The sequence below is a fragment of the Psychrobacter sp. GTC18467 genome (assembly GCF_055397455.1).
The window spans coordinates 1,666,806-1,724,476 of record NZ_AP038920.1; the positions used below are offsets into that span (position 1 = coordinate 1,666,806).

Here is a 57,671-nt window from a genome sequence, read left to right on the forward strand (position 1 = left end):
GTATGGCTGATGCGAACAAAGCGTTCTCACATTACCGTTTCTAATATTATTGTATTAATTAGCCTTCATCGATTGATGATGACTAAAACTTGCTGTTAATTGATTTTTTTCTTGATTAACGGCAAGTCATCCTTATTTATAGCTCGATTATCAAATTCAATTATTAAAACCTGATAGCTTTGTATTTAAAGTTTGACGTTGGCGGCAGTTAATAATTGAGATAATAAGTGCTAAGTATTAGCCGCAGGATTGATGCCAAGATATTGATGATAGTTGCTCAATTTGTCTGAAAACTCAGGCAATGACAGCTGTAAAAAGCAAGGGCTTGGTCTTTGTTTTTTTAAGTCTTTGGTAGAGATTTACAATACATTTATACATACATGACTTTCCTTAGGAAAACACTATGGCTCGTGCAACTCCCCTAAAGCGCTATCGCAATATTGGTATCTCAGCGCACATTGATGCTGGTAAAACGACCACTACTGAGCGTGTTTTGTTCTATACCGGTGTTAGCCACAAACTTGGCGAAACCCATGATGGCTCTGCTACCATGGACTTTATGGAGCAAGAACAAGAGCGCGGCATCACCATTGCTTCGGCAGCGACAACTTGTTTTTGGTCAGGAATGGCCCAGCAGTTTGATGAACATCGCATCAACATCATTGACACCCCAGGTCACGTTGACTTCACCATCGAAGTTGAGCGTTCTATGCGTGTTCTTGATGGTGCTTGCATGGTTTACTGTGCGGTAGGCGGCGTTCAGCCACAGTCTGAAACCGTTTGGCGTCAAGCAAACAAGTATAAAGTACCACGTCTTGCGTTCGTCAACAAAATGGACCGCGTTGGGGCTGACTTTTACCGCGTTGCTGAGCAAATCAAAACTCGCCTTGGCGGCAAACCGGTACCTTTAGTGATTCCTATTGGTAAAGAAGATAACTTTGAAGGCGTGGTTGACTTAGTCACCATGAAAGCCATCTATTGGGATGAAGCCTCTCAAGGCATGAAGTTTGAAGAGCGCGACATTCCTGCTGAGCTTCAAGACAAAGCTGAAGAATACCGCGAAATGCTTGTTGAAACTGCGGCTGAAGCTTCAGAAGAGTTGATGGAAGAGTACTTAGAAAACGGTGAGCTGCCTGTAGAAAAAATCCATACGGCACTTCGTCAGTTGACTATCGATAACGAAATCATTCCACTGCTTTGTGGAACAGCCTTTAAAAACAAAGGCGTTCAAAAAATGCTAGATGCGGTTATTCAGTATCTACCAGCACCAATGGACGTTCCGGCGATCAAAGGTATTTTGGACGACAAAGACGAAACTGAAGCGACTCGTGAAGCCTCTGATGATGCCCCGTTTGCTGCTCTAGCGTTCAAAATCATGAACGACAAGTTCGTTGGTAACTTAACCTTCGTTCGTGTTTATTCAGGCGTTTTAAAGCAAGGTAGCAGCGTTTATAACCCTGTAAAAATGAAGCGTGAGCGTGTTGGTCGTATCGTTCAGATGATGGCAGATGCTCAGCAAGAACTTCAAGAAATCCGTACCGGTGACATTGCCGCCCTCGTTGGTATGAAAGATGTGACCACGGGTGACACGCTTTGTGATGAAAACAACATCATCACCCTTGAGCGTATGGAATTCCCTGATCCGGTTATCAGCTTAGCGGTTGAGCCAAAAACTAAAGCTGACCAAGAAAGAATGTCAATTGCTTTGGGTCGCTTAGCTAAAGAAGATCCTTCATTCCGCGTTCATACGGACGAAGAGTCAGGGCAAACGATCATCAGCGGTATGGGTGAATTGCACCTTGAAATTCTTGTGGATCGTATGAAGCGTGAATTTAACGTTGAAGCGAACATCGGAGCGCCTCAGGTTGCTTACCGTGAAACTATTCGCAGCACCGTTGAGCAAGAAGGTAAATTCGTTCGTCAAACCGGTGGTCGTGGTAAATTTGGTCACGTTTGGTTACGTCTTGAGCCGCTTGACCCAGCAGGTGACGTTGAGTACGAATTTGCTGAAGAAGTTGTTGGTGGTGTGGTTCCAAAAGAATACCATGGCGCCGTTGACAAAGGTATCCAAGAGCGCATGAAAAATGGTGTTCTAGCAGGCTACCCCGTAGTTGGCGTTAAAGCAACCCTTTATGATGGTTCATACCATGACGTTGACTCGGATGAATTGTCATTTAAAATGGCAGGCTCTATTGCCTTTAGAAAAGGTTTCTTAGCCGCCGATCCTGCACTTCTTGAGCCAATCATGAAAGTTGAAGTTGAGACTCCAGAAGACTATATGGGCGATATCATGGGTGACTTAAACCGTCGCCGCGGTATGGTTCAAGGTATGGACGATCTTCCTGGCGGAACGAAACAAATCCGCGCTGAAGTACCACTTTCTGAAATGTTTGGTTACGCGACCCAAATGCGCTCTATGTCGCAAGGTCGTGCAACTTACTCAATGGAATTCCAAAAGTACGCGGAGATTCCAAAGTCAGTTTCAGAAGGCATCATTGCGAAATTCAACTCAAAAGATGATGATGAGTAAACAAAAATTGTAGCTTAGAAAAATAACGCAGTGTAGGGTAAATATGCCCTACATTGCGCTTAAGCTTTCTTAATGACTGATAAAGCGCTTGTTATTCATGAAAGAATTCTTATAATAGCTGCAACTTGTTTATCTTGTTTGATTAACAATTATTTTAAAAGTGGGTAGCCATTGGCTAATTAACCGCGGTTACCCCCAAATAAAGAGGACTACCCCATGGCAAAGGCCAAGTTTGAACGCAACAAGCCTCACGTCAACGTCGGCACCATCGGACACGTTGACCATGGCAAAACCACATTGACTGCTGCAATTGCAACCGTTGCTGCAAAAACCTCAGGCGGCGAAGCTAAAGACTACGCAGCCATTGACAGCGCTCCTGAAGAAAAAGCGCGTGGCATCACGATTAACACCAGCCACATTGAATATGACACTGCTGATCGTCACTACGCTCACGTTGACTGCCCAGGTCACGCCGACTACGTTAAAAACATGATCACTGGTGCCGCTCAAATGGACGGCGCTATCTTAGTCGTATCAGCCACTGACGGTCCAATGCCACAAACTCGCGAGCACATCTTGTTGTCTCGTCAGGTAGGCGTACCTTACATCATCGTCTTCATGAACAAATGCGACATGGTTGACGACGAAGAATTGCTTGAATTGGTAGAAATGGAAGTTCGTGAACTTCTTAACGACTACGACTTCCCAGGTGATGATACCCCAATCATCAAAGGCTCAGCTTTAGAAGCGCTAAACGGCAAAGACGGCAAGTATGGTGAGCCTGCGGTTCAAGAACTTTTGAACACCCTTGACACCTACATCCCAGAGCCTGAGCGTGACATCGACAAGCCATTCTTGATGCCGATTGAAGACGTGTTCTCAATCTCAGGTCGTGGTACGGTTGTGACGGGTCGTGTTGAATCAGGAATCGTTAAAGTTGGTGATGAAATTGAAATCGTTGGTATTCGCCCAACTCAAAAAACCACCTGTACTGGCGTTGAAATGTTCCGCAAATTGCTAGACGAAGGTCGTGCTGGCGAAAACTGTGGCGTTCTGCTTCGTGGTACCAAGCGTGAAGACGTTCAGCGTGGTCAAGTATTGGCAAAACCAGGTTCAATCACCCCGCATACCAAATTTGACGCTGAAGTTTACGTGTTGTCAAAAGAAGAAGGTGGTCGTCATACTCCGTTCCTAAACGGCTATCGTCCACAGTTCTACTTCCGTACCACGGACGTCACCGGTGCCATCCAATTGCAAGACGGTACTGAAATGGTCATGCCAGGTGACAACGTTGAGATGGGCGTTGAGCTGATCCACCCAATCGCGATGGACAAAGGTCTTCGCTTTGCAATCCGTGAAGGCGGTCGTACGGTTGGCGCAGGCGTTGTTGCCAACGTTCGTGACTAATCCAAGCGTTCGCTAGTGATTAAAAAAACCGTCCAAATAGGGCGGTTTTTTTATGATTAACTTTTAACTGTTTTTGAAGTAAATTGAATGAAGCTATTGTTTTTAAAGTTAAGCCTTGTTATATTAGCAATCGATTTCTAGCGTAGCTTTAAAAAACAAAGTGAAAAGGTATGAATCATTTTATCTTTAGTAGAAATCATAAAAACATCAGCTAAAGACTTGCAATATCGTCAAAATATTGTATAATGCTGACCTTTAACACCTATAGGCGATTGGCTCAATTGGTAGAGCATCGGTCTCCAAAACCGAGGGTTGTAGGTTCGAGTCCTACATCGCCTGCCATCTTTTTTATCTCTTTGTAGTCGCCCAGCATCGTGAGTCCATTATGAGCAATAAGCAGGATAACCTTGATACCAAGTTATCTGCAAGCGATAGGGCAGCTGGCGGACTATTAAGTAAACAGAAGCAAGATATGGCAGCAAGTTCAGCAGTCGAAGTCGCAAAAACCAGTTCAGCCAAAGACATCGTGCTTTGGCTTATTGCTATTGCCTTATTGATTGGCGCAACCTTAGTGAACCAATATCTTCCAGGGTATTGGCAGCCTGCAAACAATATCTGGACGCGAATTGGCATTATTGTTGCGTTAATTATTGCCGCAATTGTTTGCTTAGCGATGACCCATCAGGGCCGCGCGTTTAAGATTTTGCTAAAAGATGCTGGAATTGAACTTCGCCGTGTCACTTGGCCAAGCAAAGATGAAACTTTTCAATATACATGGCAAGTGATTGTGGTTATCGCGATTGTGGGCTTTGTGGTTTGGTTGTTAGATAACTTTTTTAATTGGTTTGTCGGTGTTTTTATTGGCTAGGCTTTGGTTGAATTAAACTAAGGTTAATCAATAAACGACAAGAAAAGATTAGGAGCGCCTTATGCGTTGGTATATTGTCCAAGCATTTTCAGGATATGAAAAACAAGTGCAGCGCTCATTGATCGAGCGCATTAAGCGCAGTGATTTTGCAGAATTATTTGGTGACGTTTTGGTGCCAACCGAAGAAGTCATTGAAATGAAAGACGGTAAAAAGCGTAAAAGCGAGCGTAAGTTTTTTCCAGGATACGTATTGATCCAAATGGAAATGAATGATGACACTTGGCATATTGTCAATGAGTGTCCACGGATCATGGGCTTTATTGGGGGGACTCCTGAAACTCCTGCGCCCATCACCCAAAACGAAGCCGATCGCATTTTAAATCGCTTAAATCAATCTCAATCAAGTCCTCGACCGAAGACGCTATTTGAGCCGGGTGAAGAATTGTTAGTGATTGATGGTCCGTTTACTGACTTTAAAGGTTTGGTTGAAAAAGTGGATTATGAAAAGTCCAAGCTTCAACTGACCGTAAACGTATTTAATAGACCCACTCAGGTCGAGCTTGAATTTAGTAAAGTTGAAAAGCTAAGCTAAATTATTTTTAATCGGGGAGCTTATTAAAATTAATAAGCGCTATCACCCAATAAGGAGACAATCATGGCAAAGAAGATTGATGGCTACATCAAACTACAAGTGCCTGCTGGCAAAGCAAACCCGTCACCACCAATTGGTCCTGCATTAGGTCAAAAAGGGGTGAACATCATGGCGTTCTGTAAAGAGTTTAACGCCGCCACCTCAGGTCAAGAGCCAGGATTACCTATCCCAACGGAAATCACCGTTTATAGCGATAAGTCATTCACGTTCATTATGAAATCGCCACCAGCGGCTTACTTACTTCGTAAGGCGGCTGGCATTGCTAAAGGTTCAGGCGCGCCAAACACTTCAAAAGTCGGCAGCGTTAACCGTGAGCAGTTAGAAGAAATCGTCAAAACCAAAGACGCCGATTTAACTGCAGCTGATCTTGACGCAGCGGTTCGTACCATTGCTGGTACTGCCCGTTCAATGGGTATTACCGTGGAGGGTGTGTAAATGAGTAAGCTTACCAAACGTCAAAAAGAAATTCAAAGCCGAATCGATAACGAAAAGCTTTATAGCCTTGAAGAAGCCGTTCAATTGCTCAACGATTTGCCACCAGCAAAATTTAAAGAGTCTATTGATATTGCCGTAAACTTGGGCGTTGATCCACGTAAATCAGACCAAGTGGTTCGCGGTGCAACCAATCTTCCTGCAGGAACTGGCAAAACCAAGCGCGTTGCTGTTTTTGCTCAAGGTGCTGCTGCTGAAGCTGCTAAAGAAGCTGGTGCTGACATCGTAGGATTTGAAGATTTGGCAGAGCAAATCAAAGCCGGTAACATGGATTTTGATGTGGTGATTGCTGCTCCTGATGCGATGCGAATCGTTGGTCAGTTGGGAACTATCTTAGGACCTCGTGGTTTGATGCCAAACCCAAAAGTTGGTACGGTTACGCCAAACGTTGCTGAAGCCGTTGCTAACACCAAAGCTGGTCAGGCGCAATACCGCGTTGATAAAGCCGGTATTATTCACACGACAATCGGTCAAATTGGCTTTAGCGCTGATCAAATTGAACAAAACGCTCAAGCCTTACTTACTGATCTAAAACGTGCTAAACCTGCCACTTCAAAAGGCGTTTACATTAAAAAAATCACGCTATCAAGCACTATGGGACCAGGACTGAGCATTGATCCTGTACCCTACCGCGTCGCAAAATAATTAGATTTTTTATAACAGTATTTTAAAAATTAGGTCAGCGCAGGCAACTGCGCTGTCTAAGACCGTAGGTAAAAGGCAAAAGCTTTTAGCTTAGCCTTTGTTAATTGATCGCAAGCGTAAGTTTGCATTGGCCTACGCAGACGGTGACCCAAACAGTTTATGATAGGTCGATAATTTTTATCTGCCGATGTTTATTCTGATAACGGTGCCGTAATCAGTCGTTATTTAAAGGCGGTTTGCTTTAAATAATGTGTCGTATCAAGTCAGCTTTTATTGAATGATAAAGGCTTGATAAGATTAAGGAGTCAACTTATGGCATTAACGCTAGAACAAAAACAACAAGTTGTGGCTGAAGTGTCTGAAGTTGCTGCTAATGCTTACTCAGCAGTTGCTGCCGAATATCATGGAATTGGTGTTGCGAAACTTACTAAGCTTCGTGAACAAGCCCGTGAAAAAGGCGTTGTTTTAAAAGTGGTAAAAAACACCCTTGCAAAACGCGCTTTTGAAGGCACAAAGTTTGAGTGTATGTCAGACGGTCTGACTGGGCCATTGCTTTTGGCTTTCTCAATGGAAGATTTGGGATCTGCTGCTCGCGTCGTTTACGACTTTAGCAAAGAAAACCCAACCCTTGAGACCAAATTGATCTCAGTTGGCGGTGAAGTCTTTGGACCTCAAGAGCTTGAGCGCGTATCGAAGTTACCAACTCGCGACGAAGCTTTGGCAATCTTGATGGCAACCATGAAAGCACCAGTGACCAAGCTTGCTCGTACTATGAAAGAAGTTCCTGGCAAGTTCGTTCGCACTGTAGCAGCAGTCAAAGATGCAAAAGAAGCAGCTTAATTGCTTGTTTTAACCCCTTGAAGTCAGTGCCCTTGGCGTTAAAAGAATACGCCTTTGCATTGGTGGCAATTATTAAATTTTATCAGAAAATCGGAGAGTTCTCATGGCACTATCTAAAGATGACGTGTTAAACGCAATCGCTGAAATGTCAGTAATGGATATCGTTGAATTAATCAGCGCTATGGAAGAAAAATTCGGCGTAACTGCTGCTGCTGCTGTTGCTGCGGCTCCTGCTGCTGCTGAAGGTGGCGCTGCTGCTGAAGAAAAAGACGAGTTTGACGTGATCCTAGCTGGTTTTGGCGACAAGAAAGTTGGCGTTATTAAAGCCGTTCGTGAAGCAACTGGCCTTGGCTTGAAAGAAGCTAAAGACTTAGTTGAAAGCGCTCCAGCTCCTATCAAAGAAGGCGCGTCTAAAGCCGAAGCTGAAGAATTGAAGAAAAAGCTTGAAGAAGCAGGCGCAACTGTTGAGCTAAAATAAGCTTAATTTTTCTTTATGAATATTTTTTAAAGAAAATTGCGTTAAAAAAAGCTGGTGGTGCGCTTGCGCTACCAGCTTTTTTTTGCTAAAATCAATAGATTGACCTTTTGTGTCTACCAACATTTTAAGCATAATCTGGTGGATACCCATCAAAAGGACAGACGATTTACATGCATGCGCTAATGCCAAGTTACCCTATTTTTATGGATGCTAAATGTCTTGAGATGTTTGGCATTTTTCTGCGTCTGTAAGCTTTTTAAAAGCTGGAATCAGGCGCCGTTGGGGAAATTTGGTATTACTGTTTTATTAAGCTTAAAAATAAGGCAAGATTTAGATGACTGACGATAGTAATAACACTTATTTTACTATTGAAAAGTCATTCTAAACACGTCATATCATGAAGCTTGGTTGCCCCTCTGATATCTGATTGCGGTAATGAATGAGCGCGTTTTAGATTATTATAAAGGATAATCTATAGCGCCGTAAATCATTACCTCAATTTTTGATTTTATGAAAGTGTTATTTTACGTGATTGCTGCTCATCATTGATATGGGATAAATCACGCTTTTCAATTGTTTTCACGACTACTGTAAGGATTTTCGATGGCATATTCCTATACTGAAAAAAAGCGTATTCGCAAAAGTTTTGCCGAATTGCCCGCTGTAATGGACATTCCCTATTTGTTGTCTATTCAAGTAGATTCTTACGAGCAGTTTTTGCAAGAGCATAAAAAGCCTAAAGCTCGGGAGAATATTGGTTTACAAGCCGCGTTTTCATCGATTTTTCCGATCGAAAGCCACTCAGGAAACGCAGAACTTCAGTTCGTTGAGTACTATCTAGGAACGCCTGAGTTTGATGAGCGCGAGTGTATCCTTCGTGGATCGACGTTTGCTGCTCCTATGCGCGTGAAGATTCGTCTGATTATCAAAGACAAAGACAGCAAAGATAAAGACAGCAAAGCGGCAATTAAAGACATCCGTGAGCAAAGCGTTTATATGGGTGAAATTCCGCTGATGACCGATAACGGTACGTTTATCATTAACGGTACCGAGCGGGTTATCGTATCGCAATTGCACCGCTCGCCTGGGGTGTTTTTTGACCATGATAAAGGCAAATCGCACTCAAGTGGTAAAGTGCTTTATAACGCTCGCATCATTCCTTATCGCGGATCGTGGCTTGATTTTGAATTTGATGCCAAAGATTTGGTGTTTGCGCGAATTGACCGCCGCCGTAAGTTGCTTGCCTCTATCATTTTGCGCGCGCTAGGTCTTGATACCGCTGAAATCTTAGATTTGTTCTTTGACAAAGTATCAGTTTATAAAGGTGAAGATCAGTTTGAAATTGACCTTGTTGCCGATCGCCTTCGCGGCGAGATGGCTCAGTTTGACATCGTATCTCCTGAAGGTGAGGTGATCGTTGAGCAAGGCAAGCGCATTAACGCTCGCCGAATCCGTCAGCTTGAAGAAGCTGGAATGACTAAGATTGCCGTTCCTGACGAGTACCTTTATGAGCGCATTTTAGCGCAAGACATTATTGTTGATGATGAAGTGATTGCTCGCGCGAACACACTTGTTGACCATGAATTGTTGGTAAAGATTAGCGCTGCGGGTATTAAAGAATTTAGCATCTTATTTACCAACGACATTGACCAAGGCACTTATATTGCCGATACCCTTCGTGCCGATACTACCTCAAGCCGCGAAGAAGCGCTGATCGAAATTTATAAAGTCATGCGTCCAGGTGAGCCACCAACGGTTGATACCGCCGAAAAGCTGTTTGAAAGCATGTTCTTTAATGCTGATCGCTACGATTTGTCCAACGTTGGTCGGATGAAATTTAACCGCCGCTTAGGGCTTGAGTTTGAAAATACCGACGATCCTGACGTTCAGCGCGCTCGCAGTGTGTTGACGAATGAAGACATCGTTAACGTTTTAAAAGAGCTGATCGAAATCCGTAACGGTCGCGGCGAAGTGGATGATATCGACCATTTAGGAAACCGCCGAATCCGTTCGGTTGGTGAAATGGCTGAAAACCAATTCCGTGTGGGTCTGGTTCGCGTTGAGCGCGCCGTGAAAGAGCGTTTAAGTTCAGCGGAATCTGATAACTTATCGCCACAAGATTTGATCAATTCAAAACCGGTAGCCGCAGCGATCAAAGAATTTTTTGGTTCAAGCCAGTTGTCGCAGTTTATGGACCAAAATAACCCATTGTCTGAAATTACCCATAAGCGCCGTGTTTCAGCGTTAGGACCAGGTGGTTTGACCCGTGAGCGTGCAGGATTTGAAGTTCGTGACGTTCATGACACCCATTATGGTCGAGTTTGCCCAATTGAAACGCCAGAGGGTCCAAACATTGGCTTGATTAACTCGTTAGCAGTATTTGCTAAGACCAACAGCTTTGGCTTTTTAGAAACGCCGTATCGCCGCGTGGTTGATGGTAAAGTAACGGACGAAATCGAGTACCTATCTGCTATTGAAGAAGTGGGAACGGTGATTGCGCAAGCCGATTCGCCAATGAATGACAATGGCGAATTAAGCGATGAGATGGTCAGCGTTCGCAGCTATGGCGAGTTTGTGCGAATGCCAGCCGATAAAGTGACGCATATGGATGTGTCACCAAGTCAGGTGGTATCGGTTGCGGCAAGCTTAATTCCATTCCTTGAGCATGACGATGCCAACCGTGCACTTATGGGATCAAACATGCAGCGCCAAGCGGTGCCGACCCTTCGTGCGGACAAGCCGCTTGTTGGTACCGGAATGGAGCGTCACGTTGCCCGCGACTCAGGCGTTTGTGTGATTGCCAAACGTGGCGGCGTGATTGAAGATGTGGATGCGTCGCGAATTGTGGTTCGTGTGAACGAAGAAGAGATGACGGCAGGTGAAGCCGGTATCGATATTTATAACTTGATCAAATATACCCGATCAAACCAAAACACCTGTATTAACCAGCGCATTATTGTGAACCAAGGCGACAGCATTGCCTCAGGCGATATTTTAGCCGATGGTCCATCGACCGATTTGGGTGAATTGGCACTGGGTCAAAATATGCGCATCGCATTTATGCCGTGGAATGGTTATAACTTTGAAGACTCAATCTTATTGTCTGAAAAAGTGGTAAAAGAAGACCGTTTTACCACCATTCACATTCAAGAATTAACTTGTGTGGCTCGTGATACCAAACTTGGCACGGAAGAAATCACTGCCGATATTCCAAACGTTGGTGAAGCGGCGCTTTCAAACTTGGATGAAGCCGGAATCGTTTATATCGGTGCTGAAGTTGATGCCGGTGACATTTTGGTCGGTAAAGTGACGCCAAAAGGTGAGACGCAATTAACGCCCGAAGAAAAATTGCTTCGCGCAATTTTTGGGGAAAAAGCGGCGGATGTGAAAGACACCTCACTTCGCGTTCCAACGTCAAGTAAAGGTACGGTCATTGATGTTCAAGTCTTTACCCGTGATGGCGTTGAAAAAGACGCTCGCGCCCGAGCGATTGAAAAATCACAGCTTGACAGCTACCGTAAAGACTTAAAAGAAGAGCTGCGGATTTTTGAAGAGGCGGCTCGTGGTCGGATCAGCAATTTACTTAACGGTCAAAAAGTCAGCGGCGGCGCGGGGCTGAAAGCCGGAACGGTCATGACGCAGGATGCGATGAAAGACATGTCGCTTGAAACCTTGCTTGATATTCAGCCAGTTGAAGAAGAAATCTCCGAGCGATTGGTGCAAATTGCGGATTTCTTGGTAGATAAGCAAAAAGACATCGACAGTAAGTTTGCTGAGAAAAAACGCAAATTGACCGCAGGCGATGATTTGGCGCATGGCGTTCAAAAAATTGTTAAGGTTTATTTGGCGGTGAAACGTCGCATTCAGCCGGGTGACAAAATGGCGGGTCGTCATGGTAACAAAGGGGTCGTATCACGAATCATGCCGGTTGAAGATATGCCCTATGACGAGCATGGCAATACCGTGGACATCGTATTGAACCCACTTGGTGTACCTTCGCGGATGAACATCGGTCAGGTGCTTGAGACGCATTTGGGAATGGCAGCCAAAGGTCTTGGTGAAAAAATTGATAATATGCTCAAAGCGCAAGCTGCCATTGGCGAGCTTCGTGAATTTTTAGATAAGATTTATAACCAAGTTGGCGGTGAGCGCGCCGATTTAGACAGCTTATCTGATGAGGATATTATGGCGCTTGCAGGAAACCTTCGTGAAGGCGTTCCGATGGGAACAGCCGTATTTGACGGCGCTCATGAACATCAAGTCAAAGATTTGCTTGAGCTTGCAGGACTGTCGCGTGATGGTCAACAAGTGCTTTATGATGGTAGAACGGGTCAGAAATTTGACCGTAAAGTGACCGTCGGCTACATGTATATGCTCAAACTTAACCACTTGGTTGATGACAAAATGCATGCTCGTTCAACCGGATCGTACTCACTGGTGACTCAGCAGCCGCTTGGTGGTAAAGCTCAGTTTGGTGGTCAGCGCTTTGGTGAGATGGAAGTTTGGGCGCTTGAAGCTTATGGCGCAACTTACACCTTGCAAGAGATGCTTACTGTCAAATCGGATGACGTTGAAGGTCGGACGCGAATGTACAAAAACATCGTCGATGGTGAGCAGTACATGGACCCTGGAATGCCGGAATCCTTTAACGTATTGACCAAAGAAATCAAATCGCTGGGAATTAATATTGAGTTAAAAGAAAGCAACTAAGCCTTCAAGCTTTGCCTTTCTGACCAAAAGTAGTCGCCAATGAGGCTACTTTTGGGATTATCTCAACCTGATTCATTGCTCTTAATCTGTAGCGTTAATCGCAACAGATGATTACAAGAACGGAGACGCAACTTGAAAGATTTACTCGATATTATGCAAAGCTCTGCCGGAACTGGCAGCCGTGAGTTTGATAGTATTCAAATTACCCTAGCTTCCCCTGACACCATCAAATCATGGTCGCACGGCGAAGTTAAAAAACCTGAAACCATCAACTATCGCACCTTTAAGCCAGAGCGCGATGGGTTGTTTTGTGCCAAAATTTTTGGTCCAGTCAAAGACTTTGAATGTCTTTGCGGAAAATATAAGCGCCGTAAATTCCAAGGCGTGATTTGTGAAAAATGTGGCGTTGAAGTCACCACCGCTAAAGTTCGCCGTGACCGCATGGGACATATTGACTTGGCAAGTCCTGTGGCGCACATTTGGTTTTTAAAATCACTTCCTAGCCGTATCGGTTTGCTTCTTGACATGACGCTTCGAGATATCGAGCGCGTCCTGTATTTTGAAAGCTATATTGTCACTGAGCCGGGTTTAACGAGCCTTGAAAAATATCAGCTTCTTGATGATGAAGATTATTTTAAAGCCCTTGAAGAATTTGGCGATGAATTTGTTGCCAAAATGGGCGCCGAAGCCATTCAAGACTTGTTAAAAGACATCGATTTGGACGTTGAAATTGATGAGCTTCGTGAAGCCATTCCGCAAACTGGCTCTGAAACCAAGCTTAAAAAGATGTCAAAACGTCTAAAACTGCTTGAAGCGTTCCGCGATTCCAACAACAAGCCTGAATGGATGGTGATGACCATTTTGCCAGTCTTGCCACCGGATTTGCGACCACTGGTTCCGCTTGAAGGCGGTCGATTTGCAACGTCTGATTTGAACGATTTGTATCGCCGCGTTATTAACCGTAACAACCGTTTAAAGCGCCTGCTTGAGCTGAACGCACCGGACATCATCGTTCGTAACGAAAAACGTATGCTTCAAGAATCGGTCGATGCGCTTTTAGATAACGGTCGCCGTGGTCGCGCGATTACTGGCAGCAACAAGCGTCCTTTAAAATCGCTTGCCGACATGATTAAAGGTAAGCAAGGTCGTTTCCGCCAAAACTTACTTGGAAAACGGGTTGACTACTCGGGTCGTTCGGTCATCGTAGTAGGACCCACCCTGCGCTTGCACCAGTGCGGCTTGCCAAAGAAAATGGCGTTAGAATTGTTTAAGCCATTTACTTATAACAAGCTGTTAACTCATGGTTTAGCAACCACCATTAAAGCCGCTAAAAAAATGGTTGAGCGCGAAGAGCCGCAAGTTTGGGATATGCTCGCCATGGTGATTCGTGAGCATCCGGTGCTGCTTAACCGTGCACCGACGCTTCACCGTTTGGGACTGCAAGCCTTTGAGCCGGTATTGATTGAAGGTAAAGCCATTCAGCTGCATCCGCTCGTTTGTACGGCATTTAACGCCGACTTTGACGGAGACCAAATGGCAGTTCACGTGCCGTTGACTTTAGAGGCTCAGCTTGAATCACGAGCTTTGATGATGTCAACCAACAACATCTTATCGCCAGCTAACGGTGATCCAATCATCGTACCTTCACAAGACGTTGTTTTGGGACTTTATTACATCAGCCGCTCGTCAATCAATGCCAAAGGCGAAGGCATGGTGTTTGCGTCAGTCAACGAAGCACTTCGGGCGATTGGTTCAAACGACTTGCACGTGAATGCGAAAATCAAAGTTCGCGTGACCGAAACGCATTTTGATGACGATGGCAATAAAACCAAAGAAACCAATTTAAAAGAGACCGTTGCCGGTCGACTGTTGATTTGGAACATCATGCCAAAAGGGATGTCGTTTGATGAGTGTAACCAAGAGATGACCAAGAAAAACATCTCGCGCCTCATCAACTCATGCTACCGTAAAATGGGCGTGAAAGACAGCGTCATGTTTGCCGACCAATTGATGTACCTTGGTTTTGCGCAAGCAACGTTGTCGGGCGTTTCCATCGGTCTTGATGACATGGTTATTCCACCAAGCAAAAAACAAATTATCGATTTGGCGGATGCTGAAGTTCGTGAAATTGAAGATCAGTTTGAGCAAGGCTTTGTGACCGCCGGTGAGCGCTATAACAAAGTGGTTGATATTTGGTCGCGAACCAATGACAAAGTTGCCAAAGCCATGATGGACAACTTAGCCACCGATAAAGTGATTAACGCTGAAGGTGAAGAAGAGGAGCAAAAATCCTTTAACTCCATCTTTATCATGTCAGATTCAGGAGCTCGGGGTAGTGCCGCTCAGATTCGTCAGCTTGCCGGAATGCGTGGTTTGATGGCAAAACCGGACGGTTCAATTATCGAAACGCCCATTAAAGCCAACTTCCGTGAAGGCTTGACAGTTTTGCAGTACTTTATTTCAACTCACGGTGCTCGAAAAGGTCTTGCCGATACTGCGCTTAAAACTGCAAACTCAGGCTATTTGACCCGCCGCTTGGTTGATGTGGCACAAGATTTGGTCATCACCAGTGAAGACTGCGGTACAGAGCAAGGCTTGCTTATGACGCCGCACATTCAAGGTGGCGAGATCATCGAAAAGCTAGGTGACTTGGTGCTTGGTCGGGTAACGGCTCGCGATGTCACTTATAACGATGATGACTCAAAAGTTTTAGTTCCTGCGGGCACTTTAATTGATGAGCATTGGGTTACTGTTTTAGATGAAAATGCCATTGATGACGTTTGGGTTCGCTCAGTGATCACTTGTGATGTGGCTCATGGCGTTTGCTCACAGTGCTATGGTCGTGACTTGGCTCGCGGTCATAAAGTGAACATTGGTGAATCGGTTGGGGTTATGGCAGCTCAGTCGATTGGCGAGCCGGGAACTCAGTTGACCATGCGAACCTTCCACGTGGGCGGGGCAGCAAGCTCAGCTTCGGTGGATAACAGCATCTCTGTCCGAAATGGCGGTCAGGTTCAGTTCCAGAATATGAAGACGGTTGAGCACGTTGATGGTCACTTGGTCATCGTCTCACGCTCCGCTGAAATTGCCTTAACGGATGAGCTTGGTCGTGAGCGTGAGCGCTATAAAGTCCCTTACGGCTCAAGCGTGTTGGTTCGTGATAAAGACTTGGTGGATGCCGGTCAAACCATTGCCAAGTGGGATCCGCATACCCACCCAATTATCACTGAATTTGCCGGTAAAGCGCGCTTTAGCGATATTACCGATGGTATGACGGCAACGGTGAAAATCGACGAAGCCACGGGAATGAGCTCGTTTGAGATTTTGGCAACGCGAGACCGCTCAAGTGCGGCTAAAGACTTGCGACCTGCCATTATTCTAAATACCGATGAAGGTAAAGAAGTTGTTTACTTCTTGCCGGCTGAAACCATCATCCGCGTGAGCGACGGTGAAGAAGTGGCGGCAGGGTCGGTACTTGGTCGCGTTCCGCAAGCCTCATCAGGAACCAAAGACATTACCGGTGGTCTACCGCGCGTGGCTGACTTGTTTGAAGCTCGCCGACCAAAAGACCATGCGATTATGGCTGAGATGACGGGTGTGGTCAGCTTTGGTAAAGAAACCAAAGGCAAAAACCGCTTTATCATTACCAACGAAGACGGCGAAGTCCATGAGGAACTGATTCCAAAATGGCGTCAAATCAACGTCTTTGAAAACGAAACGGTTGCTCGCGGTGAGATCATTGCTGATGGTCCGCAAAACCCGCACGACATTTTACGCTTAAAAGGCGAAACGGCGCTTGCCAACTATATCGTTAATGAAGTTCAAGAAGTTTATCGCTTGCAAGGCGTGAAAATCAACGACAAGCACATTGAAGTCATTATTCGTCAAATGCTGCGTAAAGTTGAAGTGACCGATGGCGGCGATTCAAATTACTTTAAAGGCGATCAGGTTGAGTACGCGGATGTTAAAGCATTGAATGCCAAGTTGATTGAGGAAAATAAATTCCCCGTTCAGTTTGAGCGTCAATTGCTAGGGATTACTAAAGCCAGCCTTGCAACCGAAAGCTTTATCTCGGCAGCATCGTTCCAAGAAACCACGCGCGTTCTTACCGCCGCTGCGGTTACCGGCAAAGTCGATGACCTTCGCGGCTTGAAAGAAAACGTGGTTGTTGGTCGCTTGATTCCGGCGGGAACTGGACTTGCGTATCACAGATCACGCAAAGAAAAACTGGAGCAAAAACTGCAAGATACGGATTTGAGCGCGGCATTTGACATTACCGCAAGCTCTGAAACCAGAGACTTTACCAGCTTTGATGAAGCCTTTGCTCAAGAACTTGGTCAAGACAATTCGTAATTATTGACTTAAGACGAAAAAAGCCAGCGTGATGCTGGCTTTTTTTGTGTTCAAGTTATTTAATTAAAAATAAGCAGCTGAATGATGACAAGCTATTCAAGCTGCTTATTGGTTTTCTAAAGTATTATGGTTCTATTGGAAGCCGCTCATTGCTGACGCCTTCTGTCAATTCATCTTCAAGCTCTGGTAGCGGGCGCTTTTGTGGTTTTGGCGCAACGGGCTTTTTAATCTCATCTAAGTCAACATCTTCATCGTCTGCAGCTACAGCGCCGCCATCGGTCATTTCAATAATACGCTGCTTTTGTTTTTCAGACTTGGCGCGATTATTTAACGATACCCACTGTTTTGGGGTATTTTTTAATTGCGGTCGCATAAAGTCAATCCAAACCGGAAGGGCAGCAACGCCGCCAAATTCGCTGCGACCCATGGGCGAGGGTTGATCAAAGCCCATCCAAACCACGGTGGCATTGGTGGGGTGAAACCCTGCAAACCAAGCATCTTTAGCTTCGTTGGTGGTTCCGGTTTTACCACCAATATCACTGCGACCAAGCGCTAAGGCGCGCCTTGCCGTTCCGCGCTGAACCACATCACGAAGAATATCCGCCATTTCATAAGCGACGCGTGGCTGCAAAATTCGCGGCGCTTGAGTGGCAAAAACGTATTGAACCGGCGGCGCTTTTAAGCGGTCCGCTGCTGGGCTGGCGTCATAAATCAAAGCTTCTTTTGCCGCTTTGATTTTGGCAGCTTTTTCCAGATCTTCAGCGGTTGGCTTAGATTTTTTGTCTTTTTTAGGACGATCTTTGTTGTCCGTTTTGTCGTTGGTTAACGCGTCGTCCTCCTTTGCTGCGTTATGATCTTCAATCAGCTTTTTATTTAAATCTTCTAACTGTTCATTAAAACAAACCGCGCAAGCTTGCTGTGGATTGGCTTGGAACAGCAGCTTGTTGTCATAGTTATAGATTTGCTCAATAAAATAGGGCTGAATGCGATGACCGCCATTAGCAAAGGTGGAATACGCGGTTGCCATCTGCAAAGGCGAGGCTTCGCCAGTGCCTAAGGCTAAAGATAAGGTGGTTGGTAGTTTTTCTTTATCAAGCCCAAACTGATCGAGTAAGTTGCGGGTGTCTGAGATACCAACGGCTTGCAATAACCGAATTGAAACAAGGTTTCGTGATAAATACAGACCACGGCGCAAGGTCATGTCGCCATAAAAGCGACCATCGGAATTTTTTGGTCGCCAATTTCCCACTTGAATGGGACGGTCAGAAACGATGCTGTCTGGTCGATAGCCTTTTTCAAGCGCGGTGGTATAAACCAGTGGCTTAATGGTGGATCCTGGTTGCCGCCAACCTTGCAAAGCGCGGTTAAACTTACTGTGGTTAAAATCAAAGCCACCAACCAAGGCATTAACCGCGCCCGTATCAGGATTTAAAGACACCAAGCTGCCCTGAATTTTGGGAATCTGAGCCAACTGCCAGTTACCGCTGTCGGTTTTAATCAAGCGGATAATATCATCTTTTTTGACGACTTGACCTGCGTTACTTGGTGAGCCGCCAACACGGTTGGCTGAGTAGTATTTTCGCGCCCAACTGATTCCTGACCAATTGACCGTTACGGTCTCACCGGAGGGCATTAAGGCATCAAAGCTGCGACTTTTAACATTTAACACTTTAGCAGGATACATGCTGCCGTAGCGTTCAAATTTTTCTAGTGGTTCACTGTTGGCTTCAGCACCGCGCCAACCATGGCGGTGATCGTAAGCCACTAAGCCTTTAAGAACCGCTGTTTCAGCATCAACCTGCGCTTGACTATCAACGGTTAAGCGAACGCGCCAACCGCCATTAATAACTTGTTCCCCATAACGATTGACAAGCGCATAACGGGTCATTTCTGCCAAATAAGGCATATTGACATCAAGTTTTTCTTGGTAGATTTTCAAACCAATCGGCGCTTTTAAGGCTTTGTCGCGCTCAGCCGTACTGATATAGCCAAGCTCATGCATCCGCCCAATAATCCAGTTGCGGCGGGTGAGCGCCCGAGTTGGGTTGGCAACCGGATTGTATTTTGACGGTGCTTTAGGAAGCCCTGCCAGCATTGCCATTTCAGCGATGGTTAAATTATCAAGCGATTTACTATAGTACTTTCGAGCTGCCGCACGAATACCGTAAGCGCCTTCGCCCAAATAAATTTTATTGACGTATAAAGTTAAGATCTCGTTTTTGCTGAGCTCATCTTCCATTTTGCGCGCTAAAAACAGCTCGGTCAGCTTTCGGTTTAAGGTACGCTCTGGACTTAAAAAATAGTTTTTAGCCACCTGCATGGTGATGGTTGAGCCGCCCGTTTGACCATCATCTTCAGTGACCACTTCGGTCACCGCTCGCCCCAGACCTTTAATACTAATACCGCTATGCTGAAAAAAGCTTGAATCTTCTGCCGCTAAAAAGGCATTGGTCATGTTTTTTGGAATTTCATCAAAAGTCACCGGCAGCGACATGCGATTCCCATACTGACCAATTAACTTATCATCGCGGCTGTAAATCTGTAGCGGCATCTCAAGGCTTGCGGTTTTAATTTCTTGAACGCTTGGCAAGGTTGGGGAGAGGTACATTGCCATGCCATAAAACCCAATAGGGACAGCAAGGATTAAGATCAGCGCCAAAGCCAAACAGGCAACGACAAGTCTCACCAAGATTTGGATGAGACGGACGGTAGCAGGGTTCTGGGTCATAAGAAAAACTTATTAGATAATAATTGTGACAAATGATTTATTATACCTTGAAGCGGACATTGAGGTGAAATGAAAAGTGTAATTTAATTCAATTATTAGATTTAATCACTTGAATATGTCGGGCAAGTAACGTATTGTAGTTGACTATTACAAAAAACCATCAATCCGTATCAAACACATAAGGTATTGCGCTTGTGAGGCTATTTTCAGCGAAAAGTCGGCATTTAATTGGAGTTGATATTTCATCAACTTCGGTAAAAATTGTTGATATTCAGCGTCAACAAGGTATTTTTCATTTAAAGTCTTATGGTATTGAACGATTATTGCCCGGAATCGTTGTGGATAAAACGATTGTTGATAGTGAAGCAGTAGGCGAGACAATTGCCCGCTTAGCGCGGCGTTGTCAAATCAGCGCTTTAGATGCTGCCACTGCGGTTTCAGGGTCTTCGGTCATCACCAAAATTATCGATATGGAAGCCAACTTAACGGATATTGAGCGCGAAGCTCAAATTCGTTTAGATGCCGACCAGTATATTCCTTATCCTTTAGATGAAGTTAACTTAGATTTTGAAGTCATTGGACCTTCATTGGTTGACGACAATTTGGTGCAGGTGCTCCTTGTTGCATCACGATCCGAAAATGTCGATCAGCGCGTTGATGCGCTCACTTTTGGCGGTCTAAAAACCAAAATCGTCGATGTGGAGTCCCATGCCGTTGAACGGGCTTTTGGACTTATGGTGGATAGCTTAAGCAATATGCCAGAGCTTGTGGCGCTTGTAGATATTGGTCATTATCAAACGACGCTTTACGTGGTCAAAAATGGTGAGTTTGTTTATAGCCGTGAGCAGCTGTTTGGTGGCTTGCAGTTAACTGAGAGCATCCAAAACCGTTATGGGTTGTCGTTTGAGGAGGCGACCATCAATAAGCGCGAGCGAACCCTTCCTGACGATTATTATCCAGAAATTTTAACCCCGTTTATGGAAAATGCCATTCAGCAAATCACCCGATCACTGCAGTTTTATTTTTCCTCAAGTCAATATAACAGCATTGATCATGTGGTACTGGCAGGTGGCAGCAGCTCCATTCCTGGGCTTTCAGGAATGGTTCAGCAAAAATTGGGCGTTCCGGTAACGATCGCCAATCCTTTTATTAATATGACCATTAACCCTTATATTGATAATGAGCAATTAAGCATAGATGCGCCAAGTTTGATGGCCGCTTGCGGTCTGGCATTAAGGAGCTTTGACTGATGGCTCGCATTAACCTATTGCCATGGCGACAAGAAGAGCGCGAACGGCGAAATAAAGAATTTATTGCACTGGTGGCGGCGACCACCTTACTGGCATTATTAGCCGCATTTGCCGCTTGGAGTTATTTTAATAATGAGTTGAATGATCAGCGTGATGCCAATGCGCTGATTGAACAAGAAAACGCCCGATTAGACTCCGCGCTCAAAGAGATCGATACCCTTGAGCAGCGCCGCGATGACATCATTTCCAGAATGCAGGTCATTCAAGACTTGCAAGGTCGCAGGCCCATTCCGGTTCACTTGTGGGATGATATTGCTAAAGCAATTCCGCCAGCTTTGTATCTGACCAACCTCAAGCGAGAAGGGGATTTGCTGACCTTAACAGGAATGGCGGACAACCCAAATGTGGTTTCAAGTTTGATTCGTAATTTAGATGACAGTCAATGGATGGGCAATTCTGCGGTGCAAAACATTCAGCAAAACATCACCGCTTATCAAGCTGCTCCTGAAATCAATACGGCGCCTACTGCCGATGGCGCGCCGCCAAGACCGGTGTATCCTGAGGACAGTTATGTGCAATTTGTCATTACGACACAGGTTGAATTTGCCTCAAAGCTTGATCAAACGGATGACACACAAGCTGAGGTCGCAGTGGCAACTGATGCTGGAGGTGGCGCATGAAGCTTGTCCGTAAAAAGGTGTTGTTAAAAAAGAAAAAAGTGGCAACAGATAAAAAACCATTTGATTTCAATGAGTTTCGCCGCAGTTTTGAGTCGCTTGATCCTGAAAACTATGGCAGCTGGCCGGTTGCGGTTAAAATCACTTTACTGTGCTTTATTGTTGGCTTTATTGCCGCTTTAGCTTGGGCGTTGCCGATTAGCAGCAAAATCGATGAAATTACTGCCGCTGAATCTGAGCAGCAAACGCTGCTTGACAGCTATCGCCAAAAAGAGTCAAAAGCTCGGCATTTAGAAGCGTATAAAGCTCAAGTGACGCAAATGGAAACGGAGTTTAATGCGCTGTTAGACCAGCTTCCTAAAGACACTCGGGTGTCTGAGTTGGTCGAGGGCATTAACATGACGGGCGTTGGCAGCAACATTCGTTTTCAAGACATCTCCGTTGAGCCTGAAGTTGAAAATGAATTTTTTATTGAACAGCCTATTCGCATTGCTGCTTTAGGGGACTATCACCAATTTGGTAGCTTTATCAGTGGTCTTGCGGCGTTGCCACGGATCATTACCATGCATGATTTTGAAGTCACCAATCCTCAGCCGACTCTTGATACTTTGCCTGAGCTTAATTTGGTCTTACAAACCAAAACCTACCGCTCAAAAGAAATTAAAGAGGATGAGGCCGCAGCAGAAGGCGCTGAAACCGCAACGACAGATGATTCGGCAGGAGGCAACTGATGACAACCAAGCAACTGCCCTTAACGTTGGTCATAATGATGGCTCTTGGTGTGACCGCTTGTAGCGATCGGGTAGGTCTTGCTCAAGAAGCGATGGAGCAGATCCGCAATGAATCCGCTCAGCCCATTACCCCGCCGCCACAAGCTGAAGTGATTGAGGATTTTGTTTACAGCTCAAGTATGCTGCGAAGCCCATTTTTGCCGCCAAGTTTAGTAAATATTCAAGCGCCCACCAATGCCCTTGACAGTGTTCGCCCAGACATTACTCGTGAAAAAGAACCGCTCGAGCAGTTTGAATTGGCTCAGCTGACCTTTCGCGGTATGGTCATCTCCCCTGAAGGTCAGCAGTTTGCGCTGGTTCAGCGTCCGGATGGCTCAGTGGCAAGCGTCAAAGTTGGCGATTATATTGGTCTAAACGACGGCCGAATTGTTGAGATTACCCCAACCCAAATTAATTTGATTGAAATTGTGCCAGACAGCCGCGCAGGCTTTGTTGAACGCCCGCAGTCGCTGGTATCCCCCATCAGCTAACTTGGCATATTTTTTGAGGAATAACTAATGACCAAACGCCAACACTGGGGCGCGTTGACCAATAACCGCGTCTCCTCGACTTTTGCGGTCTCTATGCTTAGCATGAGCATGATTGCCATCACATCAAACGCCCATGCCGCTGAACGCATCAATAATGTCGTGGTGACGCAAACCGCTCCTGCCGTCACCCAATTACGACTGAGCTTTAACGGCGCTCCTGTCCAGCCCAAAGCTTATCAGCTTAAAGACCCAAGCCGATTGGTTTTGGACTTTGAAAAAGTGCAAAACGGTCTTGTGAGCCGTTCAACGGACTATAATACGGGTCTGGTGCAGAACATCACGACCTTAAATAATGACGACACCACCCGCTTAATTGTTGGGTTAAGTGGCGAGGGCAGCTATACGACCACAGTCAGTGGCAACGATTTATTGTTGACCATTACTGAGCCTAATCGAACGAATAACACGGTCATTCGCCGCGTCGTCAGAGCCCAACCTATGGCGGTTGTTCCTGTCACGCAAACTGCAGTCGTCGTCACCGATGATGCGCCTATTGCCACCACCGCTGTGGTAACGCCTATTGTTGAGACCAGCAGTACCGCCGTGACCCCAATTGTGGCAAGCAACACTGTTATTACCAAGCCTGAGGTTCCTGCAGACACCATGGTGGTTCGGGTCAACCCACTTCTTGACCCTAAGCTTGCGTCAACTCAAGTCAGTCGCCAATACAGTTATGATGGCTTAAGCGCGCTGAATTTTACGGCAGGTGCCAATGGCGGCGGCAGCGTCAATATCGCCCTTGCCAATGAAGCCATTCCAGTTGATGTTCAGCGCCAAGGCAATAAACTTGTGGTTCGTATGACCGGCAGCACTGTCCCACGCAACTTGCTGCGCCGCTTAAATATCAATAGCGGTTTGGTCGCTAGCATTGATACCAAAAACCAAGGTCAAAATGGCGTCGTTACCATTAACATGACCGGCGATTATGAGTACCAAGCTTACCAATCAGGAAACCAATTAACCATTGGCATCAGTAAGCCTGAACTCTTGCGCGAACCGACCATTGAAGAAAAAGTGTATTCTGGTGAAGCGCTATCTATGGAGTTTCAGGACGTTGAAATCCGCAGCGTTTTGGACATTTTAGCCCAGTTTACCAGTATGAACATCGTAGCAAGCGATTCGGTTGCCGGTAATATTACCCTGCGATTAATCAACGTTCCTTGGGACCAAGCCCTTGATATTATTCTAAAAAGTAAAAATTTGGGCAAACGCGAAAATGGCAACGTCATTTTGGTCGCACCGGCTGCTGAACTTGCGCAGCAAGAGGCTCAGGAGCTTGAGGCTCAGCGCGCTGTAGAAGCGTTTGAACCCCTGCGAACCGAATATATTCGCTTAAGCTATGCCAAAGCCGCCGATGTGTTAAACCTCATTTCACAAGGCAGCGGCGCGAGCAACCGCGGTACGACCAATAACACGATTGATGACAACAATACGCTACTGTCTAATCGCGGCACGGTCACCGTGGATGAGCGCACCAACACGCTAATCGTTAAAGACGTTGCCACCAGTATCGAAAATATCCATAAGCTCATCAGTAAAATTGACATTCCAGTGCGGCAGGTGATGATTGAAGCGCGGATTGTGAGCGCAACGGATACCTTTAGTAAAGAAATCGGCGTTCGCTGGGGTATTTTATCCAATGGCGCCGCCAACAACCGCAACTTACTGGTCGGCGGCAGTGACCAAACGCTTTGGGATTTGAAGAACTTTGACGTTGAAAGCACCACTATCAATGGTCAAACCGTCTCTTATCCAAAGTATGACATCAGCCGCCCTGATAACTTAAACGTGGACTTAGGCGTTGCCAACCCTGCAGGGCGAATTGCGTTTGGACTTTTAAGCATGTCCGATTTCATGCTTGATTTGGAATTGTCAGCGCTGCAAGCCGATAATCGCGGTGAGGTGATTTCAACGCCGAAGATTTTGACCGCCGATAAGCAAACGGCAAAAGTCTCCTCAGGAACGCAAATTCCCTATCAAGAAGCATCAGCAAGTGGCGCAACTGCCACCAGCTTTAAAGAGGCAGCACTAAGTTTAGAAGCGACGCCAAATATCACCCCTGATGGCAAAATCGGCTTAAAGTTAAATATTTCTAACGGTAGGCCAGTTGCATCTCTTGATGGGCAGGTTGCTATTGCTGAAGATTCAATCTCAACCAATGTCATCGTTGAAGATGGTCAAACTCTTGTTTTAGGTGGTGTCTTTAAAAACCGCAATTCAACGGGGGTTGAAAAAGTACCATTTTTAGGGGATTTGCCTTATATTGGCAAAGCTTTCCGTCGCGATGCTCGAAGAAATGAAAAAGAAGAGTTGCTTATCTTTATTACACCAAAGCTAATTAACGATGGTACTAGTCGATTAGATTAAGCTAAAGAATATTTTGACTTTTAATAAACTTAAGTCTATATTAAAAAGTCATTATGAAATAATTATAGATATAATAGGATGAAAAAATATGAGAAATGGTATCTTAGCTTCAGCCCTTCTTTTTCTTAATATTAGTGTAATAAGTATATCTACGTCCCATGCAGCTTTACGTGATGTCTATTTAACTTTTAATGAAAGAGGTATGTGCTCTATGGGAAATAGTTCTAACGGTAATGATGTATATATCTACTCTTCAAATAATAAGGAAGCATACAAAGTTTTAGTTCAAGTTAAAGCTTACACACAAACTACATCTCTTGGTATGAGAACAGAAATATATAATAAAGAATTTTATATCTCACCAAAGGGAAAAACTTTTGTTGGTTGTTTAAAAGATGCGGCTGCTTATAAATATGAGTACCAAATATTAAGTTATAGCAGTATATAAAATACAGCATAGTATAAGTATATTTTGATTATTTTTTAACAATAGAAGAGTAGGCGAATTTACCTACTCTTTTTTATTTTGCTTTAAAGAAAATATAATATATGATAGTTCATTTATATTTAAGTTGGGTGATATGGTAGAATCGTTGCCATCAATTTTTATTGTAGGTCCCATGGGCGCGGGGAAAACGACGATCGGACGCTTACTTGCCAAGCAGCTTGGTCGTGAGTTTATCGACAGTGATTGGTTTATTGAGGAGCAATCAGGCGCAGATATTGCTTGGATTTTTGCCAAAGAGGGCGAAGCTGGGTTTCGTAGCCGCGAGTGCCGTGCCATTGATGAGTTAACCAAACGCCCAAATATTGTCTTAGCGACCGGTGGCGGCGCGGTCATGAATGCCGCCAATCGTCAAGCCCTGCATGACCGTGGCATTGTGGTTTATTTAAACGCCCCTGTCGAGGTGCAGCTTTCCCGAACGGCAAAAGACAAATCGCGACCGCTGTTACAAAATCCCAACCCAAGGCAGGTGCTGCAAAATTTATATCAGCATCGTGACCCTTTATATCGGGAAACGGCGCATATTATTTTGCCCACCGGTCACACTTATCCGCGGCATATGGTTCAGCAGCTCATCGAGCGCCTCGATGAAAAATTTGGCAGCAGCTTTGATTTAACTGCCATTCGTTTGCAAGCGCCCATGAGCGATGATGAAATTTAGCAACAAAGTTGGTTTATAATAGCCAAAGCGGGTTACGGACAATTACATTTAGGAGTAGAGGATGACTGTTAGCACCTCAATGCCAACGCTACAAAACAAAGATGATGGGTTGTGGGTAAAAACCCAAAGCCATGATTATCCCATTGTCATCACCCAAGTGGCTCATCAAGCGGCGTCAGCAAGCGTTGCTATGGCAGATTATATTGCGCCGTTTATCCAAGGTCAGCAGGTGTTAATCGTCAGTAACGAGACGGTCGCGCCGCTGTATTTAGCCAAGCTAAAACAAAATCTTGGGGCGCAATTTAACGTTGCCACTTGTATTTTAAAAGACGGTGAGCAGTATAAAACTCAAGACAGCATCAACCAGATTTATGATGCGCTGATGGACAGCCATTTTAACCGCGATGTCACCTTGATTGCGCTTGGCGGCGGCGTGGTCGGCGATATGACCGGCTTTGCCGCAGCAAGCTTTATGCGCGGCGTGGATTTTATCCAAATCCCAACGACGCTGCTATCGCAAGTGGACTCAAGCGTTGGCGGTAAAACGGGCATCAATCACCCTAAAGGCAAAAACATGATTGGCGCGTTTTGGCAGCCGCAATTGGTGCTTGCCGATATGGCAACGCTGAAAACCTTGCCGCCGCGAGAGCTGTCCGCAGGGCTTGCCGAGGTCATCAAATACGCTTTAATCATGGATGAAGGCTTTTTGACTTGGCTTGAAACCAACTTACCTGCCATGATGGCGCTTGATTTAAGCGTTCTTGGTGAGGCGGTCAAACGCTGCTGTCAATATAAAGCCGACATTGTGGCAAGTGATGAGCGCGAGTCGGGAATCCGCGCCATTTTAAACTTCGGTCATACCTTTGGTCATGTCATCGAAACCCATGAAGGTTATGGCAACTGGCTTCACGGTGAGGCAGTGGCTGCCGGCATGGTTCAAGCTGCAAAATTATCACAAAAGCTGGGTTGGCTAAGCTCAGCTGACGTTGCTCGAATTGAGCGGGTGTTAACCCTTGCCAATTTGCCCATCAAGCCGCCGCCCATTTCGGTGGCAACCGCCCTTGATTTGATGGGTCATGATAAAAAAGTCAAGCACGGACAACTGCGGCTGATTTTGTTAAAATCGTTAGGAGACGCTGTCATCACCAAAGATTTTGACAGTGAGTTGTTAGCCCAAGTGCTATCAGAACCTGCGAACTTAGAACATTCGCCGTCAGCGTGTAGCAACAGCCATTTACAGAACGCTTAAGCGGCGCTTCTATTAATTTTGAAAGGATAGTTCCATGGTCGCATCACCACAAGCGACGCGCCAAGATCGTAATTCATACCGCCGCCAAGCTTTGATTTGGTTGATGATGACCCTTATTCTTGGCGTGGTCACGGCTTTAATTTGGATGGTCAATCAGACCCCAAAAGTGACCACCAAGATTGAAAATGCACCTTTAGCTGCAACTGCGCCGCCGCTTGAAGAAGAGCTGACTCAGCCGACGCAAGTTGAACCCTTGCATGAGCTTGATGCGGACGTTCAGCCCATCAGCTTTGAGGACACCGTTCGCGATTTGCGCAATTACCCTGACGAATTTAAAGACAAGCGCTATTTGCTTGCCAATAAAGGCAAATGGACCGTTCAGGTGATGAACGTGGCTGAAAATGACGTGGTGGTCAGCTATTTAGATGGTCGCGATGACCGTGAGAAGTTTGCTTACTTTCGTTACCGCGATGAGGACAATCAGCTGCGCTATATGCTTACTTATGGCTTGATGGGAAGCCCGCAAGAAGCCATGGGGGCAGCAAAACTGGTCGATTTTGGACTTCCGGCAAACGTTCGCGTTATTCCTGAAGAAATCAACCGTTATGTCAATATCATTGACAACTACGAGCGCCCAGAACCGATTAAAGATTTAAGCTCGAAGCGCACGCGAACGGTCAAGTTGCAACCGACCAAGCGTGAAGTTCCGGTACGACCAAGACCGCAGCCAAAACCTGAGCCCAAAAAAGAATCGGGGTCAAGTGATAGCAAAGCAGAGAGCATCAAACAATCGAAAAATCAATCGGATACGTTGTCGGTTAATGAAGAGCGTACGGTGACAGAAGAAGCTGTCAACAGCGCGGACAATCGTGTCGATGAGACCAAAAAGCCGCCTGCCGTTCCTGCGCCAAAGCCGCCAAGTGACAGCAAGTCAGACAATAAGGCGGATAAAAAGTCAGAAAACAAAAAAGCGGACGACAAAGCCAATAAAAATGCGAGCAAAGACAATAAAGGCGACAGCATGAAAGAGCTTATTGACGACAAGTCAAAATAGGTCGTTACGAGAAAAACTATCTTAGTAATACTAAAAACCCTGCCAGTTAAGCAGGGTTTTTTATGAGTAATAATAAAAATTAACGATTGGCTTTAAGTTTATCCCAATACTGCTGATACAGTTGTAGCGCATCATCGCCAACATCTTCTTGAAATTCCGCTTTGGCTAAAATGTCTTTGCTTGGATAAATGGTTGGGTTGTTACGGACGCTGTCATCCATCAGCTTTCGCGCCTCAATATTGGGTGAGGCATAGCCAATTTCTTCGCTCACGATTTTGGCATTTTCAGGTCGCAATAAATAATCGATAAATTTATGAGCCGCCTCAACGTTTTTGGCGTTTTTGGGAATGACAAAATTGTCCATCCAAAGTAGCGCGCCCTCAGTGGGGTATTTGTAAACCAGACTTGTTAAGCCCTCGTTGTTTGCCATGACCGCCTCGCCATTCCAAGTCATGCCGATATTGGTTTCGCCCTCGATATACGGCATTCTTGAAGCGTCCGAATTAAAGGTTTTTACGTTTGGCATGAGCGTGGTCAGCTTTTCATAAGCCGCTTTGATTTCCTCAGGGTTTCGGCTATTTCCCGAATGACCAAGGGTTAAAAGCGCCATACCAAACACCTCGCGCAAGTCATTCATCAGCATCACCTGACCTTTATACTCCGGTCGCCAAAGGTCATTCCAACTGTTTACCGTTTTCGGGTCAATCACATCGCCATTGATGGCAAGTCCCGTGCTGCCCCACATATAAGGGATCGAGTATTTGTTATCAGGGTCAACTTTGGTGTTGGTAAATGAGGTGTCCAAATTTTTAAAATTGCTTAATTTGGACTTGTCCAACTCTTGTAATAAGCCTTCGTTTGCCATTTTTTCAACATAATAGGTCGAGGGCACCGCCAAATCGTACTGGCTTGAAGTGTCGAGCAATTTGAGTTTGGCGTACATCGCCTCGTTTGAATCAAAGGTGGTGTAATTGACCTTGATTCCGGTTTCTTGCTCAAAGCCGTCCAAAATCTCTTGCGGCATATATTCCGACCAGTTGTACAAATTAAGCGTCTCGCCGGTGCTATTTGCACCAGTTGCCGCCGAATTGTCCGCCTTATTACAGCCGGTGAGGCTTGCGGCGATAACGGCGCAAGCAAGAATCCTTGGCAAAATTTTGGCAGTCGGATAATGAATGGTTACGGTCAAAACGGCGCTCCTCAATCAGCTAACAAGTAAAAATGGTCAATAAAACGGCGGATAGCGTTATTCGTTATATGATTATGGTTATGAGTTGTCGCAATTTAAAGGGCGAAAGCAAAAGTAATTGCCGCTAAAACATGGAGCGATAAGCAAAAAAAAGCGTACTTAACCATGCTATGATGATGGCTGATTGAATCACTACAAAAGTATTAGCAATAAAATTAAGATAAAAGGAGTTAGACCATGACTGATAATGCAATAACCATTCCTGCGCTATTGACCGATAAAGTGGCGATTGTCACCGGCGCAAGTCGTGGTTTGGGCGCTCAAATCGCTAAGCAATTGGCAGCTAGCGGCGCAAGCGTTTGCGTCAATTATCTAAACAGTAAAGACGCTGCTGAAAAGGTAGTAGCAGAAATCATCGCCGCAGGTGGCACAGCATTTGCTTATCAAGGCGATGTGACCAGCCTTAAACAAATGCAAGCGCTGAGCGCTGAAGTTGTTAACCGCTTTGGGAAAATCGACATTTTGGTGAATAATGCGCTACCAAATTATCAGTTTAATCCAAATGCTGAGTTTACAAGCATTGAAACCGTTAAATGGTCGCATTTTTCGCAGCAAATTGAGGGCATTGTTCAAGGTGCGGTCAATACCGTTCAAGCGGTCTTACCACAAATGAAATCGCAGCAAATGGGCAAAATCATCAACATCTCAACCAACTTGGTTTATAACCCTGTGGTGACGTATTACGACTATACCACCGCCAAATCGGCGCTGATTGGACTGACGCGCAATTTAGCAAGCGAGCTTGGTCAATTTGGGATTCGCGTCAATTTGCTGGCAGGCGGGCTGCTCAAAACTACCGATGCCAGTAGCCTTACCACTGAGGAAGTCTTTGATTATATCGCTACCACCACACCGCTTCGCCAAGCAACTTCGGTCAGCGATTTTGCCAACTCGGTGGTGCTTATGGCGTCCGATTTAAGCCTTGCTATTACCGGTCAGTCGATTGCCGTTGATGGCGGCTTGACCATGCCGTAAGCTATTATGAGCTATTAAAGGTTAAAACAATCATGGCAGATAACGCGATAATAGACTGGTCTTTAGAAAAAGTTTTGGTGCAAAAACAGCAGCAAATCAACGACTTTGTAATCCGCGCTAACCCGTATTTGGGGGACAATCCGCTATTTTTTGCCGGTCACTTTATCACCGGAAAGCTTAATCATCCTGATATTTTATTTATCGGCATCAACCCCGGTCATCGCTATTGGTATGACTTAACCGCTCGGCAAAACAATACCAAACTGGTTGATTTTAAAAGCTTGCCTTGCAAATTTATTGAGGAAGCAGCAATTAGCAATCGCTTTGCCCGCCGCGTGATTGATGTGGCGTGTCTTGGTGATGTGGCAAAGCTTGAGCGCTGCGCCGAGACCAGTTTGCTGTCCTATTTTGCCAGTCCGACCGAAAGCGTGGTAAAAGCTCAGCTTAAACAACTGCCTAAATCAATGCAGCTTGAACATCAAGAGTTAATGCAATTGCCACTTGCACAAATTGCGCCCAAGCACATTGTTTGTATCGGTTGGCGAACCTTTGATGAATTTATCAAACGCTACCAAAATCCGCGAAAGTCTCGAAGTGAAATGCCATCACGTCAGCTTCCCATTCGGGTCACCAAAGACAGCTCAAGCAGCAAGCTTATGGACTTTTATGTTAAAACCGAGGTCAATGGCATTCCCGTTCATGGCGTTCGGCATTTTTCAACGCCACTAAGTAGCGAAATGCTTTTTGAACTGAAGCAACTATTTAGTAAGATTTGGGCGGAAATTGAGCAACCAAAAATTGAGCCATTAGCTTAGCTTGCTAAAAAATGCTCAACCACCTTTTGAATGCCATTTTCCTCAATACTGCCCGTAATTAAATTAGCGCGGGCTTTTAACTCATCTTTACCATCGCCCATTGCCACCGCAAAACCGACCAAATCAAACATTTCTAAATCGTTTAGCCCATCCCCAAATGCCATGCAGTCGCGAGCATCGACCGAAAAATGCTTACAAACGTCCAAAATGCCGCGCGCTTTTGAGGCGTCAATCGGCAAAATATCGCCTACAATTGAATGCCAATGCACCAGTTTTAGCGCGTGATGATCAAAGTTAACGTCCTGCATTTTTTCATCTTGATTGTCAAAAAATACTGAGCATTGATAAACGGTGTTAAATCTGCAGTAGTCGGGGTCGATGATGCTGCAGCTTTTGATTTTGTCGTGGTAGGTGGTTTGCCATTCGTGCTCATCTGACCAGACGATTTGTGATTCGGCGTCGAACTTATAGACCAGACCGCTTTGGTTGCAAAGGTCGGCGATGGTGGTCGCCTGCGCTGCGCTCAAAGGGTAGTGGCTGATGATGCGCTCGTTGTCAAAGCTGTATTGACCGTTCATGCAGATGATGGCGTCCAATACGCCGGCGTCAAGCAGTTCGGTGATGTCGGGCGGCAAGATGACTTTGGAGCGACCGGTTGAGATGACAAGCTTGATGTCGGTATCGGCAAGCGCCTCAAGGGTTGCTTTGTTGTTTGGGGCGATTTTACCGTTTCGGCTTAAGGTGTCGTCGATGTCAAAAAAAATCATTTTTGGGGTGGGGACGGCAATTTTTTCGGTGGCGATGGTGAGGGTTGGCATGGGCGTCCTTTTGTATCAAAGCAGCTTTTTATCAGCTATAATAAACTTTAGTTTGTATTTTATAGATATTTAACGAGGGTTTAAAGCAATTTAAAGTGAATATCTTTTTAAATCAAGGAGATAGTTTTGGAGTTAGCCGTATTATACACGTTATCCGCTATTTTCGTTCTTGTCGCCCTTAAGGATAGGCTAACCGCATTTATTTTTGGCAAAATTTGGGACAAACGAATTATTTATGATTTGGATAAAGAGATCATCTATAAGGAAAGACTTGTTGAGATGGCAGGATTGATGAAGCTTCACGAGCCTTATATCTCTTTTACCACCGATTATAACCACAAATCTATCTCTGGCGAGCTTTACTTTCAGTGGGATAAGTTTTCCTTTAAAGACAAAGCGGCAATGCAGGATTTTTTAGCCAACATAAATGCTGTGACGATATATATTAATCCCAAAAATCCAAGCCAGTTTATCATTTACCGCCCTGAGCCGCGAATTCAATATTGGATTATCGCAGCAATGTTCATCATTTTTGCGCAAGTTTATGCTCATTTTAGCGCTTAAATAAATCATGAAATAAGGTCAGATTATTTTGGCAGTAGTCACCTAACCTGACCCTAAATAGTTATTCAGCCACCAAAACATCACTCACATTCTGAAAACCCCTTGGCAGTTTGCTGCCCCGAGCCGCGCGCGACCCTTGATAGTTTGCCAAATCGCTTGGCTTTAAAGTCACGTGGCGCTTTCCTGCGGTGATGACAAGGCTGTCGGTCAGTGCCATCGGCGTGATGCTGATGACATTTTCGCCGTCTTTTAAATCAATCAATTTATTGCCTTTGCCGCGAGCTTGGGTGGGCAGCTCAGCGAGTGGAAAAATCAGCAAGTATCCAACGTCCGTGGTGACTGCTAAGTGGTCAGGATTTGCCGCCGTGTCTAACGCTGCAACCGGAAGCAATCGGCTGCCACCCAAGTTAATGATGCTTTTGCCAGATTTTTGGTTGGTGTCCAAGTTGCCAAGGGTATTGATAAAGCCGTAACCTTGAGCGCTGGCAAGGACAATGCGCTCATCAGTCCCGCCGGATAATAGCTGCTCAAAGGTCGCGCCAGATGGCGGCTTTAAGACGCTGGTTAACGGGTCGCCTTGACCGCGAGCGGACGCTAGGCTATGAGCGTCAACACTGTAGCTGCGACCGGTGCTGTCAAGAACTAGGATTTTGGCATTGGATTTGCCGCGCGAGTGCGCCTGATAGCTGTCGCCAGCGCGAAAGCTCATGCCGCGCGGGTCGACGTCGTGACCTTTGGCAGCCCTGATCCAGCCCGCTTTTGACAGCACAGCAGTGATCGGTTCGCTTGGCATGAGGTCGGATTCTTTAAGCGCTTGCGCCTCGTCGCGCTCGATAAGCTGCGACATTCGGTTGTCGCCATGAGCTTTCATGTCGTCCGTCATCTCATCAATCATCAATTGCGTAAGGCTGTTAGGGTTATCCAAGTGTTCTTGAATGGTGGCGCGCTCGCGGTTTAGCTCGTCTTGCTCACCTTTAAGTGCCATTTCCTCAAGTTTTGCCAGTTGGCGTAAGCGAATGTCCAAAATTGCGCCGGCTTGAATGTCGCTTAAGCCAAAGGTTGTCATAAGCGCGGCTTTTGGGTCGTCCTCTTCGCGGATGATTTTAATGACCTCGTCAATGTTTAAATAGGCAATCAATAAGCCTGCTAAAATATGCAAGCGCTTATCGATTTTATCCAAACGAAACTTTAAGCGGCGAGTAACCACTTGTCGGCGGCACTCAAGCCATTCGGCAAGGATTTCTTTTAAGTTTTTGACTTGCGGCTTACCGTTTCGCCCAATCATGTTCATATTAACGCGGTAGTTACTTTCAAGGTCGGTGCTGGCAAACAAATGGCTCATGACCCGCTCAACGTCAACACGGCTTGAGCGCATCTCAAGCACGATTCGGCACGGGTTTTCGTGGTCGGATTCGTCGTGAATGTCGGTAATCCAAGGCAGTTTTTTCTCCATCATCAAGCGCGCAATTTGCTCTTGGATTTTGCTTCCGGACACTTGATAGGGCAGCGCATCAATGATGATGAGGTTTTTTTCTTTGGCATCGATATGGTAAGTGGCGCGCATTTTATAGCTGCCGCGACCGCGCTCATACATCGCTTGCAAGTCTTTTTTACTGGTGATGATTTCAGCTCGGGTGGGCAAGTCAGGGGCAGGGATGGACTGGGTTAATTGCTTAATGGTTAAGTCCGGATTTTTAAGCAAACGAATGGCGGCGCGGACGACTTCGTTTAAGTTGTGCGGCGGAATGTCGGTTGCCATACCAACGGCAATTCCCGTCGTGCCGTTTAATAAAATATTGGGCAACCGCGCCGGCAACGTCACCGGCTCTTCAAGTGAGCCATCAAAGTTATCTTGCCAGTCAACCGTTCCTTGACCCAATTCCGCCAGTAGCGTGTTGGCATAAGCGGACATTTTAGCTTCGGTATAGCGCATGGCGGCAAAGGATTTGGGGTCGTCAGGGCTGCCCCAGTTGCCTTGACCGGTGATGAGTGGATAGCGGTAGCTGAACGGCTGCGCCATCAATACCATGGCTTCATAACAAGCGCTATCGCCGTGCGGGTGGTATTTGCCAAGGACATCGCCGACCGTTCGCGCCGATTTTTTGGGTTTAGCGGATGCTTTTAGCCCAAGCTCGCTCATGGCATAAATGATGCGCCGCTGAACGGGCTTTAGCCCATCGGCAATGTTAGGCAGCGCGCGATCCATAATCACGTACATCGCGTAGTTCAAATACGCCTGCTCAGTAAATTCAGCAACCGAGCGCGAGTCAACTGCCTCGTTTAATGGCGTTTGTGACTCAAAAGAATCGTTAGCAAAAGTAGCACTTTCGGACATAATCAACATTCACTTTTTAAATTTTTGCTGTTTAAAGCTGGTTTTTTAAGTTCGGCTGTTAAAAACAGAACGCCCAAATCAGGGCAATGGCGCTATCGTAAAGCAATTGATGACAATTAAAAAGGGCAAAATGACGCTAAACGACGCGGGATGACGCAAAAAAATACTAAGAATGATTAGAATTTAGCTCCTTTATTCGCTATATTAAATACAATAAAATCTTAATTTTGTTTGCCAAATCTATTGATAAGTTAAGCAACAAAATCAGTCCCTGAATCCATCCGCTTTGCGCTCATTAAGGAGTATTGTCATGAATCCTAATCCAAGCTCCAAAACTGCTTTTTTAGCCAAGCCCTTGTTAAAACAAGCGCTTTATCTGGGTGTGATGACCGCGATGCTTGCCGCTTGTAGCGCTCAAAAGTCTGACAGCATGGGCGAGCCGACCAGTTCAAAAAGCATCAGCCGAGGTCAAAATAGCGAGGTGGCAAGCGAGGTTGCCAACGCCGATATGGCAGCGCCAACGGTTGCATATAGCGAAGCGGAAATGATGACCGTAGAGCCGTATTACGAACCAACGATTGAAAGCCGCGACAATTATCAAAAAAATATCGCCAATCCGATTCAGCGAACCCTTGATAATCCCGTTGCTACCTTATCGATTGACACCGATACCGGAAGCTACGCCAACATTCGCCGCTATCTCAATGAGGGCAGCTTGCCGCCTCGTGATGCCGTTCGCGTTGAGGAGATGATTAACTATTTTAATTATGACTTTGCCAACAGTAAGCGCTTGGGACGCGCGCCATTTGTGGTGGAAACTGAGCTTGTCAGCTCACCTTGGAACGCTTCCAATCAAGGCAACCAAATCTTAAAAGTTGGCATCAAAGCGGTGGACAATTTAAGCTTTACCAAAAAAATCCCGCCGTCAAACTTGGTGTTCTTGGTGGACGTTTCAGGGTCGATGGATGAGCCGGACAAATTGCCACTTGCCAAATCGGCGCTGAATTTATTGGCCAAGCAGCTTCGCGCTGAGGACACCATCAGCATCATCAGCTATTCTGGCGAAACGGAAGTCGTGCTGCCGGCAACGCGCGGTAATGATACGCGCAAAATCCAAGCTGCCATCAATAGCCTGCAAGCCGAAGGCAGTACCAACGGCGAGGACGCGCTAAAGCTTGCCTATAATGAAGCGCAAAAATCGCTGAAAAAAAACGGCATCAACCGCATTTTGATGCTCACCGATGGCGACTTTAACGTCGGCATCAGCAGCGTTGAGGAAATGCTCAATTTAGTCAAAGCCAACCGCAATCGCGGCATATCGCTGTCCACCGTCGGCTTTGGTCGCGGCAATTTAAACGACTTTATGATGGAGCAAATGGCGGACAGCGGCAACGGCAATTACAGCTATATCGATAGCCTCATGGAAGCCAAAAAGGTCTTTAGCGATGAACTTGCCTCAACCTTTAATACGGTGGCAAGTGACGTCAAAATTCAGCTTGAATTTAACCCCGAAGCAGTCAGCGAATGGCGCTTGATTGGCTATGAAAATCGCTTGCTCAATGAAGCTGATTTTAACAATGACAAAGTCGATGCCGGCGAGATTGGCGCTGGAAAATCGGTGGTCGCGCTGTTTGAAGTGACGCCAAAAGGTCAAAAAGGCAGCGTTGATTCGCGCCGCTACGCCAAGCCGCAAGTGCTTAATCCGGCGATAAAAGCCAAATCGTCTGAAATGGGCTATTTAAAAGTTCGCTATAAGCTGACCCCTGAGGCGCGCTCGCAACTGGTTGAGCTGCCGATTTTGGCGAACAATGCCGTTGCTATCAGCCGCGCTCACCCCGATACCCAGTTTGCTATTGCCGTTGCCGGCTTTGGTCAAAAATTGCAAGGCAGTGACTATATTAACAACTGGCAATTTAGCGACAGTAAGCGCTTAGCCAATCAAAGCTTAAGCGCCCAAAGCGCCACTGACCCCAATGGGCTTCGGCGCAACTTTGTGCAATTGCTTGATCTTGCCGAAGCGTTATCACCAACAGATGCCGCTGCCAACCGTTAATCAAGCTAGGTAAGCCATGCTGCGATCAATCGCGGCATGGTTTTTTATTATTTAAAATACTTTAAAAAAACAGTCAAACGCTGTCAATCTTCTTTGCAAACTCAGCAAGCAATCTTTGGTATTGAGTCCACTCCCTAAAGTGTGTATGTTAAAGGGCAAAGGAGTAAGTTATAACAATAATTTAGGAGATGATTATGGAAAATCAAAGTGTTGGCACCCGCCATGACGATAAAGTTTGGCTTAAAACCTATGAGGCGCTTGGGCTCAACTATGACATTCAGCTGCCGCCGGACAATACCTCACTCATCGACATTTTTGAGGTAAGCTTTGCTAAATTTGGCGACAAACCGGCGTTTGTTTGTATGGGGTCAAGTATCAGCTTTCAAGAGCTTGATTTATACAGTCGGCAAATGGCGGCGTATTTGCAATCTTTGGGGCTAAAAAAAGGTGATAAAGTGGCGGTCATGATGCCCAATATTTTGCAGCTTCCGGTTGCCATCATTGGCGTATTACGGGCAGGGCTGACCCTTGTGAACGTCAATCCACTTTATACCAAGCATGAACTTGAGCATCAATTAAAGGACTCGGACAGTAAAGCGCTGATTTTGGTTGAAAACTTTGCCAAAACTTATCAAGACATCGGTAAAAAGATGGTCGACCACGTCATCATCACCAATATGGGCGACTTGATGGGAACGTTTAAAGGCTTTGCGGTGAATATGGTCGTCCGCCATGTGAAAAAATTGGTGCCAAAATATAACATCGCAGGAAGTGTCAGCTTTAAGCAAGCGCTTCATGAAGTTGGTGCCAGTAAATATAAGCGCCCAAGCCATATTGGATTGAACGACATTGCCGTGCTGCAATACACCGGCGGCACGACCGGCGTTGCCAAAGGCGCGATGCTCAGCCATAAAAACTTGGTAGCAAACCTCATTCAATGCGACACTTTTTTAGGAAGCGCGTTTGACGATTTTGAGCATAAAGGCGAGCAGCCCGTTATTTTAACCGCGTTGCCTTTATATCATATTTTTTCATTTACCGTTTGCGGGATGTTTGGCATTTATCGTGGCTGCCTTGGGCTGCTTGTTCCCAATCCGCGCGACATCAAAAGTTTATTAAAAGACTATAAAGACTATCCACCAGCGTTTTTCCCTGCGGTTAATACCTTATTTAATGCCCTAGCCAACAACGACGAGTTTAAAGCGATGAATCACAGCAAGCTTAAAATGTCGATGGGCGGCGGTATGGCAGTGCTAAAAACCACCGCGGAAAAATGGCGGCAAATCACCGGCAACGTCATCGTTCAAGGCTATGGTTTGTCTGAAACTTCCCCTGTTGCCACCGCAAACCCTGCCAACCAAGCCACTTTTGGCGGAACCATTGGCATTCCGATGCCGGCAACCGATGTGGCAATTTTAGATGATGATGGCAATGAAGTGGCACTTGGCGAGCGTGGTGAGATTTGCGTTCGCGGTCCGCAAGTGATGAAAGGCTACTGGAACCGCGAGGAAGCGACGCGCGAGGTGATGACTGAGGACGATTATTTTCGCACCGGTGATATTGGCATCATGGATGACGCCGGTTTCGTCACCATCGTTGACCGCAAAAAAGACATGATTTTGGTGTCAGGATTTAACGTCTACCCCAACGAAGTTGAGGACGTGATGGCCGCGCATCCGAAGATTTTAGAATGCGGCGTGATTGGCGTTCCTGATGACAAAAGCGGCGAAGTTCCCAAAATTTTTGTGGTCAGAAAAGATAACAGCTTAACGGTCGAGGACGTCTTGGCGTTTGCCAAGCAAAACCTCACCGGCTACAAACGACCGCGCTATGTCGAATTTATCGATGAGTTGCCCAAATCCAACGTCGGCAAAATTTTGCGCAAAGACTTGCGAGCATTGGAAGAAAAGAAAACCAAAGCGGCGTCTTAACCATTAATAAGCGCTGAAAAGAGATAAAGCAGCGTCTTTAAACGTTGAGCTTGGTGATAATTTGCGAAAAACTTCACAAATTATCACAAGGCAAGGCTGAACTTTACCATGTTTTCGATTATGCTATTAGTTTTCGAGCGCCTTTTTTGCTTTTTTTTGTCGTTTTTTACTTTTTGAAAATGCCCTTTTAAATGGCAATTTTTATTTTAACTGTTTTGGAAACCTGCTATGACTCAGCCTGCCCAATCAACCTCTCATCACGCCGCAACCCAAGCTGAAGCAACCGCGTTTCCAACCATGCCCGATATTCCAAGCAATCGCCCGTGGCTTGAGGCTTATGAGCGCTATAACATTGCGCCGACCATTGACATGCCGGAGGACAACACCTCGTTGCTTGAAGTTTTTGAGCGCAATTTTCGCCGCTATGGTCAAAAACCGGCCTACATTTGCATGGATGAGAGCATCAGCTACAAGCAGCTTGATTTGTTCAGCCGCCAAATCGCCAGTTATTTGCAGTCTTTGGGTCTCGGTAAAGGCGAAAAAGTGGCGGTCATGATGCCAAACTTGCTGCAATATCCCATTATTGCGCTTGGGGTCATTCGTGCAGGATTGACCCTTGTTAACGTCAATCCTTTATACACCAGTCGCGAGCTGTCGCATCAGCTAAAAGACTCGGGCGCAAAGGTGCTGTTTATCATCGAAAACTTTGCCAAAACCTATCAAGATGCCGACGATAAAGGCGCGGTTGAAGAGGTCATCATTTGCAAACTTGGTGATATGTTTGGTATGGCAAAAGGCTTTGTTATTAATATGGTCGCCCGCCATATCAAAAAATTGATTCCAAAATACAGCTTGCCTGACAGCCAAAGCTTTCACCACGCGCTAAATGCGGTATCAGCCAGTAAATATAAACGCCCCGATTTAAACTTAAGTGATGTGGCGCTGCTGCAATATACCGGCGGCACCACTGGCGTTGCCAAAGGCGCGATGCTCAGCCACGGTAACCTTGTTGCCAATATGCTACAAATTCGCGCCCTTATGGACAGCGCCTTTGAGGACGACCCGAACGCTGACGATGTCATTTTAACGGCGCTGCCGCTTTATCATGTGTTCTCGTTTATGGTTTGCGGCATGTACGGCATGTATGAGGGCTACGCTGGACTGCTTATTCCTGACCCGCGCGATTTGGACGGGTTAATTAAGCAAATGGGAAAATACAAACCGGCGTTTATTCCGGCGGTAAATACCTTATTTAATGCTTTGGTGGGCAATAAAAAATTTGCCGAGCTTGATTTTTCCAACTTAAAAGCAGCCATTGGTGGCGGCATGTCGGTATTGCCAAGCGTTGCCAAACAGTGGCATCAAATTACGGGGCTTCCTATTGTTGAAGGTTATGGCTTGTCGGAAACCTCGCCTGTGGTTGCTTTTAACCCGATGACCATTGCCGAATTTACCGGCAAAATTGGCATTCCGGCGTCGAGCACGGACATCATTTTGATTGATGATGACGAAAAAGAATTGCCGCTTGGCGAGCGCGGTGAGATTTGTGTCAAAGGACCACAAGTGATGATTGCCTATCAAAACCGCCCTGAGGAAACCGAAAAAACCTTTACCAAGTCCGGCTACCTCAAAACTGGCGATATTGGCATTATGGATGAAAAAGGCTTTATCAAAATCGTTGACCGCAAAAAAGATATGATTTTGGTGTCGGGATTTAACGTTTATCCCAACGAGATTGAAGAGGCGATGAGCGAGCATCCGGCGGTTAAAGAGGTGGGCGCTATCGGCATTCCAAGTGACAAACGCGGCGAAGACCCCAAAATTTTTGTGGTCAAAAAAGGCAAGGTGACCGAGGAAGAATTGCTTGAATTTGGTAAAAAGCAACTGACCGGCTATAAACGACCGCGCCACGTTCAGTTTGTTGATGAATTACCCAAATCTAACGTCGGTAAAATCCTACGAAAAGAGCTTCGCAAAATGGAAGGGTTAGAGTAGATTTTGAATCATTGCCCCAATCACTGCTTGATTTTCGAGCCCTTAACCGTTGATATTTGCAAAAATGGGCGTTAGGATAGCGGCAACTTTGATTTTAAACGACCATTTTGGAATGATTTATGCGAATTGATAACCGCAAGCTTAACGAGCTTCGCCCGATTGTTTTTGAGCGCCACTACACCAAGCACGCTGAAGGCTCGGTATTGGTCAGCTTTGGCGATACCAAAGTGCTTTGTACCGCAAGCGTTGAGGCGGGCGTTCCGCGGTGGCTCAAAGGCAAGGGCAAAGGCTGGGTGACCGCAGAATATGGCATGCTGCCGCGAGCCACCAACACTCGAAATCAGCGGGAAGCTGCTCGCGGTAAGCAGTCCGGTCGCACCCAAGAAATTCAGCGCTTAATTGGTCGCAGCCTACGAGCGATGGTTGATTTGGATAAGCTTGGCGAAAATACCATTTATATCGATTGCGATGTGCTACAAGCGGACGGCGGAACGCGAACCGCAAGCGTCACCGGCGCGGCAATTGCGTTAATCGATGCGTTAGAGGCTTTACAGCGAACCAAAAAGCTAAAAAATGACCCCCTCATTGGTTTGGTGGCGGCGGTTTCAGTGGGAATCAAAGGCGGCGAGGCGTACCTTGATTTGTGCTACGAAGAAGATGCCAGCTGCGATACCGATTTAAACGTGGTGATGACCCAATCGGGCGCTTTTATTGAAATTCAAGGCACAGCGGAAGAAAAGCCGTTTTCACGAAACGAAGCCAATGCCATGCTTGATTTGGCAGAGGGCGGCATTAAAGAGTTAATCGCCCTACAAAAAGACGCGCTTGGTTGGTAAGCGGTTTGTTAATTGCTTGATTAACTGCTTTAACAAGGGCTAAAGGCGCAATCGATTATGCTAAAACTTACCGAAAACGGCGCAAAAATCAGCTTAAAAGGCGCAGCAAAACCTGCCGATAACGGGCTGTTTTGGTTTGGCGCGGTGCTGCTTTTAGGCGCGGTTGCCGTTGCCATTGCCATGAGCTTGTTTCCGGTTCGCTATTCGCTTGCCGCCTTAGGGTTATTGGTCGTGGCAAGTTTTGTGTTTAATTTAAAGCGCCAACAGCAAAAAAAAGCCCAAAGCGGCATGATTCAAGGCGGCATTCTTTGGGTAAAATCAGGCGAGCTGATTCACGACGCCCACGGTCGCCGCGAGCATATCACGTTAAGCAGTGATGACACTATCAGTCAAATTGACAATCAGCTGAGCATTACCAATTCTCAAAACGTTCTTAAATATCAAATCAGTGGCTTTGACAGTGAGCAAGAAGCGGCTGCCGCTAAAGCTATTTTGCAGGGTCAAGCACTGCAAAAGCGTAACGTCAACATCAAATTGCAGTCAGAGGATTAGGGCGTGTTGAATATTCATAATTTGAGCCAGATATAAGCACAAGCAAGAGCGACTGTATTTTCATAACTCTGCTTGAGCTTATCAAATCTGGTGGCAACCGCCCTATACTGTTTTAGTTTGGCGAAAGCATTTTCTACTAAGTGTCGTGCTTTATATAAGTCCCAGTCCATATGGTCGTTAGAAGACTTAGTGTTTCGTTTTCGAGGGATGTTATCCCGTGTCCCGGCTTGTTCAATATGCGCTCGTAGTGCATCAGAATCATAGCCTTTATCGGCACATAAAACCTCTGTATTGCTCAAATTAACTTTGTCTACTAAGTCAGGTGCGACTTTAACATCGTGGGTAGTGCCATCTGACAAGATAAAGGTAATCGGATTGCCATGCGCATCTACTGCCAAGTGAACCTTGGTCGCGCGTCCTGCCACACTTTTACTAATGGATTGTAGGTTCTCATTGCCACCACTGCTGTGCTGATGCGCCTTGATATGAGTACCATCAATGAAGACCCACTCAAGATCTGCGTCTTTGATTAATAAAGCAAACAGCGTAATCAGCTTATTACTGCGAAACCAGCGCTGGTAAGCTTTATAGATGGTATTAGGCTTACCAAAATACTCCGGTAGGTCGCGCCAAGGACAGCCAACACGCATGCGATAAAGCACGCCTTCAACCGTTTGTCTAAGATTTTCTTTGTCATAGATATTAAGTTCTAGTAATATAGGTTTCAATCTTGTCCAGTGTTCATCTTTGAGCATAGTGTGAGGCATAGCGAACGATATCTTTTTTGTGTGAGAACTTAAAGATTAACCGTTCGCTATTTTTTTTGCCAGAAATTTATATCCAATGTTCAACACGGCCTAAGCATTCTGTCGCTTTTTTACCACCTTTTAAATTTTCCAGTCAGCAATAGCGCTTGCAGAAAAGCTGCAAAATGGTTTATAACAGCCTTTGGTGCCAACAAAAGAACAGTTGGCAAGTGAGAGTTGTGAGGTGAGGTTGGCAATGCGTTATAGTTCATTGAGATTAGCGAAGCGCTTGGGCGGTTATACTGCCATTGGCTTTGCCGTGATAGTGGTCAGTCCAGCATCGGCAAGTTTATCGACCGACAGCATGAGTCAGTTAATTGCACAAAAATCAAGCAATCAAACCGCTGATTCAGAAATCAAAGTGCCACCGGCGCGGGTGAGTACCCAATCCTCTATCCGCCGCGCAAGCCAACAAACGCCGGTATCTTATGGCGCAAGCTTAAATAATGCGAATTTACAAAATTATTCGGCTTATCCAGACTATCAGAACTATCAAAACAATCAAAATCAGCAAAGTTATTCTTCGCAAAGCCAAGCGAAACGCTTAACCATCGTTCAATCGCCAAACAATAGCAGCCCTGAATCGAAAACGGTCATTCAACCCAACTATCCAACCAAAAATTATTCTGTTAAAGATTACCCAACCACCGTTGCCGCGCCAAAAGCGCCTGCTGTGTTACCGGCATTTTTGCGTGGTAGCGGTATCGCAGGAAACTATGACAATGTGGATAGCAGCTATTTGCCGCTATTATCGCAAGCCGAATCGCAAAGCAGCCGCGCCGCTCGCGATGTTCTTGCAACCGCCCGCGCGATGGCACTTAACGAGCGAACCATCATTAAAGGCGGCTGTTGGGATTATTTAAACGCGGTATTTAATCGAGCAGGGGTGAGCAAAAACACCATTTTAAAGGGCGCTTATAAAGGCGGGCCTTACGCCAACCCAGAAGAAATCCAAGTCGGCGATTGGCTATATTATATCAATCACGGTTATAACGACATTGAGCACAGCGGCTTATTTGTCGGTTGGGTGGATGAAGCTAACAAGCAAGCTTTAATATTAAGCTACGCCGGTGAAAGTCGTCATGAGCCGGCGCGCTATAAAGTTTATGATTTAAGCCACGTTTATCATATTATGAGACCGGTATAATCAAGGCTTAAAACGGCTTTACCACCACCAAAATCACGATAATGACCAGCGCAAATACCGGAACTTCGTTAAACCAGCGCCAAAATACGTGCGATTTGTAGTGCGGATTATCCATAAGTTTTTTACGATAAAATCCGCAAGCACCGTGATAGGCGGTCAATAAAATCACTAAGGTCAGCTTGGCATGAAGCCAGCCTTGTGATTTATAAACATCCCAACCAAGCACCACCATCCAAAGCCCAAATGCCCAAGTGGCAATCATTGCCGGAGTCATAATCCCGCGATACAGCTTGCGCTCCATAACGGCAAAGCGCTCTTGGCTGATTTTGTCCTCGCTCATCGCATGATAAACAAACAATCGCGGCAAATAAAAAATCGCCGCAAACCAGCACACCATCGAGATGATGTGCCAAGCTTTAATCCAATTAAAATACTCCGGCATGAGACTCTCGGCTGAGTTAGGATAACAGGGTTATTATAGGGCTATTTTAATCAAAATGGTGCTTAAATACGGCTTGCTAAGTCTTAGTCGGCAAGCACCAATGCTGATTCATGACCGCTCATGGCATCAATCACCGGCAAGACTTTTGGCGCTCGCGGTTCAGCAATTTGCGCCTGAAGTCCAAGCTCGCGCATCAAGCGCTGATCGCTGGATTGACTGGCATTTCCTGTGGTTAACAGCTTATCGCCATAGAAAAATGAGTTTGCCCCTGCCATAAAGGCAAGCGCTTGCTCAGCATCCGACAAGCTTTCACGACCTGCCGACAGGCGGACGTAACTGCTTGGGCAGCAAATTCGAGTCACCGCAATCGTTCGGATCCATTCAAGTACCGACAATTGACCCTCAGCAATCACTTTATCACCTAAAGGCGTTCCTTGAATCGGCACCAGCAGGTTGACCGGAATGGACTCAGGCGGCTTAGGCATGGCAAGCAGCTCCATCACCCAATCGATGCGGTCGTCGCGGCTTTCGCCCATGCCAACGATATTGCCGCTACAAACGTTAATGCCAGAGGCGCGAACTTGAGCAAGCGTATCAAGCCTGTCATCATAGCTGCGCGTGGTGACCACTTCATCATAATAGCGGCGCGAGGTGTCCAAATTATGATTGTAATAATCAAGTCCTGCCTCCGCCAATTGCGCGGCTTGATCGGCGTTTAGCATCCCTAGGGTCATACACGTTTCAAGCCCAAGCGCTTTGACTTCTTGAATTAATTCAACCACATAAGGCATGTCTTTAGCGCTTGGGTGCTTCCAAGCCGCGCCCATACAAAACCGTGATGAGCCGCTGGCTTTGGCACGTTTTGCGGCGGCAATCACTTTATTGACTTCCAAGCGCTTTTCAGCTTCAAGCTTGGTTTTGTCGCGGTGATGCCCCGACTGTGAGCAATAACCGCAGTCCTCAGGGCAATTTCCGGTTTTGATAGACAGCAACGTGCTGATTTGAACCTCATTGGCGTTAAAATGCTCGCGGTGAACGCTTTGCGCTTGCATTAATAAGTCCATCAGTGGCAAATCAAACAACCGCGCCACCTCCTCGCGGCTTTTGATGGTCGCAAATGACGGTACAAAGCTTGAGCTTGGCTCCAAAATTTGTTGCAAACTGGTCATAAAAAAAAGTCCTTTTAGGATGACGCGAAAGCGCAAACGGCAGGTTAAATGGGGGTTAATTTAAAAAAATGTTATTAAAACCATTTATAAAAATTTGATAAAGCCACAGGCATAAAAAAAGGTGCAGTAACTGATTATTTAAGTATACCGCAACCTTCTTTAAAATAGCATGATTCAAAATTCGCTGATCAAACTTTTTAAGCGGTTATCATGCGTTATTTGCCAAGTTTATGTTTGGCAACCCCAACCCAATGCTCGGCAAATTGCTGAGCTTTATAAGCATAAGGCTTAGCGCGATCAAGATAGGGCTTGATTTCCTCAGGAATTGGCGGAACAATGTGCTTGGCAAGCTTATTAAACCACATCAACTGGCTGTAATCGCCATCGATGCTCAGCTTTTTGTCTTGAACCGCGGTCATAAAGGCAGGCAAGCTACCTTGGGTCAACAACTTAACGCCGGTCATGGAGTCTTTAAATTTAACGGTCAAATCGGCGTTTTCCGCCTCCCCAGATTGTTGGCTAAATTTGCCATCATTAAAGCTGTAGCTGCGAGCAACGCCTGACTCTTCGCTGATAAATTCAATGGTCACTTTTTTATCGTTTAATAACGCTTGAACGTCCGCGTTGTCGCTACCGGCAAGCATGGATAAGCGATAGCCGATCACTGCCAAAAGCACGTCTAAAGGGTCAGATTTTACATCCAAAACCGGAATGGTAACCATAATGTCACTCCAAAATAGTATTTAATTAACATCAGCTTTCAATTTGAAAGCGAAAACTTAAGTCGTATCTTGGCTGATTATAACCAATTCATTGCCAACTATCGTTATCAATTTGCAAGAAAAAACCCAGTATCATGTAACAATCGGTGTGAAAAAAGGCGATTCTGGTAAAAAGTTGCCTTGTTATGAAGAAATCAGCGAAACCGCGGCTGAAATTTGTCATCATAAATAGGGGAATGCTCACGGCAAGACAGATCCTTTGAGGCAACGCTTGGTTTGTTGACCGTGAGGCTGTCATAACGCCAAAGGCGATAGCTTATCCAAATAAATAGGGGCAGCCAGCTTAAGCCGAGCGCCACAACATAACCGTGCCAATCGCTGATGCCAAACCAGTTACAAAGCTTATGATGAAGCAGATGGATGGCAAACCAATACAGCATGCCACCCCCCAAATAGGTCAGCAGCCAGCGTTTTTGGCTAAGGGCAAGGGCGGTGATCAGACCTGTGATAACCCCAATCCCAAATCCCATCACAGGCGTTGCTTGTGCCGCGCTTATTGGCAAAAGGGTAAGCATCATCGGTCATCTCGCTGATTTTACGGTGAAGTTGACCTTTTATTATGAAAGTTTTTGCCCGAAAGCTAAAGCAAATCGGGCGGCTTTACGACATTAGATGACGCTTACAATAGGAACTAAAATGGGGGTTGAATTTAATGATAAATAAGCAAATCGATTAGCGCTGATTTGTGGTTTTTCGCCCCCACCACGACAGCAGTGAGACCAAAATTGCGCCAAGTACGATTAATGATAACGTTGTCAGCCAATGCGCCCCCGTTGGGTAGTGCCACGGCATGACGTTGATACTTGCCGCCTCAGATAAACCACCAAGCGCGTCAACTTTCCACGGCCAAACTTTGACCAGTGACCCTGCAATAAAGCCGATAAGTAGCGCAAGAGTGCCTTGATAGTAATGCGATAACAGCCATTTTAAAAACTTGGTAAATAATAATAATCCTGTTGCCATACCACTAACGAGCGTCAAAATAATCGGCAAATCAAAGTTATGAATCGCCGCAAGCGCCGTATCATAAGAGCCAAGCAGCAACAAAATAAATGACCCCGAAATCCCTGGTAAAATCATCGCGCAAATGGCAAGCGCCCCCGACATAAATAAATAAGGCAAGCTTGGGGTTCCGGTGAGGGCAGGCATACTACTGATAATCACTGCCGCAACCATGCCAACAATAAATAGTCCCGCTCGGCTCACCGTCCAGCGCTGAATTTCGCTCAGCAACAATAAAACGGTCGCCACCACCAACCCAAAGAAAAATGACCAAATAAGTAGCGGCTGAAAATCTAATAAATATTTAATAATTCCGGCAAAAGTAATTAAACTGGTCGCAATCCCTGCCACTAAGCACAATAAAAACGTGCCATCGACCGCTCGCCAAACGGCAAGTAGCCCTTGTAGTCCGCCCTGTTTTCGATAATCGTGCCAAAGATTGATGCCAATACTGCTTAAAGCAGCAATTAAGCGCTCATAAATGCCAGCAATGAGCGCAATCGTGCCGCCAGAAACGCCCGGAACCACGTCAGCTGCGCCCATTGCCATACCCCGAGCAAAAATTCCGGCAAGCTGCTTTGGGCTATCGGCATGATGAGGGACTTCGATGTCATGTAAATTGGCGTCATTAAAGGCATTTTCTGCCGGATCAACAAGGTTTTGTTGAGCGCTGTGGTCTTGAGAAGCGCTGTTTTGAGCATTGATTTTGGCAGAATTCACAGCAGGTTTTGATGATGGCATGATGGCCATTTCCTTGTAACTTGTCAAAGTGACGGGTAAACATTGCTTAATTAAAATAAAAGGTAAGTTAAAAAAGAAGATAAAACAATAGCTTATGAAAAAATTGATAAAACATAGCAAAAAAGCCAAGCCGAAGCTTAGCTTTTTGTGTTAAAAAATTAATCGTCTTGGCGCAGCGCCGGATAGCCAAGCGCATAAAGGACGCCCTCAAGCCCTGTCACATTAACTGCGGCATCCGCTCGCGCTTGAACGATGGGCTTGGCGCGATACGCCACGCCCAAATCAGCTGCTGCCATCATCGGCAAATCGTTGGCGCCATCGCCCACACAAACCACTTGTGACATATCAATGCCGAGCCTTGCGGCGGTTTGCGTGGCAATTGCCGCTTTTTTTGTGCCATTAATGATAGGCAGCTGAACCTCACCGGTCACAAAGCCATCTTCAATGTCCAAGCGGTTGGCGTGAACTTCATCGATGCCCAACATATCCGCAATATAACGGGCAAAATAAGTAAAGCCACCTGATACCAAAACGGTATGATAGCCTAATGCCTTAAACGCACTGATGGTCGCTTTGGCGCCCGTTGATGGCGTTAAACCTGCACAAATATCATCAAGAACGGTGACGGGAATGCCTTTTAACAACGCCAAGCGCTGTGCAAACGACTCATCAAAATCAATCTCACCGCGCATGGCAGACTCAGTGATTTCGGCAACTTCCTGACCAACGCCGGCTTCTTTGGCAAGCTCAACAATCACTTCTTCTTCAATCAAGGTCGAGTCCATATCAAAGCAAACCAACTTATGCGATCGCAGCATATGACCGATGGACAAAATATGACAATCGACGAGATTTAACGCTTCAAGCGGATCATTTTTAGCTTGCTGATAATGCTGACTGAGCGCTTGACGTAAGCTGCTGGTCAGTTGCTCATCAATAATATGCGCCGCGGCGGTCTTTTTCGCCGGATGCATCAGCGTTTTAGTGACAGGAACGAGCAAATAGCGATACACGTTTGACGTGATTACTGAGTTTTTGCTGTTTTTGAGCGTAGAATGCTGGCTGTGGTCTTCAGTTATCGGCGCTTCAGAGTTCGGCATCACCTCAACGTGAACCGCCGCAACCGCCGGATTTTCAACGCTAAACTGGACGTAGCTTGCCTCTTTGTCCTCAGCTACCGTGACCAGATGCCAATTGGGCTGATCATCGACCCAAGACTGAACATAATCATGGACATCAAGAGCAGGGAGATGAGCGGGAAGCACCACAATTAAGGCAAAGACCGGCAGAGATTGCAGCGCTTCAAAATCGCGTAAATCGGTCTTGTCAGGAAGCAGCTCAGCAATGGCATCAACCGCCTGCTGCCATGCCAAACTGTCCTTTGGAAGCGTAAATGAGGTGTGGTTGCTCATAGCTCAATATTTCCTTGTCAGCTGAGATAAGATTAGGAATAATAACAGTTTTATAAAGCGCCGCCTATAGAGGGTTATGGAAGTGTTTTTTATCGGTTTGTGACGTGATAAGATTTCGTAAAGCGCGCCGCCGCCATATTTACCTTTGAATCGCCATAAAAAGCCAAAAACTCCGGTCAATTTAAGCTAAAATAAGCCGTCAGGACGCCATAAGCTTTGAGCTTGTGAATTAACTTTCCTAATCATAATAAGTTTATCAATCATGATGTATTTAGCGCCACGGCAAGGACTGTTTGCCATTATTTTGTTGGTAAGCTGTTGCTTACACACGTTATTGATGGTCGTCAGTGTCGATCACCAAGTCACCAGCAGTCTTGAGCAAAAAGGCGAGCAAATGCTCGACCAGCTCATTGATGAAGCAAAACTGTCTTTAGAAAATCAAGACCGCGTAAGCTTAAGCGTTATTGCCAATCGTTATACCAGTGAACAAGATGTGGCGCGCCTTGTCATCGAGGACACTAAAGGCAATGTCCTTGTTCCGGTTGGCAACGCGCCGCTTCAACAAGGTGAGACCCTCGCAAAAATTGCGACCAATGGTGAAACGGTGATCGGAAAGGTCAGCCTCACCTTAAAAGACATCAGCAAAGGTGAGATCCTAGCGATGCAGTGGCCGTTTGTGATTGGAGCGATGATTTTTCATTTGCTGCTTTGGGTGGCTTATGGCTTTGTGGCGCGACCAACCCCTGCGCAAATTAACGCCTTTACCCGACAATCGGCGTCAAAGTCGCCAAAGCATCCTAGCAACAATCGCCCAAAAATTGAAGCTAAAAAACCGTCAACTCCTGAGGCTGAAGCTAAGCTGCCGCTTGGTGAAACCCATCAAGACGTGAATGCCTACTTGCGAGCTCAGCAAAGTGCTCATGAGACGCCGACGCGAGCCACACCGGCAGAGGCGATCAAATCAAGCCCTACCATCATGACCCAAAAGCTGTCAGATCAGCGCGATTGCGACAGCGTTCAGCTACAAATTGTATTTCACGATGAATATGGTATGCTCAAGCTGTTGACGCCAGAGACGCGAGCGCCGTATTTGGCATTGTGTTCGCAACTGTTGCAGCAAGCGACTAGTCAATTACTGCAACTGCCATTATTAGAGGGCGTTGCGGTAGAAGCTGAGCCGGTATTTAAAAACCAAAAAGCACTGGTTCAGCTGCAAGCTAAAACTCCTGAAGCCAAAGTGGCGCTTGCCGGTGTGATGCTTGGCAAACTTTATTTGATGCTCAATAAAATCATTTATGAAAAGCATGTTGAGCTTGGTCGATTTGCATTGCCCGTCAAGGCAGGGGTTAGCGACACTCCGCTAGATAACGCGATGAGTCAACTGATCACGACAGTGGGTAAAAAAGAGCAGCTGTTGGTATTACTACCGGCAGTGGGATTACAGCAAATTGGTCACTTTGTGCGTCTTCGCAGCGTCAGCCGACCCACCAATGCTTTTGAGCGGCAATGCGCGGTGTTTGATGGCGGCAATCTTGAAATCATCGACGCGTTATCCCAAGCGCGTAATGCGGTGCTGATGTCAGGTGCAGAAGTTGCCGAGGGTTGATTGGTTTTGCTTATTCAAGTGATTTGGGAGTCTTGGCTTAAAAAAGATTGACATTACCGGCTTGAAACTTTATAAGGCATATATCAATTTTATATTTACCAATTGCCCAAGCCAACAATGAAGGAGCCGGTCATGAGTGATGATATCGATGACGATTTTGATGATGATTTTATCGACGACGACGATGCCAAGCTTGTCGAGGAGGCGGAAACGAGCGCTCGAACCCGCTTAAGCAGTTTAGAAAAACGCCGCTTAATCGACAATTTACTGGAAGAAAAACGTCTGGCGCGCGCCTTAAAAGATGAGCTTGATGAGCTTGGCGACGATGATGACGATTTTGATGATGACTGGGACGATGAGCTGTAACAGTCGTTTGCCAAAGACTTTTATCCCTTGAATAAGGAACGCTAAGCCATGGAAAATTCATTAAGCTTTGATGAATTGCTTGATTATTTAGATGAATCAGAAGACCAATTTGTTCTTGACAGTGTCGCAACGCACGGGTTTTTGACCGCAACGGTAATCGGAAAACCACTTCCAAATTGGCTAGATACCTTGTTCGAGGAGCAAACGGACAAAATCCCAAGCAATGTCATCGATGGCATCAAGCGTTGGCGTCAAGAAATTGAAAACGAGCTAAAAAACGAAACGCCCATCAGCTTGCCCTTTGGCGAGGACGATGAGCCACTTGATTTGTCTGATGAATCCGACATCGTGGCGTGGTCGATTGGTTTTGTTGATGCCATGTACGCTGATGAAGCAAGCGACTGGTTTGATGATGACGACACCGCCGAGGACGTTGCGGTATTGACCTTACCGATGATTGTGCTCAGCGGCATTGGTGAAGATGACCCTGAGCTTGTGGCTATGCGCAATGATAGCGACAAAATTGAGCAGATGGCAGCAAGCATTGAGAGCAATTTAACGGAGCTGTTTTTATTGTTTCATACCAACGATTAAGTCCTAATTAATATCAGGCTTAACTAAATAAAAGGTGTCGCCATGCAGCTGTCCAACCTTGAGCACTTGCCCAATTATCAAATCACCGAGCGCCTTGATGTGGTTTATGGCAGCACCGTGCGCTCAAAGCACGTCGGTCAAGATATTTTTGCCGGCATCAAAAACATTGTTGGCGGCGAGCTGACCGCTTATACGGAGCTGCTTGAAGAGTCGCGCCAAGAAGCCATCGACCGGATGATAAAAAAGGCAAAACTGCTTAATGCTGACGCCATCGTTGGCATTCGCTTTTCAACCTCAAGCATTGCTCAAGGGGCGGCTGAACTTTTTGTTTATGGCACGGCGGTGAAGGTTGCGCCGCTGGCAAGCCCCAACTATCCAAATCAAAGCCAGCCAAATCCGCCACAAGCGCCGACCGCGCCTGTCGTGACGCCTGCGCAAGATTTGCCAAGGTTTCACCCGTTTGATTAGCCCTAATTGAGGTGGGTGATGAATTCATCCTTTGAGCAGCTTATCATCAATTATGCCCCGCTACTGGTGTTAATCCTCGTTGGCTGGTTTTTTGGCACGCGCAACGAGCGCCGTCATTTTGCTGCGCTTAAAGTGTCAGAAGCCAAGTTTTCCCATATCATCGTCTCCACTGAGCGCTTTTATCAGCCCAATTTGACCCCAGAAAGTCGCGGCGAATTGGTGCTAGGCAGCGTGGTCATCGCCCAAGATTATTTTAAAATGGTGGTAGCCAAAATTTTAAATATTTTTGGTAAAAATTTAACCACCTATGAAACCTTACTTGAGCGCGCTCGCCGTGAGGCGGTAGTTCGGCTTCGGGAACAGGCAGCCGCAAAAGGCTTTAGCCACGTTTATGGTTTGCGCTTTGAAGTCAGTAACATCAATCAAATGGGCGGTATGGTTGAAGCCATTGCTTATGGCACGGCAGTCAATGTCGACCCGAAAAATATCGGCGGTCAGTATCCGGAGTATTATCAACTCTAGCTGATGTTAGATTTGTTAGTAATAATGCTAAATTAAAACTGTTGCCGCGCCAATCCTACGATTTACTTAATCTTTAGTTATTGCTTTTTTATCCCTTCACTTCGCTAAATCTTCGCCCTTATCTTAATGACATACCAATTTCTTCATTGGCTTTTTGCTATTGCACGACAATTTTACCCACAACGCCAACCAGCCCTAACAAATTTTTCGCAATTACGCTAAAATTGAGACCATAATCGTGTGATTTTGCTCAAGGGTAACGGGCAATATTGCCAATTTAGCTGTATTTTTAATTTTTCATCTTTTTATTATGTCAAAGTCATTGTGCCAAACTGATCGGCATGGTGAGTTTGTTATCGATTTTTGAGAGCCTTATGAGTAACCAAAATTTAACCACCTCAATCCAAGCTGCGTTATCCGAACTTGAAAATGCTTATCAGCCCGCCGCTATTGAAGCCGGACGCTATCAAGAGTGGGAAGATAGCGGTTATTTTGCGCCCACCTTTGATAAAAAAGCGTCGTTTTCGATTGCCTTGCCGCCGCCGAACGTCACGGGCTCTTTGCACATGGGTCACGGCTTTAACAACACCATCATGGACGCGCTGACTCGGTTTCACCGAATGAAAGGCGACAACACGCTTTGGCAGCCGGGGACGGATCATGCGGGGATTGCCACGCAAATGGTGGTTGAGCGCCGCTTGAACGCTGAGGGCATCAAGCGTCATGATTTGGGTCGCGAGGCGTTTATTGACAAGGTTTGGGAGTGGAAAGAGGAGTCGGGCGGCAACATCACCCGCCAAATCCGCCGCCTTGGCAGCTCAGTGGACTGGTCGCGTGAGCGCTTTACCATGGATGAGGGCTTGTCAAATGCAGTGAAAGAGGTGTTTGTTCGCCTGTTTGATGATGGTCTTATTTATCGCGGCAAGCGCCTTGTCAACTGGGACCCAAAATTTCAAACGGCATTGTCGGATTTGGAAGTGGAAAACCATGATGAAAAAGGCTCGCTTTGGCATTTTCGCTATCACTTTACCGATGATGCGGTTAAAACCCAAGACGGTAAAAATTACTTAGTGGTTGCCACTACGCGACCTGAAACGTTGCTTGGCGATACGGCGGTTGCGGTCAACCCAAATGACGAGCGTTACGCGCATTTAATTGGCAAAACCATCACCCTACCGATTACCAATCGTATTGTTCCGATTGTTGCTGATGATTATGTGGATATCGACTTTGGGACTGGCGTGGTCAAAATTACCCCTGCCCATGATTTTAATGACTATGAGCTTGGTCGCCGTCACAATTTGCCACTGATTAACGTTCTTGATGCTCACGCCAATATTTTGCCGCAATTGCAAGTTTATAGCGATTTGCAAGCTCGCGAGCCACAGCTTGAAACTACCCCAAGCGATTACGCCGGACTTGAGCGCTTTGCTGCTCGAAAATATTTGGTTGAGCAAGCGCAAAATGAGGGCTGGCTTGATAGTATCGAAGATTACGCGCTCAAAGCCCCGCGCGGCGACCGAAGCGGCGTTATCGTTGAGCCGTGGTTGACCGATCAGTGGTACGTTGCCGTTGCAAAATTGGCAAAACCTGCCATTGATGCGGTCGAAGATGGTCGAATTGAGTTTGTCCCTGCGCAATATAAAAACATGTATATGGCGTGGATGAACGACTTGCAAGACTGGTGCATCAGCCGTCAGCTGTGGTGGGGTCATCGCATTCCGGCATGGTATGACGAGGCGGGGCAGGTTTATGTCGCTCGTAATGAGGCGGAAGTTCGCCAAAAATACAACCTTGGCGCGGAAGTGGTATTGCGCCAAGATGAGGACGTTCTTGATACGTGGTTCAGCTCAGGGCTTTGGACATTTAGCACTTTGGATTGGGCGGACAAAAACGCTGATGCGCGCGTGATGCAAACCTTTCACCCAACCAGTGTTTTGGTGACCGGCTTTGACATCATTTTCTTTTGGGTTGCCCGAATGATTATGCTGACCATGCATTTTATCAAAAATGACGATGGCACGCCGCAAGTGCCGTTTAAGACCGTTTACGTTCATGGTTTGGTTCGTGACAGCTTTGGGCAAAAAATGTCCAAGTCCAAAGGCAATGTGTTAGACCCCATCGACATCATCGACGGCATCGATTTAGAAAGTTTGGTCGCTAAGCGCACCAGCAACATGATGAACCCAAAAGACGCCGCCAAAATCGAAAAACAAACCCGAAAAGAGTTTCCTGAAGGTATTTCTGCCTTTGGAACGGATGCGCTGCGCTTTACTTTCACCTCCTTGGCAAGCACCGGTCGCGATATTAACTTTGATTTAAAGCGCGTTGAAGGCTACCGCAACTTTTGTAATAAAATCTGGAACGCCAGCCGCTTTGTGCTCATGAACTGTGTTGACAAAGACGGCAACGCTCAAGCGCTTGATAAAGCGGCAAATCCTAGCCTTTGGGAACTTCCTGAGCGCTGGATTATGAGCCGTTTGAACAGTACCATTAATAGCATTCATCAGCATTTTAACCAGTACCGCTTGGACTTGGTCAGCCATGATATTTATGAGTTTATCTGGAATGAATACTGCGACTGGTACGTCGAGCTTGCCAAAGCCAGCCTCAATGACGACTCGGTGAGCAGCGATCGCAAGGCACAAATCCGCTTTGTACTCTTAAACGTGCTTGAAACTGCGCTGCGCTTTACCCATCCGATCATGCCGTATCTGACCGAGGAGATTTGGCAAATCATCGCGCCGCTGCTTGAGCGTAAAAATGTAGACAGCATCGTCATTGCCGATTATCCAGCGGCAAATAATGACCAAATCAGCGAGCAAACGGAAGCGGATATGGCTTGGCTGCAAGAGTTAATCGCGAGTATTCGTAACATTCGCGGTGAGATGAACCTTGGCAATGCCGTTCGCTTGCCGGTACTCTTGCAAAATGTCTCGGAAGAAGAAGCTGCGCGATTGTCACGAATTGAAAACCAATTTAAAGCGCTTGCCAAAGTTGATAGCCTTGAGATTTTAAAAGATAGCGATACCGTGCCGTTGTCGTCCTCAAGTATGGTCGGCAAACTGCGCGTCCTTGTACCTATGAAAGGCTTGATTGACCCTGCGGCAGAATTAAACCGTCTTGGCAAAGCCTTTGAAAAATTGCAAAAGCAAACCGACGTTTTGGCGAAAAAGCTTGGCAATGAAGGCTTTGTGAGTAAAGCCCCTGCGGCGGTGGTCGAAAGCGAGCGCGCGAAACTTGCCGAGCTTGAAGCGCAACTTGCCGCGATGACGGGGCAGATGGAAGAGTTGAAGGCGTTGTAAGTTAATGTTTAATTAAATTAACCAAAGCTACCTAGCTCAGTTAGGTAGCTTTTTTATTACCACTAAATTATTTTTTTAATATTGGAAATCATATGAACCTTACCATCGGTCAGCGCCTACCTTTAAGCCAGTTGAATCTTGATATAACCGCGCCAATTATCATTACTTTTTCAGGGCAAAGTCAGATTGGCATAGACATCAGCTGCTTTGCTTTAGACAGTAATGGCAAGCTGATTCATGATGATTATATGGTGTTTTACAATCAGCCGGTTTCGCCTTGCGGTAATATTAAGCTGATAACCTATCAAATGCCGCCCTCTCAAGGAAATCGCGCTCAAGCAGAGTTTGAGATTCAATTATCAAAGCTTCCAAGTCAAATTGATAGCTTATATTTTGTTT

The 57,671-nt window shown here is 46.0% G+C and carries 47 protein-coding genes and 1 tRNA gene (2 of these 48 cut by a window edge); 37 read left to right on the plus strand and 11 right to left on the minus strand.

The genetic code is table 11. The features are described 5' to 3' along the window. The 12 genes from rpsG to rpoC form a co-directional block, all read left to right on the plus strand. Nucleotides 1-44, plus strand: partial view of a 30S ribosomal protein S7 gene (gene rpsG / locus ACZ5XY_RS07290; protein ID WP_464740325.1) — the final stretch only. It extends 430 nt beyond the left edge of the window; 44 of the gene's 474 nt are visible here — the last part of the coding sequence; its start codon lies beyond the left edge, outside the window; it ends in the stop codon at nt 42-44. Between the two features lie 359 nt (nt 45-403). Then, nucleotides 404-2,530 carry an elongation factor G gene (gene fusA / locus ACZ5XY_RS07295; protein WP_464740327.1) on the plus strand — a complete coding sequence of 709 codons (2,127 nt, stop codon included), beginning with the start codon at nt 404-406 and terminating at the stop codon, nt 2,528-2,530. A gap of 216 nt (nt 2,531-2,746) precedes the next feature. Next, a complete protein-coding gene (gene tuf / locus ACZ5XY_RS07300) occupies nt 2,747-3,937 on the plus strand; it encodes an elongation factor Tu (RefSeq protein ID WP_464740329.1) in 1,191 nt (396 codons plus the stop codon). 266 nt (nt 3,938-4,203) lie between these two features. Then, a tRNA-Trp gene (locus ACZ5XY_RS07305) sits at nt 4,204-4,279 on the plus strand. A 43-nt stretch (nt 4,280-4,322) separates the two neighbouring features. Continuing rightward, nucleotides 4,323-4,805: a preprotein translocase subunit SecE gene (gene secE / locus ACZ5XY_RS07310; RefSeq protein WP_464740331.1), complete on the plus strand. Its 483-nt coding sequence runs from the start codon at nt 4,323-4,325 to the stop codon at nt 4,803-4,805. 61 nt (nt 4,806-4,866) lie between these two features. Further along, the gene (nusG, locus tag ACZ5XY_RS07315; RefSeq protein WP_464740333.1) at nt 4,867-5,397 is read left to right on the plus strand and encodes a transcription termination/antitermination protein NusG; all 531 of its coding nucleotides are present in this window, start codon (nt 4,867-4,869) and stop codon (nt 5,395-5,397) included. A gap of 63 nt (nt 5,398-5,460) precedes the next feature. Next, the gene (gene rplK / locus ACZ5XY_RS07320) at nt 5,461-5,892 is read left to right on the plus strand and encodes a 50S ribosomal protein L11 (protein WP_201533521.1); all 432 of its coding nucleotides are present in this window, start codon (nt 5,461-5,463) and stop codon (nt 5,890-5,892) included. After that, nucleotides 5,893-6,594 carry a 50S ribosomal protein L1 gene (gene rplA / locus ACZ5XY_RS07325; protein WP_464740335.1) on the plus strand — a complete coding sequence of 234 codons (702 nt, stop codon included), beginning with the start codon at nt 5,893-5,895 and terminating at the stop codon, nt 6,592-6,594. 312 nt (nt 6,595-6,906) lie between these two features. After that, entirely contained in the window at nt 6,907-7,434 is a 528-nt protein-coding gene (rplJ, locus tag ACZ5XY_RS07330; protein WP_464740337.1) for a 50S ribosomal protein L10, read from the plus strand. A 103-nt stretch (nt 7,435-7,537) separates the two neighbouring features. After that, nucleotides 7,538-7,912, plus strand: a complete 375-nt coding sequence (gene rplL, locus ACZ5XY_RS07335; RefSeq protein ID WP_201533515.1) for a 50S ribosomal protein L7/L12 — start codon at nt 7,538-7,540, stop codon at nt 7,910-7,912. 603 nt (nt 7,913-8,515) lie between these two features. After that, nucleotides 8,516-12,622: a DNA-directed RNA polymerase subunit beta gene (gene rpoB, locus ACZ5XY_RS07340; RefSeq protein WP_464740340.1), complete on the plus strand. Its 4,107-nt coding sequence runs from the start codon at nt 8,516-8,518 to the stop codon at nt 12,620-12,622. A gap of 132 nt (nt 12,623-12,754) precedes the next feature. Beyond that, the gene (gene rpoC, locus ACZ5XY_RS07345) at nt 12,755-16,975 is read left to right on the plus strand and encodes a DNA-directed RNA polymerase subunit beta' (protein WP_464740342.1); all 4,221 of its coding nucleotides are present in this window, start codon (nt 12,755-12,757) and stop codon (nt 16,973-16,975) included. Nucleotides 16,976-17,099: 124 nt separating this feature from the next. On the opposite strand, the gene ACZ5XY_RS07350 is transcribed toward rpoC, so the two are convergent. Continuing rightward, nucleotides 17,100-19,703, minus strand: a complete 2,604-nt coding sequence (locus ACZ5XY_RS07350; RefSeq protein WP_464740344.1) for a penicillin-binding protein 1A — start codon at nt 19,701-19,703, stop codon at nt 17,100-17,102. A gap of 194 nt (nt 19,704-19,897) precedes the next feature. Between ACZ5XY_RS07350 and ACZ5XY_RS07355 the strand changes: the two genes are divergently transcribed. From ACZ5XY_RS07355 to ACZ5XY_RS07395, 9 genes are all read left to right on the plus strand, one after another. Further along, nucleotides 19,898-20,953, plus strand: coding sequence for a pilus assembly protein PilM (locus ACZ5XY_RS07355; protein ID WP_464740346.1), 1,056 nt, complete (start codon nt 19,898-19,900; stop codon nt 20,951-20,953). Next, entirely contained in the window at nt 20,953-21,633 is a 681-nt protein-coding gene (locus ACZ5XY_RS07360; RefSeq protein ID WP_464740348.1) for a PilN domain-containing protein, read from the plus strand. Before ACZ5XY_RS07355 ends, ACZ5XY_RS07360 begins: the two co-directional genes overlap by 1 nt. Beyond that, nucleotides 21,630-22,361, plus strand: a complete 732-nt coding sequence (locus ACZ5XY_RS07365; RefSeq protein WP_464740350.1) for a type IV pilus inner membrane component PilO — start codon at nt 21,630-21,632, stop codon at nt 22,359-22,361. The genes ACZ5XY_RS07360 and ACZ5XY_RS07365 overlap by 4 nt, the downstream gene beginning before the upstream one ends. After that, nucleotides 22,361-22,891: a pilus assembly protein PilP gene (locus ACZ5XY_RS07370; protein ID WP_464740352.1), complete on the plus strand. Its 531-nt coding sequence runs from the start codon at nt 22,361-22,363 to the stop codon at nt 22,889-22,891. The genes ACZ5XY_RS07365 and ACZ5XY_RS07370 overlap by 1 nt, the downstream gene beginning before the upstream one ends. Nucleotides 22,892-22,918: 27 nt before the next feature. Beyond that, on the plus strand, nt 22,919-25,318 hold the full coding sequence (pilQ, locus tag ACZ5XY_RS07375; RefSeq protein ID WP_464740354.1) for a type IV pilus secretin PilQ: 2,400 nt from the start codon (nt 22,919-22,921) through the stop codon (nt 25,316-25,318). 88 nt (nt 25,319-25,406) lie between these two features. Then, a complete protein-coding gene (locus ACZ5XY_RS07380) occupies nt 25,407-25,766 on the plus strand; it encodes a hypothetical protein (RefSeq protein ID WP_464740356.1) in 360 nt (119 codons plus the stop codon). A 133-nt stretch (nt 25,767-25,899) separates the two neighbouring features. Beyond that, nucleotides 25,900-26,484: a shikimate kinase AroK gene (gene aroK, locus ACZ5XY_RS07385; protein WP_464740358.1), complete on the plus strand. Its 585-nt coding sequence runs from the start codon at nt 25,900-25,902 to the stop codon at nt 26,482-26,484. A gap of 61 nt (nt 26,485-26,545) precedes the next feature. Further along, nucleotides 26,546-27,733 carry a 3-dehydroquinate synthase gene (gene aroB / locus ACZ5XY_RS07390; RefSeq protein ID WP_464740360.1) on the plus strand — a complete coding sequence of 396 codons (1,188 nt, stop codon included), beginning with the start codon at nt 26,546-26,548 and terminating at the stop codon, nt 27,731-27,733. A 34-nt stretch (nt 27,734-27,767) separates the two neighbouring features. Continuing rightward, complete coding sequence (locus tag ACZ5XY_RS07395; protein WP_464740362.1) at nt 27,768-28,787, plus strand: hypothetical protein; 1,020 nt, start codon at nt 27,768-27,770, stop codon at nt 28,785-28,787. 79 nt (nt 28,788-28,866) lie between these two features. Here ACZ5XY_RS07395 and ACZ5XY_RS07400 read toward each other — a convergent pair whose 3' ends face one another. Continuing rightward, the gene (locus tag ACZ5XY_RS07400) at nt 28,867-29,976 is read right to left on the minus strand and encodes an ABC transporter substrate-binding protein (protein WP_464740364.1); all 1,110 of its coding nucleotides are present in this window, start codon (nt 29,974-29,976) and stop codon (nt 28,867-28,869) included. A gap of 237 nt (nt 29,977-30,213) precedes the next feature. On the opposite strand from ACZ5XY_RS07400, the gene ACZ5XY_RS07405 reads away from it, so the two are divergent. Together ACZ5XY_RS07405 and ACZ5XY_RS07410 are read left to right on the plus strand one after the other, a co-directional pair. Beyond that, nucleotides 30,214-31,011 (plus strand): 3-oxoacyl-ACP reductase, encoded by a 798-nt coding sequence (locus ACZ5XY_RS07405; RefSeq protein ID WP_464740366.1) that lies wholly within the window; start codon nt 30,214-30,216, stop codon nt 31,009-31,011. Between the two features lie 32 nt (nt 31,012-31,043). Continuing rightward, nucleotides 31,044-31,826: a hypothetical protein gene (locus ACZ5XY_RS07410; protein ID WP_464740368.1), complete on the plus strand. Its 783-nt coding sequence runs from the start codon at nt 31,044-31,046 to the stop codon at nt 31,824-31,826. Here the strand turns inward: ACZ5XY_RS07410 and ACZ5XY_RS07415 are convergent. Beyond that, nucleotides 31,823-32,644 carry a Cof-type HAD-IIB family hydrolase gene (locus ACZ5XY_RS07415; protein ID WP_464740370.1) on the minus strand — a complete coding sequence of 274 codons (822 nt, stop codon included), beginning with the start codon at nt 32,642-32,644 and terminating at the stop codon, nt 31,823-31,825. The genes ACZ5XY_RS07410 and ACZ5XY_RS07415 overlap by 4 nt on opposite strands. A gap of 126 nt (nt 32,645-32,770) precedes the next feature. Here ACZ5XY_RS07415 and ACZ5XY_RS07420 point away from each other — a divergent pair, with 126 nt between their 5' ends. After that, nucleotides 32,771-33,208: a hypothetical protein gene (locus ACZ5XY_RS07420; RefSeq protein ID WP_464740372.1), complete on the plus strand. Its 438-nt coding sequence runs from the start codon at nt 32,771-32,773 to the stop codon at nt 33,206-33,208. A gap of 61 nt (nt 33,209-33,269) precedes the next feature. Here ACZ5XY_RS07420 and parC read toward each other — a convergent pair whose 3' ends face one another. Beyond that, a complete protein-coding gene (gene parC / locus ACZ5XY_RS07425; protein WP_464740374.1) occupies nt 33,270-35,543 on the minus strand; it encodes a DNA topoisomerase IV subunit A in 2,274 nt (757 codons plus the stop codon). Between the two features lie 310 nt (nt 35,544-35,853). Between parC and ACZ5XY_RS07430 the strand changes: the two genes are divergently transcribed. From ACZ5XY_RS07430 to ACZ5XY_RS07450, 5 genes are all read left to right on the plus strand, one after another. Further along, nucleotides 35,854-37,596, plus strand: a complete 1,743-nt coding sequence (locus ACZ5XY_RS07430; RefSeq protein WP_464740376.1) for a vWA domain-containing protein — start codon at nt 35,854-35,856, stop codon at nt 37,594-37,596. Between the two features lie 194 nt (nt 37,597-37,790). Further along, nucleotides 37,791-39,527, plus strand: coding sequence for an AMP-binding protein (locus ACZ5XY_RS07435; RefSeq protein ID WP_464740378.1), 1,737 nt, complete (start codon nt 37,791-37,793; stop codon nt 39,525-39,527). 297 nt (nt 39,528-39,824) lie between these two features. Further along, nucleotides 39,825-41,522, plus strand: coding sequence for an AMP-binding protein (locus tag ACZ5XY_RS07440; RefSeq protein WP_464743817.1), 1,698 nt, complete (start codon nt 39,825-39,827; stop codon nt 41,520-41,522). Nucleotides 41,523-41,641: 119 nt separating this feature from the next. Next, nucleotides 41,642-42,358, plus strand: coding sequence for a ribonuclease PH (rph, locus tag ACZ5XY_RS07445; protein ID WP_464740380.1), 717 nt, complete (start codon nt 41,642-41,644; stop codon nt 42,356-42,358). A gap of 57 nt (nt 42,359-42,415) precedes the next feature. After that, nucleotides 42,416-42,910: a hypothetical protein gene (locus tag ACZ5XY_RS07450; RefSeq protein WP_464740382.1), complete on the plus strand. Its 495-nt coding sequence runs from the start codon at nt 42,416-42,418 to the stop codon at nt 42,908-42,910. Between the two features lie 14 nt (nt 42,911-42,924). On the opposite strand, the gene ACZ5XY_RS07455 is transcribed toward ACZ5XY_RS07450, so the two are convergent. Continuing rightward, complete coding sequence (locus tag ACZ5XY_RS07455; protein WP_464740384.1) at nt 42,925-43,677, minus strand: IS5 family transposase; 753 nt, start codon at nt 43,675-43,677, stop codon at nt 42,925-42,927. Nucleotides 43,678-43,912: 235 nt separating this feature from the next. On the opposite strand from ACZ5XY_RS07455, the gene ACZ5XY_RS07460 reads away from it, so the two are divergent. Beyond that, on the plus strand, nt 43,913-44,863 hold the full coding sequence (locus tag ACZ5XY_RS07460) for a hypothetical protein (protein WP_464740386.1): 951 nt from the start codon (nt 43,913-43,915) through the stop codon (nt 44,861-44,863). A 7-nt stretch (nt 44,864-44,870) separates the two neighbouring features. Here ACZ5XY_RS07460 and hemJ read toward each other — a convergent pair whose 3' ends face one another. The 6 genes from hemJ to serB all read right to left on the minus strand — a co-directional run bounded on the left by hemJ (nt 44,871) and on the right by serB (nt 50,411). After that, nucleotides 44,871-45,305: a protoporphyrinogen oxidase HemJ gene (hemJ, locus tag ACZ5XY_RS07465; protein WP_464740388.1), complete on the minus strand. Its 435-nt coding sequence runs from the start codon at nt 45,303-45,305 to the stop codon at nt 44,871-44,873. An 83-nt stretch (nt 45,306-45,388) separates the two neighbouring features. Further along, a complete protein-coding gene (bioB, locus tag ACZ5XY_RS07470) occupies nt 45,389-46,369 on the minus strand; it encodes a biotin synthase BioB (RefSeq protein ID WP_464743819.1) in 981 nt (326 codons plus the stop codon). Between the two features lie 320 nt (nt 46,370-46,689). Continuing rightward, nucleotides 46,690-47,196 carry a hypothetical protein gene (locus tag ACZ5XY_RS07475; protein ID WP_464740390.1) on the minus strand — a complete coding sequence of 169 codons (507 nt, stop codon included), beginning with the start codon at nt 47,194-47,196 and terminating at the stop codon, nt 46,690-46,692. A 194-nt stretch (nt 47,197-47,390) separates the two neighbouring features. Continuing rightward, entirely contained in the window at nt 47,391-47,774 is a 384-nt protein-coding gene (locus ACZ5XY_RS07480) for an AciT family ciprofloxacin tolerance protein (RefSeq protein ID WP_464740392.1), read from the minus strand. 154 nt (nt 47,775-47,928) lie between these two features. Next, a complete protein-coding gene (locus ACZ5XY_RS07485; RefSeq protein ID WP_464740394.1) occupies nt 47,929-48,999 on the minus strand; it encodes a DUF368 domain-containing protein in 1,071 nt (356 codons plus the stop codon). A gap of 158 nt (nt 49,000-49,157) precedes the next feature. Further along, entirely contained in the window at nt 49,158-50,411 is a 1,254-nt protein-coding gene (gene serB, locus ACZ5XY_RS07490) for a phosphoserine phosphatase SerB (protein WP_464740396.1), read from the minus strand. A gap of 262 nt (nt 50,412-50,673) precedes the next feature. On the opposite strand from serB, the gene ACZ5XY_RS07495 reads away from it, so the two are divergent. From ACZ5XY_RS07495 to ACZ5XY_RS07525, 7 genes are all read left to right on the plus strand, one after another. Next, entirely contained in the window at nt 50,674-52,017 is a 1,344-nt protein-coding gene (locus ACZ5XY_RS07495; protein ID WP_464740398.1) for a hypothetical protein, read from the plus strand. Nucleotides 52,018-52,149: 132 nt separating this feature from the next. Continuing rightward, nucleotides 52,150-52,383 carry a PA3496 family putative envelope integrity protein gene (locus ACZ5XY_RS07500; RefSeq protein ID WP_464740400.1) on the plus strand — a complete coding sequence of 78 codons (234 nt, stop codon included), beginning with the start codon at nt 52,150-52,152 and terminating at the stop codon, nt 52,381-52,383. Nucleotides 52,384-52,431: 48 nt separating this feature from the next. Next, the gene (locus tag ACZ5XY_RS07505; protein WP_464740402.1) at nt 52,432-52,977 is read left to right on the plus strand and encodes a UPF0149 family protein; all 546 of its coding nucleotides are present in this window, start codon (nt 52,432-52,434) and stop codon (nt 52,975-52,977) included. 42 nt (nt 52,978-53,019) lie between these two features. After that, a complete protein-coding gene (locus ACZ5XY_RS07510) occupies nt 53,020-53,445 on the plus strand; it encodes a YbjQ family protein (protein ID WP_464740404.1) in 426 nt (141 codons plus the stop codon). A gap of 18 nt (nt 53,446-53,463) precedes the next feature. Beyond that, entirely contained in the window at nt 53,464-53,967 is a 504-nt protein-coding gene (locus ACZ5XY_RS07515; RefSeq protein ID WP_464740406.1) for a YbjQ family protein, read from the plus strand. A 374-nt stretch (nt 53,968-54,341) separates the two neighbouring features. Further along, nucleotides 54,342-57,272: a valine--tRNA ligase gene (locus tag ACZ5XY_RS07520; protein WP_464740408.1), complete on the plus strand. Its 2,931-nt coding sequence runs from the start codon at nt 54,342-54,344 to the stop codon at nt 57,270-57,272. 92 nt (nt 57,273-57,364) lie between these two features. After that, a protein-coding gene (locus ACZ5XY_RS07525) for a VWA domain-containing protein (RefSeq protein WP_464740410.1) crosses the window boundary here: on the plus strand, nt 57,365-57,671 show its start. Its footprint extends 974 nt past the window's final position; 307 of the gene's 1,281 nt are visible here — the first part of the coding sequence; it begins with the start codon at nt 57,365-57,367; the stop codon falls past the right edge of the window.

Coding starts and splice junctions, on each gene's coding strand:
- ACZ5XY_RS07370 (WP_464740352.1), top strand. CDS start 22,361: ATGACAACCAAGCAACTGCCCTTAACGTTGGTCATAATGATGGCTCTT.
- secE (WP_464740331.1), top strand. CDS start 4,323: ATGAGCAATAAGCAGGATAACCTTGATACCAAGTTATCTGCAAGCGAT.
- ACZ5XY_RS07440 (WP_464743817.1), top strand. CDS start 39,825: ATGCCCGATATTCCAAGCAATCGCCCGTGGCTTGAGGCTTATGAGCGC.
- ACZ5XY_RS07415 (WP_464740370.1), bottom strand. CDS start 32,644: ATGCCAACCCTCACCATCGCCACCGAAAAAATTGCCGTCCCCACCCCA.
- ACZ5XY_RS07455 (WP_464740384.1), bottom strand. CDS start 43,677: ATGCCTCACACTATGCTCAAAGATGAACACTGGACAAGATTGAAACCT.
- ACZ5XY_RS07435 (WP_464740378.1), top strand. CDS start 37,791: ATGGAAAATCAAAGTGTTGGCACCCGCCATGACGATAAAGTTTGGCTT.
- ACZ5XY_RS07520 (WP_464740408.1), top strand. CDS start 54,342: ATGAGTAACCAAAATTTAACCACCTCAATCCAAGCTGCGTTATCCGAA.
- rplJ (WP_464740337.1), top strand. CDS start 6,907: ATGGCATTAACGCTAGAACAAAAACAACAAGTTGTGGCTGAAGTGTCT.
- pilQ (WP_464740354.1), top strand. CDS start 22,919: ATGACCAAACGCCAACACTGGGGCGCGTTGACCAATAACCGCGTCTCC.
- ACZ5XY_RS07450 (WP_464740382.1), top strand. CDS start 42,416: ATGCTAAAACTTACCGAAAACGGCGCAAAAATCAGCTTAAAAGGCGCA.
- ACZ5XY_RS07495 (WP_464740398.1), top strand. CDS start 50,674: ATGATGTATTTAGCGCCACGGCAAGGACTGTTTGCCATTATTTTGTTG.
- ACZ5XY_RS07365 (WP_464740350.1), top strand. CDS start 21,630: ATGAAGCTTGTCCGTAAAAAGGTGTTGTTAAAAAAGAAAAAAGTGGCA.
- hemJ (WP_464740388.1), bottom strand. CDS start 45,305: ATGCCGGAGTATTTTAATTGGATTAAAGCTTGGCACATCATCTCGATG.
- serB (WP_464740396.1), bottom strand. CDS start 50,411: ATGAGCAACCACACCTCATTTACGCTTCCAAAGGACAGTTTGGCATGG.
- aroB (WP_464740360.1), top strand. CDS start 26,546: ATGACTGTTAGCACCTCAATGCCAACGCTACAAAACAAAGATGATGGG.
- ACZ5XY_RS07500 (WP_464740400.1), top strand. CDS start 52,150: ATGAGTGATGATATCGATGACGATTTTGATGATGATTTTATCGACGAC.
- rpoB (WP_464740340.1), top strand. CDS start 8,516: ATGGCATATTCCTATACTGAAAAAAAGCGTATTCGCAAAAGTTTTGCC.
- parC (WP_464740374.1), bottom strand. CDS start 35,543: ATGTCCGAAAGTGCTACTTTTGCTAACGATTCTTTTGAGTCACAAACG.
- tuf (WP_464740329.1), top strand. CDS start 2,747: ATGGCAAAGGCCAAGTTTGAACGCAACAAGCCTCACGTCAACGTCGGC.
- ACZ5XY_RS07430 (WP_464740376.1), top strand. CDS start 35,854: ATGAATCCTAATCCAAGCTCCAAAACTGCTTTTTTAGCCAAGCCCTTG.
- ACZ5XY_RS07475 (WP_464740390.1), bottom strand. CDS start 47,196: ATGGTTACCATTCCGGTTTTGGATGTAAAATCTGACCCTTTAGACGTG.
- ACZ5XY_RS07480 (WP_464740392.1), bottom strand. CDS start 47,774: ATGATGCTTACCCTTTTGCCAATAAGCGCGGCACAAGCAACGCCTGTG.
- ACZ5XY_RS07460 (WP_464740386.1), top strand. CDS start 43,913: ATGCGTTATAGTTCATTGAGATTAGCGAAGCGCTTGGGCGGTTATACT.
- rph (WP_464740380.1), top strand. CDS start 41,642: ATGCGAATTGATAACCGCAAGCTTAACGAGCTTCGCCCGATTGTTTTT.
- rplK (WP_201533521.1), top strand. CDS start 5,461: ATGGCAAAGAAGATTGATGGCTACATCAAACTACAAGTGCCTGCTGGC.
- rplL (WP_201533515.1), top strand. CDS start 7,538: ATGGCACTATCTAAAGATGACGTGTTAAACGCAATCGCTGAAATGTCA.
- ACZ5XY_RS07410 (WP_464740368.1), top strand. CDS start 31,044: ATGGCAGATAACGCGATAATAGACTGGTCTTTAGAAAAAGTTTTGGTG.
- bioB (WP_464743819.1), bottom strand. CDS start 46,369: ATGGACTTATTAATGCAAGCGCAAAGCGTTCACCGCGAGCATTTTAAC.
- ACZ5XY_RS07505 (WP_464740402.1), top strand. CDS start 52,432: ATGGAAAATTCATTAAGCTTTGATGAATTGCTTGATTATTTAGATGAA.
- ACZ5XY_RS07515 (WP_464740406.1), top strand. CDS start 53,464: ATGAATTCATCCTTTGAGCAGCTTATCATCAATTATGCCCCGCTACTG.
- fusA (WP_464740327.1), top strand. CDS start 404: ATGGCTCGTGCAACTCCCCTAAAGCGCTATCGCAATATTGGTATCTCA.
- ACZ5XY_RS07395 (WP_464740362.1), top strand. CDS start 27,768: ATGGTCGCATCACCACAAGCGACGCGCCAAGATCGTAATTCATACCGC.
- nusG (WP_464740333.1), top strand. CDS start 4,867: ATGCGTTGGTATATTGTCCAAGCATTTTCAGGATATGAAAAACAAGTG.
- rplA (WP_464740335.1), top strand. CDS start 5,893: ATGAGTAAGCTTACCAAACGTCAAAAAGAAATTCAAAGCCGAATCGAT.
- ACZ5XY_RS07485 (WP_464740394.1), bottom strand. CDS start 48,999: ATGCCATCATCAAAACCTGCTGTGAATTCTGCCAAAATCAATGCTCAA.
- ACZ5XY_RS07510 (WP_464740404.1), top strand. CDS start 53,020: ATGCAGCTGTCCAACCTTGAGCACTTGCCCAATTATCAAATCACCGAG.
- ACZ5XY_RS07405 (WP_464740366.1), top strand. CDS start 30,214: ATGACTGATAATGCAATAACCATTCCTGCGCTATTGACCGATAAAGTG.
- ACZ5XY_RS07350 (WP_464740344.1), bottom strand. CDS start 19,703: ATGACCCAGAACCCTGCTACCGTCCGTCTCATCCAAATCTTGGTGAGA.
- ACZ5XY_RS07360 (WP_464740348.1), top strand. CDS start 20,953: ATGGCTCGCATTAACCTATTGCCATGGCGACAAGAAGAGCGCGAACGG.
- aroK (WP_464740358.1), top strand. CDS start 25,900: ATGGTAGAATCGTTGCCATCAATTTTTATTGTAGGTCCCATGGGCGCG.
- ACZ5XY_RS07380 (WP_464740356.1), top strand. CDS start 25,407: ATGAGAAATGGTATCTTAGCTTCAGCCCTTCTTTTTCTTAATATTAGT.